Consider the following 40,627-nt stretch of genomic DNA (forward strand, 5'->3'; position numbering starts at 1 on the left):
CGTAATGTGGGGACTGATAAGCGTTGCGATTGCCTCCCTCGCCCAGTTGAGTTTAGGATTCGCCATGATGCGGCTGCCATCGATAGCGCATCCACTGGCGTTTATTTCCGGACTGGGCGCATTTAATGCCGCGACCCTGGCGCTATTCGCCGGTTTGGCGGGGTATCTGGTTTCCGTCTTCTGCTGGCAGAAAACATTACACACGCTCGCGCTCAGCAAAGCCTATGCGCTACTGAGTCTCAGCTATGTGCTTGTCTGGGTAGCCTCAATGCTGTTACCCGGTTTGCAAGGCGCTTTCAGCCTAAAAGCGATGCTCGGCGTATTGTGTATTATGGCGGGGGTAATGCTGATTTTTCTGCCCGCCAGATCATGATGGCTTGCGCGTCAACCGCTGCCATTCGTCGCAGGAATAACAGCGTGCATCAACGATTTTTAAGGTCTGGTGTTTTTCCCGATTAATACAATACTGCGCATCCTGTAAAGGCGACAGGATATCGCCGGGACTCAGTAATATCATGGAATTCGCCTCGGCGATCATTTTTAGCGAACCGCCGCTATCACACAGCACCAGAACATGGCACGCCCTCTTTTTGACATAATGCGATTTCTTAACCAACCATTCCATAGCGCCCCCGTTTCACGCTGATTGTTCATAACACGTTACACATCAACGGATAAACAAAACGGCAATAGCGATGGAATGGTTGTATATTAACCTAACATTAATTTTTACAGATCTTACACACCCACTGCTGGAGCGCACGGCGAGATATTTTAATCCCTCCGTTTTTCAGTTCTGACGGCAGCGTCAACCAGCGAACCGGCTGTTGAAAACGCGCCAGCTTATCGCGAACCCATTCAGCGAGGTTCACGTCTCCGGCCTGCGATGCATACTCCACAACCGCAACGGGACGATGGCCAAACTCTTTATCTTCTACCGGCACGACAAAGGCTTGTTGCACCAGCGGATGCGCGTTAATAACGCGTTCGACTTCCTCCGGCTGAATGCCTTCGCCGCCGCTAAAGAACAGGTTGTCCAGCCGCCCGGCGATGGTTAGCCTGCCGTGGTTCAGCTCGCCGCGATCGCGCGTGGCAAACCAGCCTTCGTCATTAACCAGCGGGATCAGTTTGCCATCACGCCAGTAACCTTCCGCCATACTGGCGGCGCGCAGCCAGACTTCATTATCGACGATTCTGATCTCTCTGCCGGGAAGCGGCGCGCCAACATCATCCGAACCATCAGCCTCTTTGGCGCATACCGTAGACGCGAACTCCGTGAGCCCATACCCGCACCAGCAGCGAATCCCTTGTTTGCTGGCCTGGTCGGTGAGTTCAACCGGAATCACCGCGCCGCCGAGCAAAACGGCTTTCAGCGTCACCGCCGCCCGATTCGCCAGCAGCCGCCACAGCTGCGTCGGCACCAGCGAAGCATGAGTACACCCTGCCAGCATCTGCTCCAGCGGTTGCTTATCGCGTACCGTCATGCGCGCCCCGGCGAAGAGCCAACGCCACATAATACCCTGCCCGGATACATGAAACAGCGGCAGCGATAGCAGCCAGTCATCCTGAGGGCCAAACGGCATTAGCGAAAGCACCCCCTGCGCGCTGGCAAGATGCGCCTGGCACGTATGTACAGCCGCTTTTGGCAATCCTGTGGAACCCGATGTCAGCGTCATGGAAACCAGACGCTGCGGTTGCCAGGCCACGGCATACGCCGCTGTGCTCTTTTGTATCTGCAACGCGGTTAATCCGGAAAACGCGTTTTCGCCTTCCAGTGTCAGCGCAAAACGCAGCGTTAACTTCGGCACCAGCGCCTCCAGCAATGTCTGGGGCAACTGCGGGTTGACGGGCAGAACCCGCGCGCCGCACTGCATCAGCGCAAGCCATGCCAACAGAGTGCGCGGCTGATTCCCGGCGCGCAGCAGGACACCATCGCCCTCGCGTACGCCCTGCGCGGCAAACCCGCCCGCCAGCGCATCAATACGCTCACAGAGGGCGCGCCAGCTTAGCACTTCATCGTTCAGGCGCAGAGCGGGCGCCTGACTGCGAACCTGACGCCAGTGGCGCCACGGCCAGTCCGTGAATGTCATAACAGTCGTTCCAGCTCCTCACGCTTCAGACAAGGCAACGCGCTACCGGGCCAGGGGCGAATCTGTTGCGCCTGCATCAGATGCAAGGTATCCAGTCCAGGCAGCGTTCCCGGCGTCAACCAGGCGGCAATCCGCGCCAGTTGCGTCAGGCCGAGGCTGGACTCGATCGAAGAGCTGATGACCGCCGTCAGTCCCAACGCATGGGCGGCAGCGACTTGCTCACGCACTTTATCAAGCGATCCGGTCAGCGTAGGTTTGATAACCACAGCCCTGACGCCCTCTTCGGCTTCAAAGGTGAAATCCGCTTCGCGCAGACTTTCGTCCCAGGCAATCGCGATGCCGGTTTCACGGGCAAAGGCGCGGGAATCATCCCGCGTCTTACACGGTTCTTCGAGAAAGGCGATACGAGCGCGGTAATCCGGATTAACATACTTTGCGAACTGTTGGGCTTTTAGCGGCGTCCAGGCGCGATTCGCATCCAGACGCAGATGCAGATCCGGGATCGCCTCCAGCAGCAAATTAACCACCATGCCGTCGCGTACCGCTTCATAAAGACCCACTTTGACCTTAGCGATTTTCTCGCCGGGCATATCGGCAAGCCGCAGCACCAAATCGTCAGGATCGCCAGTGCATAACGGCGCAGCGCGATAGTCCGCCGCCTCCGGCAATACGCCTGTCAGTTCCGCCAGCGCGCAGCTTGCGCCAAACGCGACCGAAGGCATCTCCGGTAATCCCTCGTTCCCCTGAAGCCAGTCGTTCACCCACGTCAGGAGCGCCGTCTGCGCCTCTTCCCACGTTTCCTGACTGAAGCCCGGCAGCGGAGAGATCTCTCCCCATCCCTCACGCTCGCCGTCACGCAGACAAACATACAGCCCGTCGCGAGTTTTTAACCGCCTGTCGTGCAGAACCACCCCCGCGTCCATGGGGATCTGCCAGCGGTATACCTGCGCGCTACGCATTATGGGTTCCGTTTGAATTTGCTGAAGTCAGGCTGACGCTTCTGGTTAAAGGCGTTACGGCCTTCCTGCCCTTCTTCGGTCATGTAGAACAGCATGGTAGCGTTGCCCGCCAGCTCCTGCAGCCCGGCCTGACCGTCACAATCGGCATTCAGCGCCGCTTTCAGGCAACGCAGCGCCATCGGACTGTTTTGCAACATTTCGCGGCACCAGCGCACGGTCTCTTTTTCCAGATCCGCCAGCGGAACGACGGTGTTAACCAGCCCCATGTCCAGCGCCTGTTGCGCATCGTACTGGCGGCACAGGAACCAGATTTCACGCGCTTTCTTCTGACCAACGATACGCGCCATATACGAAGCGCCCCAACCGCCGTCAAAGGAGCCGACTTTCGGACCGGTCTGGCCGAAGATGGCGTTTTCCGCCGCGATGGTCAGGTCGCACATCATGTGCAGCACATGACCACCGCCGATGGAGTAACCCGCGACCATCGCGACAACCGGTTTTGGACAGGTGCGAATCTGGCGCTGGAAATCCAGCACGTTCAGGTGATGCACGCCGGAGTCATCCTGATAACCGCCGTAATCGCCGCGCACCTTCTGGTCGCCGCCCGCGCAAAACGCTTTATCGCCTTCGCCGGTCAGAATAATCACGCCCACGTTGTCGTCGTAACGGGCATCCGCCAGCGCCTGAATCATCTCTTTGACGGTCAACGGACGAAATGCATTGCGCACCTGCGGACGATTAATGGTGATTTTTGCAATACCGTCGGTGGATTTTTCATAACGAATGTCGGTGTAACCCTCCGAGCAGTCGTGCCATTCTACCGGTGCGTAAAGCATTGTTTCATCAGGATAGATCATAGTGTGTCCTTTAGTCAGAGACGCAGAATCTGAGCCAGACTGTCTACCACGCCAGCGGGGTTTTCCCGATGTGCGTTGTGTCCGGCGTTACGAATGACATGGCATGTCGCCGCCACTTCCTGCGCCAGGGCGCGGAATTTGCTGTCGCGTTCGCCACATAAATAATAAAACGGAAATGCCAGCGCGTTGAGCGCCTCGCGTAAATCCGGCTGGACGGCAAGCGATGTCGCCTCCAGCATCGCAGCCAGCGTTTCGCCGTTATTCTGGCTACGCAGCGCCGTTAGCGCCTGTCTTTGCTGCGCCGTCAGCGAGGCGAACACCGGCTGCTGATACCAGTCGTGAAAAACCTCAGTCAATGGTTCATGACGAAAACGCTCTGCCCAGCGCCCGTCGGACAATCGTCTTTCAGCGCGCGCCTGTTCATTTTGCAGCCCCGGATGACCGCCTTCAACCACCAGGCCGCACAGGCCGGGTATTCCCTGGCAGGCTGCCATCATCGCCACCCGGCCGCCAAGGGAGTATCCCACCAACCAAAACTTTAGTATGTTGTAACTAATTAACGTAGCGCGCAGTAATCTGATGACATCGGCAAAGCCGCCGACCGGAATAGCCGCAGATCCGCCATGTCCCGGTAAGTCAATATAAAGCCGCGAACAGCCGTGAAACTGTTCGCCAACCGGCTGCCATTCACGGCAATCGCCAGAAAAACCGTGCAGGAAAACCAGTGAGGGCGCCCCAGGCTGTCCGGGCATGTGCTGCGCGTGCAACATCATAGATGGCTTACCTGAGCCAAAAGTTGCTGCAACGTCTGCGCGCCGTCCGTATCGTTTACCACCAGCTCAATCACCGTTGTCGCCGGGGTTCGCCACGCGCCAGCCAGCGCAGACTCCAGCTCTTCCCAGTTTTCCGGGCGATGATAGCGCAGGTTAAACATGGCGGCCGCATGGTCAAAATGGACGTTTTGCGGCATCAAATAAAAGCGCTCACGTTTGCTTTGCGGCGTCGGCAGCAGGGAAAAGATCTGCCCGCCGTTATTGTTGACCACAATCAACACAAACGGCGCGGATACCTGACGTAGTAACGCCAGCGCGTTAAGATCGTACAGCGCGGATAAATCGCCGACGATAGCCAGCGTCGATTTGGCGCTGGCGCGCTGCACGCCTGCCGCCGTGGAAAGCAGGCCGTCAATGCCGCTCGCCCCACGATTGCTGTATACCGGATAGCCAGCCGGCAACTGTGACAGCGCGTCGATCAGACGCACCACCAGACTATTGCCCACGAACAATTGCCCCTGCTCCGGCAGATAGTCGCGGATACGGTGCGCCAGCTGCGCTTCGCCAAAGGTGTCTCGCTGCGCGACCACCCGTTGCCACGCCAGTTCCGCCAGACGCGGGATCTCTACACACCACGGTTTACGTTTTTCCGCCGGATGCATCTCCAGCCAGTCGGCGATTTTCGCTACCAGTCTGCGTCCACGATGGTGCGCCGGGTCCAGACGACCTTCAATATTGTCGATTACCCAGTACTCTTCCGGCTCGCAGGTTGCCTGCCATTGCAGTAAGCGTTTTCCGGTAAGGCTACTGCCAAGCTGGACGACAATCTGCGCCTGCTGCAGTTCGGTCACCGCTTTGGCGTTGCCGAGCCACAGGTCGGCGCACGGCAGCGGCTGCCCGGTTTGCGACAATACGTCGCCAATTAATGGCCATCCCAGAGTTTGCGCCCACTGCGCCACTTTTTTGCCTTCTTCCGCGCTCATACGCCCGGCGACGACAACGCCGCGTTTTTGTCGCCAGAAGAACCAGTCGCGCTGTTTGTCGCTTGCCAGTCGACGCGCTTCGCGCAGCCAGGGTTTTTCATCCTGCCACCAGTCGCCGAGGCGCTGCTGCCAGACCAGACCGGTGTCATTCATATCGCCATACAGCGGTTCGGCAAAAGGACAGTTAATGTGCAGCGCGCCCGCATGAAGCATGGCGAGCGCATTGTCGATGGTCGACACCAGCCAGCGCGCCGGAATATCCTGCGTGGGACGCGGCAACGACAGAGTTTGGGAGGGGTGCGAGGCAAACATCCCCGCCTGACGGATCGCCTGGTTGGCGCCGCAGTCAATCAGCTCCGGCGGGCGATCGGCGGTAAGTAAAATGAGCTTCTCGCCCGTCAGACCCGCCTCAATCAGCGCCGGATAGAGGTTCGCCACGGCGGTACCTGAAGTGACAATAACGGCAACCGGCTGTTGGCTGACTTTCGCCAGCCCTAACGCCAGATGACCAAGCCCACGCTCATCAAAGTGCGTATGGTGAATAAAAGCAGGATTCTCTGCCGCCGCCAACGTGAGCGGCGTGGAACGGGAACCAGGGGCGATACAAACATGCCTGACGCCATGACGGGTTAAGGCTTCCAGGATGACCGCCGCCCAGCGCCGGTTAAATGCACTTACTGACATGAGTTTGTCCGGTATCAATCATTGGGACTAAGTATAAAGAGCTGCAAAAATGGATTATTGATATGGGTCGGGAATATGTGACTCATTACGCATCCATCTGCAATAAGGTACGTAACCCGGCCGCTTTATTATCTATTTCCTGCCATTCCTGTTCCGGATCGGAGCCGCGGACGATTCCCGCGCCGGCATACAATCGCACCACATTGGCCGTCACTTTGGCTGAACGTAACGTCACGCAAAACTCACTTTGCCGCGTGGAGAGATAGCCTGCCGACCCGGCATACCATTCACGTTCGAACGGCTCATGTTGTTCGATAAAACAACGCGCGGGTTCACGAGGGATCCCGGCGACCGCTGCGGTAGGCTGTAACTGGTGCAGGCAGAGCGTGTCGTCCGCCTGATTAAGCGCCGTCCAGATACAGCGGCGCAAATGCTGAACCTTGCGCAGTCTGAGCACCTGCGGCGGCAGCACATCCAGCGAGTGGGTGCAGTTTTGCAGTCGCTGGCAGATGTCTTCGACAACCAGCATATTTTCTCGCTGGTTTTTATCGTCTTTCATTAACCATTCGCCAAGCTGCCAGGCTTTATGGTTATCCGGATGGTTCGCCACCGTCCCGGCCAGCGCTTCGGTACGCAGCGCCGTTTCACGCCGCCGCCAGAGCCGCTCCGGCGATGATCCCAGAAAGGCGGTATCGGCGGAAAAGGCCATAAAAAAGTGGTAGCAGTTGAGATTTAAACGACGACTGGACGCCATCATCGCGGCGGCATTGACCGGACGGGAGAATTGTAAGTCGGTGGCCCGCGCCAGCACAACTTTATCAAACGCCTCTTGCGCAATGGTGTGGGTGGCCTGCTGAATCAGCTTCACCCAACCGTCTTTGTCCGGCCAGTGTTGTTCGCTCGTGAGCGAAAGGCGTAGCGCCGGAACAGGCTTAATGCCGACCAGAGAAGCGAGAAACGCTTTCGCCTGGCGCGCATCATCGCGTAGCGAAACGTCACTGTGCAGATGTAAGCGTAAGGTCGCCGTACCACCGCTACGTCGCCACTCCAGCCGCGGCAGCAATAAGTAGCCCTCTTTCGGCTCGAACGCATTCAGCCCCCAAATACGCAGGTCAGGCTGCGCGTGCTGACGTAAAAACCGTTGCGCCAGATCGAGCGATGAAAATACGGTGATGGCCCCGAGAACGGCAGCTTCTTCGTCGCCATTGCGCTGTTGCCAGTAGAATTGCGGAAAGGATGACTGGCTGGCCAGCCAGCTCAATGCATCGAAGGCATCGTTTAAAGGGAAAGGCGCATCGAAAACGCAAAGCCCTGGCGTCGCCGGTATCTCTTGCGATAGCTGACGCGTCAGATTTTCCAGCGCAGTAGTAATAGAATGCACGCGGCCCCTCCCTGTTAAAAACCCCACATTATACGGGGTACTGCCCTAAAAAAGCAGTACCTCATTTAGGGAGGGTTGCAATTCTGTTCAGTGGGGGGATTTAGCGCCGCGCCAGCAGCAGTCCAAGCACCAGTCCTACCGCCGCGCCTACGCCAATACCCTGCCAGGGTTTTTCATGAACGTAGTCATCCGCTTTATAAACGGCCTGCTTTGCCCGGTAATAATAGCTATCCGACGCATGGCTTACGCGGTTTTTCACCTCTTCCAGCGCTTGTTCCGCGCGGGCTTTCAGCTCAATGTATTTTTGATCGGCGGGATCGCCTGAGGAACGTAAAACCTCTTCCAGCGTTTCGCTGAGCAAAGTCAGATCATCATCAACACGTGATTCACCAAATTGATATGACATTCTCATTCTCCGTTGTGTTAACACCTGCTCCTAACTATAGTCAACGGTTTCGGTTTATGCCTGATGAACCTCCCGCGCCATTCCCCGGTGCGGAATGCCGTCTTCGTCATAAACATCGGTGACCGGAATAAAACCAAACCGCGCATAAAAAGGTTGCAGATGCGCCTGCGCCCCCAGATATAGCGGCTTATCCGCCCAGTGCCGCCCACAAGATTCCAGCGTTTTCGCCATTAATTGCTGGCCCAGTTTCGCCCCTCGCCAGGCATCGCTGACGATCACCCGGCCAATAACAACCGGGTCTGATTCGTTATCGCTTTTCAGAATCCTCGCATACGCCACCAGCTCATCCTGATGCCAGCCCAAAATATGACGATTGTCGCCAACTAAATCATCGCCATCCACATCCAGGTAAGGACAGCGCTGTTCTACCACAAAGACCGCGCAGCGCAATTTGAGTAACGCGTAAAGTTGAGGAACGGTAAGTTCGCTATGGTGGAGATCCTGCCAGTCAATCATGATGCGCTCCTGTGTTGTGGTAATCTTGGGTTAAACGATAACCAAACGTGTATGGACAAGATGGAATTAATTTTTTTAGGTACGTCCGCAGGCGTTCCCACGCGCTCACGCAATGTAACGGCAATTTTATTACATCTGCAACATCCAACGCAGCCGGGAGTATGGCTTTTTGATTGCGGCGAAGGGACACAGCATCAAATGCTTAATACCGCGTTTCATCCCGGTAAGCTTGAGCGCATTTTTATCAGCCATCTTCACGGCGATCATCTGTTTGGCCTGCCGGGTCTGCTATGTAGCCGGTCGATGACGGGGAATCCCCATCCGCTAACCGTATACGGACCTCAAGGCGTGCGGGAGTTTATTGCAACCACATTGCGCCTTAGCGGTTCATGGACCGATTTTCCGTTGCAAATTGAAGAAATTAGCGCAGGCGATATTCTTGACGACGGTCTGCGTAAAGTGACCGCGTTCAGGCTGGAGCATCCACTGGAGTGCTACGGATATCGCGTTGTTGAACATGACAAGCCTGGCGCGCTGAATGCCAGGGCGTTAAAAGCCGCAGGCGTTACGCCCGGCCCGCTGTTTCAGGCGTTGAAGGCAGGAAAAACCGTCACGCTTGCCGATGGAAGGCAGATCAATGGCGCCGACTACCTTGCTCCCGCCGTGGCCGGGAAATCAGTGGCGATTTTCGGCGATACCGCGCCCTGCGAGGCCGCCCTCGCGCTGGCGCAAGGTGTGGATGTGATGGTCCATGAAACCACGCTGGATGCGTCAATGGAGGAGAAAGCCAACGCTCGCGGACACAGCTCCACCCGTCAAACCGCGACGCTGGCGCAGGAAGCTGCCGTCGGTCGGCTGATCATGACCCATATTAGCTCACGCTATGACGATAAAGGCTGTCAGCGCTTACTGGCGGAATGCCGCGCTATTTTCCCGGCGACGGAGCTGGCTTACGATTTTTCTGTTTTCCCGGTTTAGCGCTCCATTTTTTGTCCTCATTGCCGATAACACTAAAAAAGGCAGGCTTTCATAATGAGGTTAGGATGGACAATTTTCAGAAAGATATTGATGACAGGGCCAATTTAACCCTGTCCAACCGTTTTGAACTGCTGTTATTCCGTCTTGGTACATCGCTGCATGAACAGAAGTCAGAGCTGTTCGGCATCAATGTATTTAAGCTGCGCGAAATCGTACCAATGCCCGCCTTTACGCGCCCGGCAGGCATGAAAGCGCCGCTATTGGGCATGGTCAATATTCGGGATCAGGTCATTCCGGTGATTGATTTGCCAGCGGTAGCGGGCTGCAAGCCGGAAACCGGGCTGAATATTTTGCTGATCACCGAATATGCGCGCAGCGTACAGGCATTTGCCGTCGAGTCGGTGGAAAATATTATGCGTCTTGACTGGCAACAGGTGCATACCGCCGAGAAAGCCGTCAACGGTCGCTACATCACCAGTATTGCCTGCCTGGATGACAACAAAGAAACCAACAACCTGGCGCTGGTGCTCGACGTTGAGCAGATCCTTTATGATATTGTCCCCTCCAGCCACGATCTGCGCGCCACCAATCTGAAGACCAATAAATTTTATATTACCCCAGGCGCGGTAGCCATTGTGGCGGAAGACTCCAAAGTCGCCCGCGCGATGCTGGAAAAAGGGCTGAACGCGATGGGAATTCCGCACCAGATGCATGTGACCGGCAAGGATGCATGGGAGAGAATCCAGCAACTGGCGCAGGAAGCGGAGGCCGAAGGTAAGCCAATTAGCGAGAAAATCGCGCTGGTCCTGACAGATCTTGAGATGCCGGAGATGGATGGCTTTACGTTAACGCGTAAAATTAAAACCGATGAACGGCTGAAAAAGATCCCGGTCGTTATTCACTCTTCCCTTTCCGGCAGCGCCAACGAAGATCATATACGTAAGGTGAAGGCCGACGGCTACGTGGCCAAGTTTGAGATTAACGAACTCTCTTCGGTCATTCAGGAAGTGCTGGAGCGCGCAGCAACAAACAGCCAGGGACCACTGATCAGCCGCAAAAGCGCCTGACGTAACAGGGGATGCCTACAGTACAGGCATCCCCTGACGCTTAGTGAGACAAGCCTTCCGCCAGTTTTACCAGTTTAATAAACTCCGCGCGATAGCCTTGTCTATCTTCCCCGCGCGCCTGTTCACCCCATTTAATAATTTGCGGCCAGGTCGTATCTGCCAGCGTTTCTGAGCCACGCAGTTTTTGCCCGAAAGCCGCTACCGCCGCGCGGAAACGAAAATCTTCAGAGGCGTCAGCAAAGATCGGCATTTTTCCCATAACGACCGGGAACTCGGCTAATGTACTTTCGCTGCCCTGCGGCGCTTTCCAGCGCAATTTGATCCACGCCAGCTCGCTTGATTTTGTTGGCTTTGAGGCGGCTTTGTCCTGAGCGTAGCGCAGTTTATCCACCGAGGCTTTCTGCCCGTTAAGCGTCAGTTCAAAGAATAGCGTGACGTGTTTACCCGCGCCGATATCGCCGGCATCAACCTTATCGTTATTGAAATCCTCGTCGCGCAGTTGGCGTTTTTCATAACCAATCTGCCGGTACTCAGTCACCCACTGCGGATTAAATTCGATTTGCGATTTTACATCTTTGGCAACGGTGACCAGCGTTTGATGCATCTCATCCTTGAGGACTTTTTGCGCCTCGGAGAGGGAGTCGATGTAGCTGTAATTGCCGTTACCCACATCAGCAATTCTCACCATCATGGCTTCGTTGAAATTGTCATCGCCGACGCCCAGCGTAGATAAGGTAATACCTTTCTCGCGCTCTTTTTTTACCAGCGCTTCGATGTCTTTGGGATCGGTAATACCGAGGTTAAAATCACCGTCGGTGGTCAACAAAATGCGGTTAACGCCGCCTTTGATAAACCCTTTTTCGGCCTGCTCGTAGGCTAGTCGTAATCCCGCTTCACCACCGGTACTCCCGTAAGCATCCAGATTATCAATTGCCGCTTTAATCGCGGTTGTGTTATTTCCCGCTGTAGACGCCAGCGCGACGTGAGTGCCGCCCGCGTAGGTCACAATCGTGATGTTATCCTGCGCACGCAGATCGTTCACCAACAGTTTTAGCGCCGACCGGATCAACGGCAGGCGTTCCGCTGGCTGCATAGAGCCGGAAGTATCAATGAGAAAAACCAGGTTGGCAGGTGGTAGATCTCTGGTCTGCATGTCCCGGGCCTGAACATCAACTTTTAATAGCGTACGCTGCGCGTTCCACGGCGAGGGAGCCAGTTCGTATTTAACCGCAAATGGCATCGGTATACAGGCCGCAATGGGTTTAGTGTTATCCTGCTTATCCGCAACGGGCTGAGGCGCGGGAAAATAGTTGAGCATCTCTTCTACCCGCACGGCTTCCGGCGGCGGCAGTTGTCCCTGATTCAGAAATCGCCGCACGTTAGCGTAGCTGCCAGTGTCTACATCCAGACTAAACGTGGCGAGCGGCGCCTGACTTACCTGTTTAATCGGATTTTCATCGTAGTGTTCGTAACGCGCGGTCCCCATTACATTACCGCCTTGTGCAGCGAACGCTTTTGATGCCGCGGCACGTGTCTGCATTACATATTGCGGTGCTTCGGCTGTTGCCAGAGATGCCGCTTTGGCATCTGCCAGGGCTTTGGCTTCAGCATATTCGGCTGCTTTTTTCGCAGCCTGTTGGGCGGCCTCGGCTTGTCTTTTCTGGACAGTGTCATCCCCGGCCTGAGCGCTATTTTCTTTCTGGATAGTCCGCTTCTGTTTTAACTCAGCCGGATTATTTCCCTGCGGGTCGGAGGGCTCCGGCCCACAGCCCGAGAGAATAACCCCACCCAACAACAGCATTAATGTTTTTCCGTTAAGCATACAAATTCCTTTTCAATTATATTCGGGTAATTCTCTGCAGATGTCCTGCATTATATTCCGCTTTACTTTTATTATCAGCATGACGAAAGTAGAAAATAATTTTACCTGCGTTAATAGCCACCAATAATAAAAAAGATAATTATATTTTTGAGGTAAATAATATTTACGTTTAAGATGAACGGCTTAATCAGTTGCTGGCGTTCGACCCACAGATTCTGCGTGAAGAACACTATTTACAGGTGACCGATTTACCAAAAGTGAATATATAAGATGGGGGACTATCTGCACTGTGCCCTCGCCGATACTTCCTTTTACAACCCGCCAAACAGCAATCCATTAAGCCGTGCCGACACTCACGTTATTGATGGAAAGATATTATATGCTGCCGTCACATGAAATAATGAACTGAGCGCGATCGGACGCCTTGAAAAACGCTGACAGAAATACACTTCAGATCAAATTTTTCCCATTGAAGTCGATGAGATAAACATTTATCCGGGAAACGGGTCACGAAAACAGTTGGGAGAGTTGTTCCACTGCCTGATGCAAGAAATGGACAAACTGCTGAGTTTTTATCAGCGATGCCTGAGAAATGACAGTCACGTTATAATTTTTATAGCGGAGTAATGGGCCATATGTTTAACACTTCGACAATTATTGTGAATTACCCATATGAAACCGCTGGCGCTTACGGAACCGCCCAACATCCGGCTCTTCGTTCGTCGGGACGTGTTGGGTATGAATTTGGGTTAGCTTCGCTCCACCCAACCTACGCCACTAATACAACGTTGATGCCGGATAGCGACTACGCCTTATCCGGCATCTGGTTCTGTGTTCGTTGAAAAAGTGTTGGGTTTCGGCTACGCCTCACCCAACGAGTCTATGGTCTCTATGCGTCACAGGTTTTCATAAGTTGGATGCAATCCAACATTTAGAGGCTCAGGTATTGCTCATCAGCCTCAACCGCCGATAAATCGGCGGTTATTGACATCATCAACGCGGCATTACATCAGCGGCATCGCCAGTTGCACAAGGCTAATCAGCGGCTGCGGCCAGACGCCCAGTACCAACACCAGCAACGCGGAGATCAGCACCACGATACCGCCTGCGCTGTACTGCCAGTTTGTCGGCGCGTCGCGTCCCGGTTGCTGCGGCGCGTGCAGGTAGAGACTCACCGCAACGCGCAGGTAGTAGTACAAACCAATCGCGGAACCCACCACCACGGCGGCGACCAGCCACCACAGGCTGGCCTGAACGCCGACCGCCAGCACGTAGAATTTGCCGATAAAGCCCAGCGTCATTGGGATACCTGCCAGCGACAGCATCATCACCGTCATCACCGCGGCAAGAACCGGACGGTGCCAGAACAGACCACGGTAAGAGTACAGGGAGTCGGCATCCGGGCCGCGGAACGGGCTGGACATCAGGCTGACCACGCCAAACGCGCCGAGGCTGCTGAACAGATAACCGGCCAGATAAACGCCTACCGCTTCCATCGACATCTCGCCGCTCTGCAGGGCAATCAGCGCCACCAGCAGATAGCCGAGGTGAGAGATAGAAGAGTAACCGAGCAGACGTTTGATGTTGGTCTGGCTCAGCGCCATCAGGTTACCGAAGATGATAGAGGCAAAGGCGATAATGCCCAGCACCACGCGTACCGCTTCGCTGTCGCCTACCGGCGCATAGAGGAACAGACGCATCACCACGCCGAAGATAGCGATTTTGCTCGCCGTCGCCAGGAAGGTAGAAACCGGCGCAGGCGCGCCCTGGTAAACGTCTGGCGTCCACAGGTGGAACGGCACCAGAGAGAGTTTAAAGCCCAGACCGACAATCATCAGGCCAAAGCCCGCCAGCAGCAACGGCTCGTGCAGCATACCATCGCCGAGGCTCTTACCGAGCGCTTCGAAAGACAGGTTGCCGGACTGCGCATAGACCAGCGCCATCCCGAACAGCAGGAAAGACGAGGCGGCGGCGGAGAGGATGGTGTATTTGATACTGGCTTCCAGCGAGCGTTTCTGGCGGAAAGCATAACCAATCAGGCCGAACAGCGGCAGTGAGATCAGTTCAATACCGAGGAACAGCGCCGCCAGATGGTTGGCGTTCGCCAGCAGAATTCCGCCCAGGCTGGCGATTAACACCAGCAGGTAGAACTCTTCCTGGTTATCGTTATAGCCTTCCAGCCACGGGTAGGCAAAGGTACAGGTGGCGAGGCTCGCCAGCAGCACCAGCCCGGTGTAGAGCATCGCAAAGCCGTCAACGCGCATCAGCGGCGTGACGTCCATTGCCCCGGCCTGGCCGACAAACCAAAGCGAAACCAGAGCAGCGTTAAGCCCAATGACCGACAGCGTGGCATTGAGGAAGTGATTGCGTCGCCACGCAATGGAGAGCATCACAACCACCACCGTCAAGCCGACGATCAGCAGCGGTAGCAGCGCAATCAGGTGTTGTGGAGTTATTGTCATGGCGATTTACGGCCTTGTAGTAGTAACGGAATTAACAAACCACTGCTGGATGTTGCTCATCGCAGAATGCGAGGTATCCAGAATCGGCTGCGGATAGAAGCCAAGCAGTACCAGAAGCACCACCAGCAACAGAATGATAAACAGCTCGCGCAGCGACATCCCTGGCAGTTCCTGGCTGGCAATCTGGCTCTTCGCTTTACCAAAGTAAGCGCGATGCAGCATCGCCAGCGAGTATACAGAGGCGAATACCAACCCAAAGGTGGAGATCACGGTAATCATCGGCACCACCTGGTAGCTGCCGAACAGAATCATAAATTCGCCGACAAAGTTACCGGTGCCCGGCATACCGAGCGTCGCCACCGCAAAGAACATGGACAGCGCAGGCAACCACTTCATCTTGCCCCACAGGCCGCCCATCATACGCATGTCACGCGTATGCAGACGTTCGTACAACTGGCCGCACAGAATGAACAGACCGGCTGCGGACAAACCGTGTGCAATCATCTGAATCACCGCGCCCTGGTACGCCAGCTGACTGCCGGTGTAGATAGCGATCAGCACGAAGCCCATGTGGGAAACGGAGGTATAGGCAATCAGGCGCTTGATGTCGTATTGGGTAAAGGCCATCCACGCGCCGTAGAAAATGCCGATGACGCCCAGCCACATGGCGATGGGCGCAAACTCCGCCGACGCGTTCGGGAACAATGGCAGGGAGAAACGCAGCAGACCGTAAGCGGCAGTTTTCAACAAGATACCGGCCAGGTCGACGGAACCGGCGGTCGGCGCCTGGGAGTGCGCATCCGGCAGCCAGCCATGCAGCGGCACCACCGGCATTTTCACCGCGAAGGCGATGAAGAAGCCCAGCATCAGCAGATATTCCACACCGTGGGACATCGGCGTATTCAGCAGCTCTTCATAGTTGAAAGTCCACACGCCGGTCGCGTTGTAGTGCACAAAGACCAGCGCCAGGATGGCAATCAGCATCACCAGACCACTCGCCTGGGTGTAGATGAAGAACTTGGTCGCCGCCGTGATACGCGTTTTCCCGTCAGAAGCTTTGTGGCCCCACAGCGCTATCAGGAAGTACATCGGCACCAGCATCATTTCCCAGAAGAAGAAGAACAGGAACATGTCGATGGCCAGGAACACGCCGATAACGCCGCCTAAGATCCACATCAGGTTCAGGTGGAAGAAGCCCTGATATTTTTCGATTTCTCGCCAGGAGCAAAGCACCGCCAGAACGCCGAGCAGGCCGGTCAGCACCACCATTAGCAGCGACAGTCCGTCGAGCGCCAGATGGATAGAGATGCCAAAACGCGGGATCCACGGCAGGACAAATTCAGATTGCCACTGTGGAATACCGGCGGATTGCGTCAGTGAGTAGCCGCCCTGCAACCACAATTGCAGACCGAGCGCCAGCGTCAGCCCCATGGTAATCAGCGCTATCCAGCGCGGCACCTTCACGCCAAAGCGTTCGGTCTGCCAGCACAGAAAGCCGCCGATAAAGGGGATTAATATCAACCAGGGTAATAACATAGCTAAGTATGTCCCTTATATTTACTCCTGCTCAGGCTATCTCACTCGTCAGCCCAAATCCTGCCAGTGCTCACACAAAACGCAGCGCGTTTTGAACGTCCGTAAGGACGGCCCCGTAGGGGTGAGCTTCGCGAATCATCCTCACGTACTTCAGTACGCTCCGGTTGCTGTGCGCTGGCGGTATCCGGTCTGACTTCGCCGATGACGCCTGTACTTCAGGAACAGATTTTCAACGAATTCTAAAAATTATTTTTGGGTTTGTAGGCCGGATAAGCACTGCGCCATCCGGCAGTCGTTCATCCAGCCAACAAACTCAACGCAGTACCATCAACAGTGCCAGCACAACGACAGCGCCGATGCTCATGGATGCCACATACCAGCGCAAATAACCGTTCTCGCTCAGTACCAGGCCTTTGCCTGCAAAACGGGAAAGGATAGCCGGAATGTTCATCAACGCATTAAGCGGGTCGCGCTTCAGCAGCCAGGCGATACCGAGGAATGGCTTGACGAATACTTTGTCGTACAGCCAGTCAAAGCCCCAGGCGTTATACCACCAGGTCCCCAGCAGGCGGCCCGGCGCGCTGTTGGCGATCGACGTCACCAGCGTGCGTTTACCCAGCCACAGCCATGCGGCAATCAGGATGCCGGCAATCGCCACTACGCCAGAGGTAATTTCCAGCGTCATGACGCGACCATGCGCCAGTTCAGTTGTCTGCGGCAGCACCCCCTGTAGCGGCGGCACAATCAGCGCGCCAACAAAGGTAGACAGAATCATCAGGACAATCAGCGGCAGATGGTGGGTAATCCCCTTCCCTGCATGAGCATGAATTTGTTCTTTACCGTGGAATACGATGAAAATCATCCGGAAGGTGTACAGGGAGGTCATGAACGCGCCGACCAGACCTGCCACCATCAGATTGATATGGCCGTTCGCCATCGCGCCAGCCAGGATCTCATCCTTACTGAAGAAGCCCGCAGTGACCAGCGGCAGCGCCGACAGCGCCGCGCCGCCCACCAGGAAGCAGGCATACACCAGCGGAATGGACTTACGCAGACCGCCCATCTTAAAGATGTTCTGTTCGTGATGGCAGGCCAGAATGACGGAACCGGACGCCAGGAACAGCAGCGCTTTGAAGAACGCATGGGTCATCAGATGGAAAATCGCCGCATCCCACGCCTGCACGCCAAGCGCCAGGAACATGTAGCCAATCTGGCTCATGGTGGAATAGGCCAGCACGCGTTTGATGTCGGTCTGCACCAGCGCGGCGAAACCCGCCATGACCAGCGTAATCGCCCCGATAATGCCCACCAGATGCAGAATTTCCGGGGTCATCAGGAACAGACCATGGGTACGAGCGATCAGGTAGACACCGGCGGTGACCATGGTAGCGGCGTGGATCAGCGCGGAGACCGGCGTCGGGCCGGCCATCGCGTCGGCAAGCCAGGTCTGCAACGGTAGCTGCGCAGATTTACCGACCGCGCCGCCCAGCAGCATCAGCGTCGCCCACATCAGCATGTTGTTGCCGTCAGCAAAGTGCGCTGGCGCCAGCTCGACCATTTCGCGGAAGTTCAGCGTGCCCAGTTCGTTGTAGAGGATGAACAGCGCGAAGGCGAGGAACACGTCACCGACACGGGTCACCACGAAGGCTTTCATTGCCGCCGCGCCATTCTTCGGATCGCTGTAATAGAAGCCGATCAACAGATAAGAGCACAGGCCCACGCCTTCCCAGCCGAGGTACATCAACAGCAGGTTATCGGACAGCACCAGAACAACCATGCTGGCGATAAACAGGTTGGTATAAGCGAAGAAGCGGGAGTAACCCTCTTCCCCACGCATGTACCAGGACGCGAACATGTGGATCAGGAAGCCGACGCCGGTGACCACAGAGAGCATGGTCAGCGACAGGCCGTCCAGCACCAGGTTAAAACCGATGTTGAAGTTACCGACCGACATCCACGTCCACAGCGGCTGGCTGAACGCCTGTTTGCCGTTGGCGAAGAAATCCATCCCGACAAACGCTGTCACCAACGCCGCCAGACCAACGGAGCCCACGCCAATGGTCGCGGAGAGATTTTCCGACCAGCGTCCGCGAGAGAACGCCAGCAGTACAAAGCCAATCAATGGCAGAATAATGGTTAAGGCAAGCATGTTCATCCACGCATCTCACTTACTGAATCGATGTTCAGGTTCTGGCGACGGCGATGGAGTTGCAGCAACAGCGCAAGTCCAATACTCGCTTCCGCAGCCGCAAGGCTGATGGCGAGAATGTACATCACCTGACCATCGGTCTGGCCCCAGTAGCTCCCGGCGACCACAAAGGCCAGCGCGGAGGCGTTAATCATGATTTCCAGCCCGATCAGCATAAACAGCAGATTGCGGCGGATAACCAGACCGGTTAAACCCAGGACGAATAAAATCGCAGCGAGGATCAGTCCGTGTGTTAAGGGGATCATGCGCGCTCCTCCGTTTTTCTTTTCGCGCGGTCATCGGCGCGGTTGCTTAGCACTTCGCCCGCACGCTCTTCACGACCGACGTGGAACGCCACCACCAGGCCTGCCAGCAGCAGCATAGACGCCAGTTCGACCGCCAGAACATAAGGCCCGAACAGCGTAATGCCCACCGCTTTCGCGCTAATCGGCGTGCCGTCGATGCCCTGGTCGTTAACGCCCAGAATGGCGTACACAATGACCGCCAGCATAATGGCCGACAAAACCGCCGGACCAATCCACACCTGCGGCTTCAGCCACTGGCGTTCCTGTTCGATTTCGCTGCCGCCGAGGTTGAGCATCATCACCACGAACACAAACAGCACCATGATGGCGCCTGCGTAGACGATAATTTCCAGCGCACCGGCAAAATAAGCGCCCAGCGAAAAGAACACCCCGGAAATCGCCAGTAGCGATATCACCAGATACAACAGCGCGTGTACCGGATTGGTATGGGTGATCACTCGCAGGGTCGCGAGGATGGCTATCAGGCCACAGATATAAAAAGCGAATTCCATTGCCCTCTCCTTACGGTAACAGGCTCTTGACGTCGATAGGCTTGGCTTCGTTCTCTGCTTCGCCTTTATCTTTGCCGTCGATTGCCATACCCGCCATCCGGTAGAAGTTATATTCCGGGTATTTGCCCGGACCGGAAATCAGCAGATCCTCTTTTTCGTACACCAGATCCTGACGTTTGTATTCGCCCAGTTCGAAGTCCGGGGTCAACTGAATCGCCGTGGTCGGGCACGCTTCTTCGCACAGGCCGCAGAAGATGCAGCGTGAGAAGTTAATGCGGAAAAATTCCGGATACCAGCGGCCATCTTTGGTCTCCGCTTTTTGCAGAGAGATACAGCCTACCGGACAGGCTACCGCGCACAGGTTGCAGGCAACGCAGCGCTCTTCGCCGTCCGGGTCGCGCGTGAGCACGATACGGCCACGGTAACGGGGCGGTAAATAGACCGGCTCTTCCGGATACATCCGCGTTTCGCGTTTGGCGAACGCATGCAGGCCGATCATCCAGATACTGCGTACCTGAGTGCCGAAACCTACTAATAATTCTTTTAAGGTCATGGTCTTTGTGTCCCTTATTGCGCCTGCCACAGAATGACAGCCGCCGTTACCAGCAAGTTGATGAGCGTCAGCGGCAGGCAAACTTTCCAGCCGAAGGACATTACCTGGTCATAACGCGGACGCGGTAACGACGCACGAATCAAAATGAACATCATCATGAAGAACGCGGTTTTCAGCGCGAACCAGACGAATGGCGGTAAGAACGGGCCATGCCAGCCACCGAAGAACAACGTTACCATCAGCGCGGAAACGGTGACGATGCCGATGTACTCCCCCACGAAGAACAGACCGAATTTCATACCGGAATATTCGATGTGGTAACCGTCCGCCAGTTCCTGCTCGGCTTCCGGCTGGTCAAACGGGTGACGGTGACAGACCGCTACGCCCGCGATGGCGAAAGTAACAAACCCAAAGAATTGCGGAATCACGTTCCACAGATGCGCCTGGTTATTGACGATATCGGTCATATTAAATGAACCGGCCTGCGCCACCACGCCCATCAGGGAAAGACCAAGGAACACTTCGTAGCTCACCGTCTGGGCAGACGCGCGCATCGCGCCGAGCAGCGAGTATTTGTTGTTGCTCGACCAACCGGCGAATAACACCGCGTAAACCGCCAGACCGGCCATCATCAGGAAGAACAAAATCCCGATGTTTAAATCGGCCACCACCCAATTAGGGCTAACCGGCACAATGGCGAAGGAGAGCAGCAGCGAAGTAAACGCGATCATCGGCGCCAGGGTAAAGATGACGCGATCCGAGAATTTCGGGATCCAGTCTTCTTTAAAGAACATCTTGATCATATCCGCGACCAGCTGGAGCGAGCCGCCCCAGCCAACGCGGTTTGGTCCATAACGGTTCTGGAACAGACCCAGCAGACGACGTTCGCCAAAGCTCATGAAGGCCCCGCAGGTGACGACCACCAGCAGAATCACCACCGCTTTGAGAATGCTCAGCAGGATCTCAATCAGATCCGGTGTAATCCAACTCATTGTTGCGCCTCCCGCAGATCCTCAAGACGCGCGCCAGCCAGAACCGGCGCGATGCCAGGCATACCCATCGGCAGCCCTACCTGCCCTGCCGCTAATCCTTCAGAGATTTCAACCGGCAGCGTCACCGTATTGCCATCGTAGCTAAAGGAGACGCGCGTCCCGGCATTGACGCCCAACTTCGCGGCATCCGCCGGGTTAAGTTTGATATACGGCTGCGGCATACGGCTCTGGAAGACCGGAGAACGCTGAGACAATTCGTCGCTGCCAAACAGGTGGTAATACGGCGCAATACGCCACTGACCGTCCTGCGCCTGGAAGCTTGCCGGCACGGTAGTGAAATAATCCAGACCGCCCTCAGTCGCTTCAATCAAACGCACGCCCGGATCGCCGTGACGCAGTTTGCCGCCCACTTCATCCTGGAATTTGTTCCACGCCTGCGGAGAGTTCCAGCCCGGCGCCCAGGCGAACGGAATTTCAGATCGCGGGGCTGTCGGTTGGTTATTCCCTTCCATTGAGAAGGCGAACATGGTGTCTTTATCCTGCGGCTGACGTGGTTCATGCACGCTGATATTGGCGCGCATCGCCGTACGACCGCTGTAACGATGCGGTTCGCGCGCCAGCTTCTGCCCACGAATGCGGAAGGTCGCATCCGGCGCGGCGTCCTTAATGCCGGCAAATTGCGGCATGGCGGCAATGACCGCGTCGATCACGTGGTCAAGCTGAGTCCAGTCCACTTCGCGGTTTTCGACGGTGCTGTGCAGCGAATGCAGCCAGCGCCAGCTTTCCAGCATAATCGTCTTGTTATCGTAGTAGGCCGGATCATAAACCTGGAAGAAGCGCTGCGCGCGGCCTTCGTTGTTGATGACCGTACCATCGCTTTCGGCGAAGCTTGCCGCGGAAAGCACCAGATGCGCGTTTTCCATAATCGCCGTGCGCTGATGGTCAACCACCATCACCAGCGGCGCTTTGGCGAGCGCGGCGTTCACGCGCGTAGCGCTTGCATGACGGTGGAGATCGTTTTCCAGCACCACCACCGCGTCCGCGCTGCCGGTTTCCAGCTCGCCCAACGCATCGTCAAGCGAACCGCCGCCCATCATACCCAGCCCCATGCTGTTCACGGAGCGGGCAATCATAGTAATACCGACGTCGGCGCCACGGCCTTTCAGCGCTTTCGCCACGTTGGCGGCCGCCTGAATCACCTCACTGCTACCGGCGTTAGTGCCGGAGATAATCAGCGGTTTTTTCGCGCCGGCCAACGCCTGCACAATGACATCAATTTTGTTTTGCAAGTCGCTGTCGATACCGTCAACCGCAGGCGCTGTATTGTCCAGCGCATGGGCAATCGCAAAGCCCAGGCGCGCCTGATCTTCCACCGGCGCGCGATAGGTCCAGGCGGCGATATCATCCAGACGGGTGTCGTCCACGTTGGTCACGAACAGCGGATGTTTGGCACGCTGGCCGATGTTAAGGATGGCCGCAATCTGCCAGTCGGCCACTTTCTGCGCCGCCGCCATTTCACGCGCTTTACCTTTCACCGCCTGACGTACCGCCAGCGCAACGCGCGCGCCGGTCTGAGTGACATCCTCACCCAAGACCAGTACCGCGTCATAAGATTCGATCTCCCGCAGCGCCGGGGTGTAAATTCCGCCTTCACGCAGCACTTTCAGCGCCAGTTGCAGACGTTCCTGCTCGCCGCGCGCGATACCGGTGTAGAAGTTTTCCGCACCAACCAGCTCACGCAGCGCAAAGTTGCTCTCAATGCTGGCGCGTGGCGAACCGATACCGATCACTTTCTTCGACTGGCGAAGAATATCCGCCGCGCCCTGCATCGCCTGCTCGGCGTTGAGGGTGATGAAGTCATCGCCACGGCGCTGAACCGGCTGACGCGGACGGTCTTTCAGGTTCACATAGCCATAGCCGAAACGACCGCGGTCGCAGAGGAAGTAGTGGTTAACGGTACCGTTGTAACGGTTTTCGATACGGCGTAATTCGCCATAGCGCTCGCCCGGGCTGATGTTACAGCCGATGGAACACTGCTGACAGATGCTCGGCGCAAACTGCATGTCCCATTTACGGTTGTAACGCTCGGAGTGCGTTTTATCGGTGAAGACGCCGGTCGGGCAAATCTCGACCAGGTTACCGGAGAATTCGCTTTCCAGCGTACCGTCTTCCGGACGCCCGAAGTAGACGTTGTCATGCGCGCCATAGACGCCCAGATCGGTGCCGTCGGCATAATCTTTGTAGTAACGCACACAACGGTAGCAGGCGATGCAGCGGTTCATTTCGTGCGAGATGAACGGCCCCAGATCCTGGTTGCGGTGGGTACGTTTGGTGAAACGGTAGCGACGGAAACTGTGCCCCGTCATCACGGTCATATCCTGAAGATGGCAGTTACCGCCCTCTTCACAGACCGGACAGTCGTGCGGGTGGTTAGTCATCAGCCACTCCACCACGCTTTCACGGAACTGTTTCGCTTCTTCGTCGTCAATAGAGATAAAGGTACCGTCGGTGGCTGGCGTCATACAGGACATCACCAGGCGACCACGCGTATCTTCCGCGTTTTGGTATTGCTTCACCGCACACTGGCGGCAAGCACCGACGCTTCCCAGCGCCGGGTGCCAGCAAAAATACGGAATATCAAGGCCCAGGGACAGACATGCCTGTAGCAGGTTGTCCGCGCCGTTGACCTCGTATTCTTTGCCGTCTACATGAATCGTAGCCATTAGCATGCTTCCAAATTAAAAATCGTTAACTCACCAGCGCTCTTTGAGCAGGTTCGGCTGAATACCATTGATTAAATGGGTATTGCTGAACGGCTGCTTGATGCCAGCTTCGAATTCTTCGCGGAAATACTTAATTGCGCTTTGCAGTGGCTCAACCGCGCCCGGCGCATGCGCGCAGAAGGTTTTACCCGGTCCGAGGAAACGACACAGTTGCTCAAGTGTCTCGATATCCCCCGGCTGGCCTTCGCCACGCTCCAGCGCGCGCAGAATTTTCACGCTCCACGGCAGCCCGTCGCGGCATGGCGTACACCAGCCGCAGGATTCGCGGGCAAAGAACTCTTCCAGGTTACGCACCAGCGATACCATGCCGATTTCGTGGTCTACCGCCATCGCCAGCGCGGTGCCCAGACGGCTGCCTGCTTTACCGATGCTTTCGAATTCCATCGGCAGATCAAGATGCGCCTCGGTCAGGAAGTCGGTTCCCGCCCCGCCCGGTTGCCAGGCTTTGAATTTCAGGCCATCGCGCATACCGCCCGCGTAGTCTTCGAGGATCTCACGCGCGGTGGTGCCGAACGGTAATTCCCACAGGCCCGGATTCTTCACGCGGCCCGAGAAGCCCATCAGCTTGGTACCCGCATCTTTGCTTTTCGAGATGTTCTGGTACCACTCCACGCCGTTGGCGAGGATTGCCGGGACGTTACACAACGTTTCGACGTTATTCACACAGGTCGGCTTGCCCCATACGCCGGAGGTCGCCGGGAAGGGCGGCTTGGAGCGTGGGTTCGCGCGGCGGCCTTCGAGGGAGTTAATCAGCGCCGTTTCTTCACCACAGATGTAACGCCCTGCCCCGGTGTGGACAAACAGTTCAAAGTCGAACCCGGTGCCCATGATATTTTTGCCAAGCAGCCCGGCCTCGGTTGCTTCAGCAATCGCACGGCGCAGATGTACAGCCGCTTCGATATATTCGCCGCGCAGGAAGATGTAACCACGATACGCTTTCAGCGCGAACGCGGAGATCAGCATGCCTTCCACCAGCAGGTGCGGCAGCTGTTCCATCAGCAGACGGTCTTTATAGGTGCCCGGTTCCATTTCATCGGCGTTACACAGCAGGTAACGGATGTTCATGGATTCATCTTTCGGCATCAGGCTCCACTTCAGACCGGTGGAAAAGCCCGCGCCGCCGCGCCCTTTCAGACCGGCGTCTTTTACCTGGCTGACGATTTCATCCGGAGACAGGCCGGTCAGCGCCTTACGCGCGCCTTCGTAGCCGTTTTTGCTACGATATTCATCCAGCCAGACCGGCTGTTTGTCATCGCGCAGACGCCAGGTCAGCGGATGGGTTTCGGGAGTACGGATAACGTTTTTCATTTATACCGCTCCAGTAGTTCAGGAATGGCTTCCGGGGTCAGATGGCTGTGAGTATCCTCATCAATCATCATGTTCGGCCCTTTATCGCAATTCCCCAGGCAGCAGGTCGGCAGCAGCGTAAAGCGACCATCAAAGGTCGTCTGCCCCGGTTTGATGTTGAGATTTTTTTCCAGCGCGGCCTGAATCCCCTGATAGCCGGTGATATGGCACACCACGCTGTCGCAGTAGCGAATCACGTGGCGACCGACCGGCTGACGGAAGATCTGGCTGTAGAATGTGGCGACGCCTTCGACGTCGCTCGCCGGAATACCCAGCACATCGGCAATAGCGTAGATCGCGCCGTCCGGCACCCAGCCACGCTGCTTCTGAACGATTTTCAGCGCTTCAATGGACGCCGCACGCGGGTCTTCGTAGTGGTGCTTCTCGTGCTCTATCGCTTCACGCTCTGCCGCACTCAGCTCAAAAGCCTCGGTTTGTGGTTGTTGATTCTCGTGCATAATTAGCGGTCCACATCTGACATAACAAAATCGATACTACCCAGATAGACAATCAGGTCGGAGACCAGGCTACCGCGGATCGCCGAAGGAATCTGCTGCAGGTGCGCAAAGCTCGGCGTGCGCACGCGGGTACGGTAGCTCATGGTGCTGCCGTCGCTGGTCAGGTAGTAACTGTTAATCCCCTTCGTCGCTTCCACCATCTGGAAGGACTCCTGCGCCGGCATCACCGGGCCCCAGGAGACCTGCAGGAAGTGGGTGATCAGGGTTTCGATATGTTGCAGCGTGCGCTCTTTAGGCGGCGGCGTGGTCAGCGGGTGATCCGCTTTGAACGGGCCTTCCGGCATGTTATCGAGGCACTGCTGAAGAATGCGCAGACTCTGGCGCAGCTCTTCCACTTTCAGCATCACGCGGGTATAGCAGTCGGAAACGCCGCCGCCCACCGGCACTTCAAAGTCAAAGTTTTCGTAGCCAGAGTATGGACGCCATTTACGCACGTCGAAGTCGATCCCGGTCGCGCGCAGCCCTGCGCCGGTGGTGCCCCACTCCAGCGCCTCTTTCGCGCCGTAAGCGGCAACGCCCTGCGAGCGCCCTTTCAGAATGGTGTTACGCAGCGCGGCTTTCTCGTAAGAATCCAGACGCTTCGGCATCCACTCAAGGAACTCTCGTAGCAGGCGATCCCAACCGCGCGGCAAGTCGTGCGCGACGCCGCCGATACGGAACCAGGCCGGGTGCATACGGAAACCGGTAATGGCTTCCACCAGGTCATAAATTTTCTGCCGGTCGGTAAAGGCAAAGAAGACCGGCGTCATCGCGCCGACGTCCTGAATAAAGGTCGAGATGTACAGCAGATGACTGTTAATGCGGAACAGTTCGGAGAGCATCACGCGGATGACGTTCACACGATCCGGGACGGTGATCCCTGCCAACTTTTCTACCGCCAGCACGTACGGCATTTCATTGACGCAACCACCGAGGTATTCGATACGGTCGGTATAGGGAATGTAGCTATGCCAGGACTGGCGCTCGCCCATTTTTTCGGCGCCGCGGTGGTGATAGCCGATATCCGGCACGCAGTCGACGATTTCTTCACCGTCAAGTTGCAGGATAATACGAAACGCACCGTGCGCAGACGGGTGGTTCGGGCCGAGGTTGAGGAACATAAAGTCCTCGTTGTCAGTCCCGCGCTTCATCCCCCAGTCTTCCGGCTTAAAGGTCAGCGCTTCCATTTCCAGATCCTGCTTGGCTTTGGTCAGCTCAAACGGGTCGAATTCGGTCGCGCGCGCCGGATAATCTTTACGCAGCGGATGGCCTTCCCAGGTTTGCGGCATCATGATGCGCGTCAGGTGCGGGTGGCCTTCGATATCAATACCAAACATCTCCCAGGTCTCACGCTCGTACCAGTTGGCGTTAGGGAAAAGTTTAGTGAAGGTCGGCACGCGCAGGTCGTTTTCAGACAACGCCACCTTGAGCATGATATCGCGATTACGCTCAATGGAAATCAGGTGGTAGAAAACGGAAAAATCCGCGGCGGGTAACCCGTCACGGTGCGTACGCAGGCGTTCATCCATGCCGTGTAAGTCAAACAGCATGACGTAAGGTTTCGGCAGTTTCTTTAAGAAATCGCCAACCTCCAGTAGTTGTTCACGCTTGACCCAAACAACGGGGATACCGGTGCGGGTCGCCTGAACGGTAAAGGCATCCGGCCCAAAACGGTTGCGCAGTTCGCCGATAACCGGATCATCAAGATGATCGCGGGTACTCCATGCAGCGTCTTGCGCGGTTAAGTCGGTCATATTGTTCACCATTGCAAATGGTCCGTGGTGGTCGGCAGTGCTTCGCGCTATTAAAATAGTGGTTAGCGAAGTGAAGTGCTGCTGCCGACAGGCGCAAATTAAATCTCGTCCGGGGTACGCAGGTTCGTGACGGCAATACGCTCGCCGCGTTTACGTTCGCGTTCTGGCTGCATATTGGCGCGATACACGCCCTGATCGCCCACCACCCATGAGAGCGGACGGCGCTCTTTGCCAATCGATTCTTGCAGCAGCATCAACGCCTGCATATACGCTTCCGGACGCGGCGGACAGCCAGGGATATACACATCCACCGGGATGAACTTATCAACGCCCTGCACTACCGAATAAATATCGTACATGCCGCCGGAGTTGGCGCAGGCGCCCATAGAAATGACCCATTTTGGCTCCAGCATTTGGTCATACAGACGCTGAATAACCGGGGCCATTTTGGTAAAGCAGGTACCGGCCACCACCATCAGGTCAGCCTGACGTGGCGACGCACGCAGCACTTCCGCGCCGAAACGGGCAACGTCATGCACTGCGGTAAAAGAGGTCACCATCTCTACATAGCAGCAAGAAAGGCCGAAGTTGTAGGGCCAAATTGAGTTTTTACGGCCCCAGTTAACCATGTCATGCAGTTTGCCCATGAACACGTTTTTGTTAACTTCCTGCTCCAGGGGGTCGGTTACGATCTCCTGTTTTTGCAGGGGGTAACGGTCATTCTCACCGTTAGGATCTATGCGGGTGAGCGTATAATCCATCTTAATGCCTCGCGGTTAGCGTTGACGATTAGCGATACTGTTCGTTTCCGGGTTCATACGCTCGCGGCGTGAACGCGCGGGCGTCCAGTCCAACGCGCCAATACGCGCCAGATAAACCAGACCAGCCAGTAACACAAAAATAAAAATTGCAGCTTCCACAAAGCCAACCCAGCCGCTTTCGCGGATAGAAGTTGACCATGCGAACAGATACAGCGCTTCAACGTCGAAGATAACGAAGAACATGGCTACCAGGTAAAACTTGGCAGACAGGCGTAAGTGGGCGGTGCCGACCGAGTCGATACCTGATTCAAACGGAACGTTCTTGTGCCTCGCGCGTGCGCGACCGCCCAAAAACCAACCGCCTACCAGCATCAGGCAGCACAGGCCAATGGCAACGATAAGAAAGATAGCGAATGCCCAGTGATGAGCGATGACTTCAGTGGATGTTGACATACTCATTGCTTACTCATCAAAAGTAGCGCCAGTTCCTCTGCTCTTTACGGCAGATGGACGCCACATCGATTCATGGGGAGGAATAAAAAAAACCCTACAATTACTGTAGAAAATGATAAAAACAGCTAATTGATGTGGTTTTTTACTCCTTTCTATAACCTTTTGTCAACTTTAACAAAAGTTCCTTCACATTAATTTACATCAATTCATCATCATTAACATTAAGTGCCATCCTGGAGAAAATGACTCTTCGACCAGGGGGGATTTTATGTTGTTGAATCGTGTCCGTTGTGAAGCAAAAGAAATAACACACACCTATTTTGACAGGAATTTGTGAAGATGCCTCCCCCTAAATGGGAGTATTTTCTTGATCTGTGACACGCTTTTGTTAATTCACCCCCTAAAACAGCAACAATTTCTCTAGTTTTTTAACATGCAAATTCATAAAATGGATGTTCTGGTTATTTTTTGCCCACATTGAACTGCGAATTGCTACTGGCTGATTTACCGCAACTTTTACAATTTGTGCGGTTAAGCGCGTACAGATGGGCACAAAAAAAGAGCCACTGAGCGTTTTTTCATCGCCAGCGGCTCTTTTTTACATTTACGACTTAGCGCCTTTTGCCTGCGAGCTACTCAAACCCCCCTTCCACCATCAGCGGATCATCTCCGCCCTCTGCAGAAAACTGGTTGTAATGCCATGGGTTTTGATAGCTTTCCATCGCATGGAAAATCACCATCGCCAGCTCGTTCTGGCTATTGGGATCGCGGCACAACAGATATTCCGTATCCGGCAAAGGCGGTAATCCGTCTGCGGCGCCCAGCACGCGAAGGTCGGGACTCATCATTTCGACAGGTCGAGCCGTTACGCCAAGACCGGCTTTAACGGCCGCGCGTACCGCCGGTAATGTAGACGCCACATAGGCCAGCCGCCAGGGAATACCCGCTGCATTTAGCGTCTCCAGCACCATATCGCGGAATGGACTGGGATCGTCCAGCAGGACTAGTGGTACGGGCTCTCCCCTTTGCAAAACATACTCAGCCGCACAATACCAATGGGTGGGCGAGGTCCGCAAATTCAGACAGTCCAGCGAATGAGGTTGGTTAGTTGTCACCACCAAATCTACTTCCTGCGATTTAACCATGTCCACCATATAGGCGTTGCGTTTTACCCGTACATCAAGCGCGAGTTTCGGATAAACCGAGCTGATTCGGCTAAGCAAAAAAGGCAGGATAGTATCAGCTGATTCATCAGAAGCGCCGATTGTTAACACTCCCTGAAGATTACTGAACATTAATGATGAACACGCCTCATCATTAAAACGCAGGATTTTTCTGGCGTACCCCAGAAGCTGGATACCGTGTTCGGTCAAAAGTTTGTTACGGCCATGGCGGGCGAACAATTCCTTTCCCACGAGTTGCTCAAGACGCTGCATTTGCTGACTGACCGCAGACTGAGTACGACATACCGCCGCCGCCGCCGCGGCGAAGGTGTTCAGATCGGCAACGGCCACGAACGTTCTCAGCAGATCGAGATCGAGGTTAATTATCGGACGATTTGCATTTATCATAATTTTTCACTTACTGGCGGGTCATATCGGGCTGACCTGGTTAATGCTGTGCATTCAGAAACAAGCAATTCCATTTGTAATGTGCATCCTTCGCAGTACCGCCTGGTTACCCAGGTAAATGTTAGAATGTAATTGAAAATACGACCAAAACACTTCTCTTACTTACTGATATAATACCAAATGCAACTGATCGGGATATATCAAAGAGAATGTGTCATACCTTTAGGCGTCTACAGATTTCTGCTAATGATGGACGTGTAAATCTTGTAACAGCGTCAAATAGTTTACCGAGACGCACAGATACAAAAACAATATATTGAACAATAGGTTATGTATAAAATCGCGTCATGATAATTAGCAGACAACGCAGACTACGCCCCCGTTTCGGATCATTATCTTAACCTAAAACCGCTATATTTATAAGTATTATTACGAATAATCTTAACCTGGGATATGTTATACTAATCCGACCAGAAAGATATTATTACGACTTTAGTAAATGCTTTTTAAATATTAAATAATAATTAATTAAGATTTCCACCATTCATTAATTATACTTAACAATAGTTTCACACCACCCGCCGCCGGAAAGGTCTAACCTTCTCATTTTACCTTTAATACTCAGTATTTCCGAAATAGCCGACGCGACACTAATGATGAATGCTTATCTCTCATAAAACAGATAATTTCTGACAACATAAAAAACCACATTACAAGCAATCACATAGAACAAAACACTATACATACAGAAAAAAATAGAAAATGCATCTAACCAAATGATTTTATGAGGTTTTAAACAGTACGAAAGCGCGTTAAAAATAAACAAAATCTTCTTCTGTTCACTCTTCAAAACTCACCGGCGTGGGAGTACATTGTTTCGTGCTGACTTCCACGGCAGGGAGTGGCAATAACAGCTAAAAGGTCAAGATTCATGTCCCCCATTGAAAAATCCAGCAAACTCGAAAATGTCTGTTATGACATTCGTGGCCCCGTTCTGAAAGAAGCGAAACGCCTTGAGGAAGAAGGTAATAAAGTTCTTAAACTGAATATCGGCAACCCCGCCCCCTTCGGATTCGAAGCGCCGGACGAAATTCTGGTCGATGTCATTCGTAATTTGCCGACGGCGCAAGGATATTGCGACTCGAAAGGGCTTTATTCTGCCCGTAAAGCGATTATGCAGCATTATCAGGCCCGTGGAATGCGCGATGTAACCGTGGAAGATATCTATATCGGTAACGGCGTTTCCGAGCTGATCGTTCAGGCGATGCAGGCGTTGCTTAACAGTGGCGATGAAATGCTGGTTCCCGCGCCCGATTATCCGTTATGGACAGCGGCGGTATCGCTCTCCAGCGGCAAGGCGGTACATTATCTTTGCGATGAATCTTCCGACTGGTTCCCGGACCTTGACGATATCCGCGCCAAAATCACCCCACGTACGCGTGGTATTGTCATTATTAATCCAAACAACCCTACTGGCGCCGTCTATTCTAAAGAATTGTTGATGGAAATTGTCAACATTGCGCGCGAGCATAATCTCATCATCTTCGCCGATGAAATTTATGACAAGATTCTCTATGACGATGCCGAGCATCACTCTATCGCCGCACTGGCGCCTGATCTGCTGACCATCACCTTTAATGGGTTGTCTAAAACCTATCGCGTCGCCGGCTTCCGCCAGGGCTGGATGGTGCTGAACGGGCCGAAAAAACATGCGAAAGGCTATATTGAAGGGCTGGAGATGTTAGCCTCAATGCGCCTGTGCGCCAACGTCCCGGCGCAACATGCTATTCAGACCGCGCTCGGCGGCTATCAAAGCATTAGTGAATTTATTCTGCCGGGCGGTCGACTGTATGAACAGCGTAACCGCGCCTGGGAGTTGATTAACGATATTCCCGGCGTTTCCTGCGTAAAACCGCGCGGCGCGTTGTACATGTTCCCCAGGATCGACGCTAAACGTTTTAATATTCACGACGACCAGAAGATGGTGCTGGACTTCCTGCTACAGGAAAAGGTGCTGCTGGTGCAAGGTACCGCCTTTAACTGGCCGTGGCCAGATCACTTCCGCATTGTGACGCTACCGCGTGAAGATGACCTGGAGATGGCCATCAACCGTTTTGGGCGTTTCCTCTCAGGTTACCATCAATAATCTTAAATTCAGGCTACTTCGGTAGCCTGAATTGCATCTTCATCTCCCTCCCCGCACAATGAAGTCTGCCGCAGTGAAAACAAAAGGTAATCTATGAAGCAGAGCCATTTTTTCGCCCATCTCTCCCGCATGAAGTTGATTAACCGCTGGCCGCTGATGCGTAACGTGCGTACAGAAAACGTCTCCGAACATAGTCTGCAGGTGGCGATGGTCGCCCATGCGTTGGCGGCGATAAAAAACCGTAAATTTGGCGGTCAGCTCAATGCTGAACGCATCGCGCTTCTGGCGATGTATCATGATGCCTCGGAAGTACTGACCGGCGATCTGCCGACGCCGGTAAAATATTTTAATTCCCAGATAGCCCTGGAATATAAAGCGATCGAAAAAATCGCCCAGCAAAAGCTGGTTGATATGGCGCCGGATGAATTACGCGATATTTTCGCACCGCTTATTGATGAGAATGCCTGGAGCGAAGAAGAACAGGCAATCGTAAAACAGGCCGATGCGCTTTGCGCCTACCTGAAATGCCTGGAGGAGCTCTCAGCGGGAAACAATGAGTTTGGACTGGCAAAAACGCGGCTGGAAAAAACGCTGGAATTACGTCGCAGCCAGGAGATGGACTATTTTATGGCGGTATTCGTACCAAGTTTCCATCTTTCTCTTGACGAGATAAGCCAGGATTCACCGCTTTAGTTGCCGGATGGCGGCTAACGCCTTATCCGGCCTACCGTTCTTCCCGTAGGCCTGATAAGCGCAACGCCATCAGGCCTTTTCCTGTCTGGGGTTAAAACGGAAACAACATTGGAATCATCACAATACAAACCGCCATCACAATAAGCGTGAACGGCACGCCAAGCTTCACAAAATCGCTAAAGCTATAGTTTCCCGGCCCCAGAACCAGAGTATTGACCGGCGATGAAACCGGCGTCATAAAGGCGGCGGATGCCGCCATCGCCACCGCCATCGCAAACGGATAGGGCGACACCCCCATCGATTTCGCCGCCGCCAGCGCAATCGGCGCCATCAGCACCGCCGTTGCCGTGTTAGAAATGAACAGTCCTATGACGGCGCACAGCACGAACAGGCATCCCAGCATCATATACGGCCCATAGCCGCCGCCGATATCCATTAATCCTTGCACGACCAGAGAGACGCCGCCGGTTTTTTGCAACGCCAGCGCAAACGGCATCATACCCACAATCAAGATAATACTCGGCCAGTGGATCGCTTTATACGCGCTTTCAGCATCAATACAGCGAAATTTCCCCATCAGCAGGCAGGCGATAATCGCCGCGATCGGGTTGGGAATTTCATCGGTCAACATCAGCGCCACCATCAGTACCAGGCAGAAAATGGCGTGCGGCGCCTGGCTGTGCGCAGGAGAGGCTTCGCTGACCTCGACCGGCATATTCAGCACCACAAAGTCGCGGCCTTTTTGCCCCAGCAGGCTGATTAACTTCCAGTTCCCCACAACCAGAATGATATCGCCCATCAATAACGGTTCATCGGCCAGCGATCCTTCCAGCGCGACGCCGTCGCGTTTCAGGCCGACCACATTCAGCCCGTAACGTGTACGGAAGGCGATTTCACGCACCGACTTGCCTATCAGTTCAGACTCCGGAATAAGCGAAATTTCCGCCATGCCAACATCCAACGCCTGATCGGAAAAATATTCTCCACGCAATACCATCGGTTCCAGCAGTTGCTCGGCGCAGAACTCTCTGAGGTCAACCTCCGCCGCCGACATATCAATCAGCAGAACGTCGCGAGCGCGAAACTCCGATACGCCGTTCACATTGACGATAACCCGCCGAAAGCGCCGCCAGCGTTCAACGCCGATGACATTGGCGCCGTAACGTTCGCGCAGTTTAAGGTCGTCCAGCCGCTGTCCCACCATCGGCGAACCGGGGCGAATCGCCAGACGCCGAGCGCGCCCCGTCAGACGGTACTCGCGGATAAGATCGCGGAAAGTGCGACGCTTACCGGCCTGTTGTCCGGGCGCATCGCCTTTTAGCATGAAGCGCATCACCAGCATATAAACAATGCCGAGCGCCAACACCACTATCCCCAGCGGCGTCACGCTAAAAAAGTTGAACCCGTGCAGGCCTTCACGCAGCAGTTCACTGTTAACCACCAGGTTCGGCGGCGTCGCCACCAGCGTCATCATTCCGCTGATAAGCCCGGCAAAACTCAGCGGCATCATCAGGCGCGAAGGCGAGGTTTGCATATGCATAGAAACGCTAAGAACAACGGGGATAAAAATCGCCACCACGCCGGTTGAACTCATGAAAGCGCCAAGTCCGGCGACGGTGATCATCAGTAAAACCAGCATTTTGATTTCACTGCTGCCCGCCATTTTAACCAGCCAGGTACCGACCACCGTCGCAACGCCGGTGCGCACGAGGCCGTCGCCAATAATAAATAAGGCGGCGATAAGAATGACATTCGGATCGCTAAAGCCGGAGAAGGCTTCCGGAAGGGTCAAGGTACCGCTAAGGACAAAAGCAACAATGACGAATAAAGCCACCGCATCCATACGTACTTTGCCCGTCGCAAACAACACGACGGCAATCGCCAGTAAAGAGAGAACCCAAATCAATTCACCGTTCACAACATATCCTTGTCAGATGAGAAGATAACGCGATTCTGCCATAAATATGCCCCGCCAAAGCGGGGCGATATCATGATCAGGTCTTTCTTAACACCACCACATCGCCGTTTGGTTGTTTAGCGACCGATAATTGCGTCAGGCTATCCAACGCAAAATCAACATCCGCCAGACGCGGCGTGTCGGCCGGCGCATTGACCGCAATGACGTGGCAGCCCGCAGCCAGCCCGGACAGCACGCCAGCTGGGGCATCTTCTACTACGACGCACTCCTGCGGGGCCAGGCCAAGCAGTTGTGCGCCCAGCAAATACGCATCCGGCTCCGGTTTGCCGCGTTTGACTCGTTCGGCGGTGACAAACACCTCTGGCGCTGGAAGGCCTGCGACCTGATGGCGCGCACGCGCGACCGGCATTGAACCGGAGGTGACGATAGCCCACGGAATGCCCGCTTTATTCAGGTGATTGAGTAAATCGACTGCCCCCGGCAACGCGGTGATCCCTGCGGTTTCAGTGGCTTCTATTTGCTCCAGGCGCGTAAACTCAGCGGCAATTTCCGCCTCCGATTTACCCGCCATAAAATGCCGCAACGAGGTGATCGCCTGTTTGCCATGAATAAAGCCCAGCACCTCATCATGAGCAAGGTTAAAACGATCGGCCCAGCTACACCACGCGCGTTCGACGGCAGGTAACGAGTCAACCAACGTTCCATCCAGATCAAACAGAAAACCTTTACACTGCACGCGAGCCTCCTCAGGCATTAATGATTTGATTGATTTCATTCGCGCTCAGGTGGTACTGACGCGGGCAGGCATGCCAGACATTCAACATCCGCTGGTATTTTTCCCACATCGGCGTCTGGGCATTAAAGCCGTGTGTCCCGGCGTCAAAGTGAGTGTAGCGTCCTTCTATATTCACCATAAAACGGACATAGCCGAGGTAGCGCGCTTCCGTCGCGGCGTCAAACCCCAGGAAGGTGACGCGACGTTCGTCGATAGCTTGCGTATCTTTGAGGTTGGTCCAGGAGACGTGCAGCGCATGGTACATCTCCATAATATCGATGATGGTACGACAGGTCTCTTCCGTCAGCTCGCCAAACTCGCGATCCAGCTCGCGCATCTGCAGGCCGTAGCCGCGTTCAATAATTGTTTGTAAGCGACGGTAACGCTCGGCGTTGGTGGGATCGAGCATCGTCATCATTTTGTACTGGTTAGACAAAATCAGACGTTGCGCGTTGGTCATTTCCATTTTGAACTCCTGTATCACGCTATGGCGATGAAAAAAAGAAGGCATTGGTATGCCTTCTTTTATATGCGTAATCCGGGGTCAATTACAAATCATCCAGGAAAGTTTTATCCAGTTGTTTGAAGGCGCGCTTAAGCGTGTCAGCTAATGCCTGGTAATCCGGCTTTCCTTCTACCGGCGCCAGCGCTTGTCCAGCCTCCTGCAATTTACCGCGAACTTCGTAAAACCAGTTAAGGATTGAAGGCGGTAACGGCGTCACGGAACGTTTTCCTAACCACCATAATCCTTGCATGGGCAAGCTCAGGGCGAACAGAGCGGTCGCCACGGCCGGGCCTAACTGACCGCCCAGCGCTATCTGCCAGCATAATGTAAAGACGGCGACAGGCGGCATAAATCGTATGGCATAGCGCGTCATACGAATGACGCGGTTTTCGACGAAAACGGGCGCCAGCCGCTTTTCCATCGGCCACGTCTTCGCGTAGTGCTGCCCCCGGCGAAATAAGCTAAAAAAATTTACGGAGCGATTATCCGGTGTCGACATGGCCTACCTCAACTTCACATATAAAATTTAAAAAATTTGTGCAAAACAACAACTGCGAGGGACAACGTTCAAAACATTTTGTCTTCGATACCCACTATCAGGTATCCTGTGTCGGCCTGTCAAAGGCCGGTAGTTTAAAATCATTGAGTCGTCAATATTACACATAGTATGCCATTGGCTGAAAAATACGCAAAATGGCATAGACTCAAAGGTATTTCTTCCATCATGCCCAAAAAAACTCCTGCGCATGATGTTAATCATAAATGTCAGGGCTATCATGCGCTACGCTCTATGGCTCACTGACGTTTTTTTAGCCACGTATCATAAATAGGTACTTCCATGTCGAGTAAGTTAGTACTGGTTCTGAACTGCGGTAGTTCTTCACTGAAATTTGCAATTATTGATGCAGTTAATGGTGATGAATACCTTTCTGGTTTAGCCGAATGTTTCCATCTGCCAGAAGCACGCATCAAATGGAAAATGGACGGCAGTAAACAAGAAGCGGCTTTAGGTGCAGGCGCCGCTCACAGTGAAGCGCTGAACTTTATCGTTAACACTATTCTGGCACAAAAACCAGAACTGTCTGCGCAGTTAACTGCAATTGGTCACCGTATCGTACACGGCGGCGAGAAGTATACCAGCTCCGTAGTCATTGATGAGTCCGTCATTCAGGGCATCAAAGATTCCGCCTCTTTCGCACCGCTGCATAACCCGGCTCACCTGATTGGTATCGCCGAAGCGCTGAAATCTTTCCCGCAGCTGAAAGATAAAAACGTCGCCGTGTTCGACACCGCGTTCCATCAGACCATGCCGGAAGAATCTTACCTGTATGCCCTGCCGTACAGCCTGTATAAAGAACACGGCGTTCGTCGCTATGGCGCACACGGCACCAGCCACTTCTATGTAACTCAGGAAGCGGCAAAAATGCTGAACAAGCCGGTAGAAGAACTGAACATTATCACCTGCCACCTGGGCAACGGCGGTTCTGTTTCCGCTATCCGTAACGGTAAATGCGTGGATACCTCTATGGGTCTGACCCCGCTGGAAGGCCTGGTCATGGGTACCCGTTCCGGCGATATCGACCCTGCGATTATCTTCCACCTGCACGACACTCTGGGCATGAGCGTGGATCAGATCAACAAAATGCTGACCAAAGAGTCCGGTCTGCTGGGTCTGACTGAAGTGACCAGCGACTGCCGTTATGTTGAAGACAACTACGCCACCAAAGAAGACGCTAAACGTGCGATGGACGTTTACTGCCACCGCCTGGCGAAGTACATCGGTTCTTATACCGCTCTGATGGACGGTCGTCTGGATGCAGTCGTGTTCACCGGCGGTATCGGTGAAAACGCCGCGATGGTTCGCGAACTGTCTCTGGGCAAACTGGGCGTACTGGGCTTTGAAGTCGACCACGAACGTAACCTGGCGGCCCGCTTCGGCAAATCTGGTTTCATCAACAAAGAAGGTACCCGTCCGGCGGTGGTGATCCCAACCAACGAAGAACTGGTTATCGCGCAGGACGCGAGCCGTCTGACTGCCTGATTTCACACCGCCAGCCTCGCTGGCGGTGCTGTTTTGTAACCCGTCCCCAAAAGACGGTAACGAAAGAGGATAAACCGTGTCCCGTATTATCATGCTGATCCCTACCGGAACCAGCGTCGGCCTGACCAGCGTCAGCCTCGGCGTCATCCGTGCTATGGAACGCAAAGGCGTTCGTCTGAGCGTCTTTAAGCCTATCGCCCAGCCTCGCGCTGGCGGCGATGCGCCTGACCAGACCACCACTATCGTTCGCGCGAACTCTACCCTGCCGGCGGCTGAACCGCTGAAGATGAGCCACGTTGAATCTCTGCTCTCCAGCAACCAGAAAGACGTGCTGATGGAAGAGATCATCGCGAACTACCATGCGAATACCAAAGACGCGGAGGTGGTGCTGGTTGAAGGTCTGGTTCCGACCCGTAAACATCAGTTCGCTCAGTCTCTGAACTATGAAATCGCGAAAACGCTGAATGCGGAAATCGTTTTTGTCATGTCTCAGGGGACCGACACGCCAGAACAGCTGAACGAGCGTATCGAACTGACGCGCAGCAGCTTCGGCGGCGCGAAAAACACCAACATCACCGGCGTTATCATCAACAAACTGAATGCGCCGGTTGATGAACAAGGCCGTACTCGCCCGGATCTGTCGGAGATTTTTGACGACTCTTCCAAAGCGCAGGTGATCAAAATCGATCCTGCTAAACTGCAGGAATCCAGCCCGCTGCCGGTTCTGGGCGCGGTGCCGTGGAGCTTCGACCTGATTGCGACCCGCGCTATCGATATGGCGCGTCACCTGAACGCCACCATCATTAACGAAGGCGATATCAAAACCCGCCGAGTTAAATCCGTCACTTTCTGCGCGCGTAGTATTCCGCATATGCTGGAACATTTCCGCGCAGGCTCGTTGTTAGTGACCTCCGCTGACCGTCCGGACGTACTGGTCGCAGCTTGCCTGGCCGCGATGAACGGCGTAGAAATCGGCGCCCTGTTGCTGACCGGCGGCTATGAAATGGACGCACGCATTTCTAAACTGTGCGAACGCGCATTCGCCACCGGTCTGCCGGTCTTTATGGTGAACACCAACACCTGGCAGACTTCGCTGAGCCTGCAAAGCTTCAATCTGGAAGTCCCGGTTGATGACCATGAGCGCATCGAGAAAGTTCAGGAATACGTCGCGAACTACGTTAACGCTGAGTGGATCGAGTCGCTGACCGCCACTTCCGAGCGTAGCCGTCGTCTCTCTCCGCCGGCGTTCCGCTACCAACTGACTGAGCTGGCGCGTAAAGCCGGTAAACGCGTAGTGCTGCCGGAAGGCGACGAACCGCGTACCGTCAAAGCGGCGGCAATCTGCGCTGAACGCGGCATCGCCACTTGCGTACTGCTGGGCAACCCGGATGAAATCAACCGCGTCGCGGCATCTCAGGGCGTTGAGCTGGGCGCAGGTATTGAAATCGTCGATCCGGAAGTGGTGCGTGAAAGCTATGTCGCTCGCCTGGTTGAGCTGCGTAAGAGCAAAGGCATGACCGAACCGGTTGCCCGCGAACAGCTGGAAGACAACGTGGTGCTCGGCACGCTGATGCTGGAGCAAGACGAAGTCGACGGCCTGGTTTCCGGCGCGGTTCATACCACCGCCAACACCATCCGTCCGCCGCTGCAGCTTATTAAAACGGCGCCGGGTAGCTCCCTGGTCTCTTCTGTGTTCTTTATGCTACTGCCGGAGCAGGTTTACGTTTACGGCGACTGCGCAATCAACCCAGACCCGACTGCAGAGCAGCTGGCAGAAATCGCGATTCAGTCTGCGGATTCCGCCATTGCCTTCGGCATCGAACCGCGTGTGGCAATGCTCTCCTACTCCACCGGCACCTCTGGCGCGGGCAGCGACGTAGAGAAAGTACGTGAAGCGACGCGTCTGGCGCAGGAAAAACGTCCTGACCTGATGATCGACGGTCCGTTGCAGTACGACGCCGCGGTCATGGCTGACGTAGCGAAATCCAAAGCGCCGAACTCGCCGGTTGCAGGTCGCGCTACCGTGTTCATTTTCCCGGATCTGAACACCGGTAACACCACCTACAAAGCGGTACAGCGTTCTGCCGACCTGATCTCCATCGGGCCGATGCTGCAGGGTATGCGCAAGCCGGTGAACGACCTGTCCCGTGGCGCGCTGGTTGACGATATCGTCTACACCATCGCCCTGACGGCAATCCAGGCTTCTCAACAGCAGCAGTAACAGTAAAAGCTAATGCCGGATGGCGGCGTGAACGCCTTGTCCGGCCTACAGGTGAGATACCGTTGTAGGCCGGACAAGGCGCTGTCTCTTATACACAT

At 54.8% G+C, this 40,627-nt stretch carries 37 protein-coding genes (1 of these 37 running past the window's edge); 8 read left to right on the forward strand and 29 right to left on the reverse strand.

Annotation, left to right across the window (positions count from 1 at the left end; translation table 11 throughout):
- A protein-coding gene (gene arnF, locus ACLJNW_RS21065; protein ID WP_000538694.1) for a 4-amino-4-deoxy-L-arabinose-phosphoundecaprenol flippase subunit ArnF crosses the window boundary here: on the forward strand, positions 1-373 show its 3' portion. Its footprint begins 5 nt before the window's first position; 373 of the gene's 378 nt are visible here — the last part of the coding sequence; its start codon lies off the left edge, out of view; the stop codon is at positions 371-373.
- On the opposite strand, the gene pmrD is transcribed toward arnF, so the two are convergent.
- The 9 genes from pmrD to ACLJNW_RS21110 form a co-directional block, all read right to left on the reverse strand.
- Complete coding sequence (gene pmrD, locus ACLJNW_RS21070; RefSeq protein ID WP_000455132.1) at positions 368-625, reverse strand: signal transduction protein PmrD; 258 nt, start codon at positions 623-625, stop codon at positions 368-370. The genes arnF and pmrD overlap by 6 nt on opposite strands.
- Before the next feature lie 97 nt (positions 626-722).
- Complete coding sequence (menE, locus tag ACLJNW_RS21075) at positions 723-2,090, reverse strand: o-succinylbenzoate--CoA ligase (RefSeq protein WP_000144660.1); 1,368 nt, start codon at positions 2,088-2,090, stop codon at positions 723-725.
- On the reverse strand, positions 2,087-3,049 hold the full coding sequence (gene menC / locus ACLJNW_RS21080; protein WP_024154546.1) for an o-succinylbenzoate synthase: 963 nt from the start codon (positions 3,047-3,049) through the stop codon (positions 2,087-2,089). Before menC ends, menE begins: the two co-directional genes overlap by 4 nt.
- The gene (menB, locus tag ACLJNW_RS21085; protein ID WP_000640013.1) at positions 3,049-3,906 is read right to left on the reverse strand and encodes a 1,4-dihydroxy-2-naphthoyl-CoA synthase; all 858 of its coding nucleotides are present in this window, start codon (positions 3,904-3,906) and stop codon (positions 3,049-3,051) included. The genes menC and menB overlap by 1 nt, the downstream gene beginning before the upstream one ends.
- Before the next feature lie 14 nt (positions 3,907-3,920).
- The gene (gene menH, locus ACLJNW_RS21090) at positions 3,921-4,679 is read right to left on the reverse strand and encodes a 2-succinyl-6-hydroxy-2,4-cyclohexadiene-1-carboxylate synthase (RefSeq protein ID WP_000979132.1); all 759 of its coding nucleotides are present in this window, start codon (positions 4,677-4,679) and stop codon (positions 3,921-3,923) included.
- Entirely contained in the window at positions 4,676-6,346 is a 1,671-nt protein-coding gene (gene menD / locus ACLJNW_RS21095) for a 2-succinyl-5-enolpyruvyl-6-hydroxy-3-cyclohexene-1-carboxylic-acid synthase (protein ID WP_000116384.1), read from the reverse strand. Before menD ends, menH begins: the two co-directional genes overlap by 4 nt.
- A gap of 85 nt (positions 6,347-6,431) precedes the next feature.
- A complete protein-coding gene (gene menF / locus ACLJNW_RS21100) occupies positions 6,432-7,727 on the reverse strand; it encodes an isochorismate synthase MenF (protein WP_000555674.1) in 1,296 nt (431 codons plus the stop codon).
- Between the two features lie 100 nt (positions 7,728-7,827).
- A complete protein-coding gene (gene elaB / locus ACLJNW_RS21105) occupies positions 7,828-8,133 on the reverse strand; it encodes a stress response protein ElaB (RefSeq protein WP_001522308.1) in 306 nt (101 codons plus the stop codon).
- Positions 8,134-8,187: 54 nt separating this feature from the next.
- Entirely contained in the window at positions 8,188-8,649 is a 462-nt protein-coding gene (locus tag ACLJNW_RS21110) for a GNAT family N-acetyltransferase (protein WP_000568152.1), read from the reverse strand.
- Positions 8,650-8,709: 60 nt separating this feature from the next.
- Here ACLJNW_RS21110 and rbn point away from each other — a divergent pair, with 60 nt between their 5' ends.
- Both rbn and ACLJNW_RS21120 read left to right on the forward strand, forming a co-directional pair.
- Positions 8,710-9,627 (forward strand): ribonuclease BN, encoded by a 918-nt coding sequence (gene rbn, locus ACLJNW_RS21115; RefSeq protein ID WP_024154545.1) that lies wholly within the window; start codon positions 8,710-8,712, stop codon positions 9,625-9,627.
- A 65-nt stretch (positions 9,628-9,692) separates the two neighbouring features.
- Positions 9,693-10,694 carry a chemotaxis protein gene (locus ACLJNW_RS21120; RefSeq protein WP_000368558.1) on the forward strand — a complete coding sequence of 334 codons (1,002 nt, stop codon included), beginning with the start codon at positions 9,693-9,695 and terminating at the stop codon, positions 10,692-10,694.
- A 40-nt stretch (positions 10,695-10,734) separates the two neighbouring features.
- Here ACLJNW_RS21120 and ACLJNW_RS21125 read toward each other — a convergent pair whose 3' ends face one another.
- On the reverse strand, positions 10,735-12,516 hold the full coding sequence (locus ACLJNW_RS21125; protein WP_023204458.1) for a vWA domain-containing protein: 1,782 nt from the start codon (positions 12,514-12,516) through the stop codon (positions 10,735-10,737).
- Positions 12,517-12,984: 468 nt separating this feature from the next.
- Between ACLJNW_RS21125 and ACLJNW_RS21130 the strand changes: the two genes are divergently transcribed.
- Positions 12,985-13,143, forward strand: a complete 159-nt coding sequence (locus tag ACLJNW_RS21130) for a DUF1877 family protein (protein ID WP_106746827.1) — start codon at positions 12,985-12,987, stop codon at positions 13,141-13,143.
- A 377-nt stretch (positions 13,144-13,520) separates the two neighbouring features.
- Here ACLJNW_RS21130 and nuoN read toward each other — a convergent pair whose 3' ends face one another.
- From nuoN to lrhA, 15 genes are all read right to left on the reverse strand, one after another.
- Positions 13,521-14,978 carry an NADH-quinone oxidoreductase subunit NuoN gene (gene nuoN, locus ACLJNW_RS21135; RefSeq protein WP_000156667.1) on the reverse strand — a complete coding sequence of 486 codons (1,458 nt, stop codon included), beginning with the start codon at positions 14,976-14,978 and terminating at the stop codon, positions 13,521-13,523.
- A 6-nt stretch (positions 14,979-14,984) separates the two neighbouring features.
- Positions 14,985-16,514, reverse strand: a complete 1,530-nt coding sequence (gene nuoM, locus ACLJNW_RS21140) for an NADH-quinone oxidoreductase subunit M (RefSeq protein WP_000926428.1) — start codon at positions 16,512-16,514, stop codon at positions 14,985-14,987.
- A gap of 313 nt (positions 16,515-16,827) precedes the next feature.
- Complete coding sequence (gene nuoL / locus ACLJNW_RS21145) at positions 16,828-18,669, reverse strand: NADH-quinone oxidoreductase subunit L (RefSeq protein ID WP_001056582.1); 1,842 nt, start codon at positions 18,667-18,669, stop codon at positions 16,828-16,830.
- Positions 18,666-18,968 carry an NADH-quinone oxidoreductase subunit NuoK gene (gene nuoK, locus ACLJNW_RS21150; RefSeq protein ID WP_000612687.1) on the reverse strand — a complete coding sequence of 101 codons (303 nt, stop codon included), beginning with the start codon at positions 18,966-18,968 and terminating at the stop codon, positions 18,666-18,668. Before nuoK ends, nuoL begins: the two co-directional genes overlap by 4 nt.
- Positions 18,965-19,519 carry an NADH-quinone oxidoreductase subunit J gene (gene nuoJ / locus ACLJNW_RS21155; protein WP_000393522.1) on the reverse strand — a complete coding sequence of 185 codons (555 nt, stop codon included), beginning with the start codon at positions 19,517-19,519 and terminating at the stop codon, positions 18,965-18,967. Before nuoJ ends, nuoK begins: the two co-directional genes overlap by 4 nt.
- A 10-nt stretch (positions 19,520-19,529) precedes the next feature.
- Positions 19,530-20,072: an NADH-quinone oxidoreductase subunit NuoI gene (gene nuoI / locus ACLJNW_RS21160; protein ID WP_000172747.1), complete on the reverse strand. Its 543-nt coding sequence runs from the start codon at positions 20,070-20,072 to the stop codon at positions 19,530-19,532.
- Positions 20,073-20,086: 14 nt separating this feature from the next.
- Positions 20,087-21,064: an NADH-quinone oxidoreductase subunit NuoH gene (gene nuoH / locus ACLJNW_RS21165; RefSeq protein WP_000118515.1), complete on the reverse strand. Its 978-nt coding sequence runs from the start codon at positions 21,062-21,064 to the stop codon at positions 20,087-20,089.
- The gene (gene nuoG / locus ACLJNW_RS21170; protein ID WP_001518099.1) at positions 21,061-23,787 is read right to left on the reverse strand and encodes an NADH-quinone oxidoreductase subunit NuoG; all 2,727 of its coding nucleotides are present in this window, start codon (positions 23,785-23,787) and stop codon (positions 21,061-21,063) included. Before nuoG ends, nuoH begins: the two co-directional genes overlap by 4 nt.
- 30 nt (positions 23,788-23,817) lie before the next feature.
- Entirely contained in the window at positions 23,818-25,155 is a 1,338-nt protein-coding gene (gene nuoF, locus ACLJNW_RS21175; protein ID WP_000800048.1) for an NADH-quinone oxidoreductase subunit NuoF, read from the reverse strand.
- Complete coding sequence (gene nuoE / locus ACLJNW_RS21180; protein WP_000545038.1) at positions 25,152-25,652, reverse strand: NADH-quinone oxidoreductase subunit NuoE; 501 nt, start codon at positions 25,650-25,652, stop codon at positions 25,152-25,154. Before nuoE ends, nuoF begins: the two co-directional genes overlap by 4 nt.
- A 2-nt stretch (positions 25,653-25,654) precedes the next feature.
- On the reverse strand, positions 25,655-27,457 hold the full coding sequence (nuoC, locus tag ACLJNW_RS21185) for an NADH-quinone oxidoreductase subunit C/D (protein ID WP_000247855.1): 1,803 nt from the start codon (positions 27,455-27,457) through the stop codon (positions 25,655-25,657).
- Positions 27,458-27,543: 86 nt separating this feature from the next.
- Positions 27,544-28,206 carry an NADH-quinone oxidoreductase subunit NuoB gene (gene nuoB, locus ACLJNW_RS21190; RefSeq protein ID WP_000386728.1) on the reverse strand — a complete coding sequence of 221 codons (663 nt, stop codon included), beginning with the start codon at positions 28,204-28,206 and terminating at the stop codon, positions 27,544-27,546.
- A gap of 15 nt (positions 28,207-28,221) precedes the next feature.
- On the reverse strand, positions 28,222-28,665 hold the full coding sequence (gene nuoA, locus ACLJNW_RS21195) for an NADH-quinone oxidoreductase subunit NuoA (protein WP_410961060.1): 444 nt from the start codon (positions 28,663-28,665) through the stop codon (positions 28,222-28,224).
- 394 nt (positions 28,666-29,059) lie between these two features.
- Positions 29,060-29,212, reverse strand: a complete 153-nt coding sequence (locus ACLJNW_RS21200) for a hypothetical protein (protein ID WP_001522276.1) — start codon at positions 29,210-29,212, stop codon at positions 29,060-29,062.
- 79 nt (positions 29,213-29,291) lie between these two features.
- Positions 29,292-30,230: a transcriptional regulator LrhA gene (gene lrhA / locus ACLJNW_RS21205; RefSeq protein WP_000606288.1), complete on the reverse strand. Its 939-nt coding sequence runs from the start codon at positions 30,228-30,230 to the stop codon at positions 29,292-29,294.
- 931 nt (positions 30,231-31,161) lie between these two features.
- Between lrhA and alaA the strand changes: the two genes are divergently transcribed.
- Together alaA and yfbR are read left to right on the forward strand one after the other, a co-directional pair.
- Positions 31,162-32,376, forward strand: coding sequence for an alanine transaminase AlaA (alaA, locus tag ACLJNW_RS21210; RefSeq protein ID WP_000074540.1), 1,215 nt, complete (start codon positions 31,162-31,164; stop codon positions 32,374-32,376).
- A gap of 93 nt (positions 32,377-32,469) precedes the next feature.
- Positions 32,470-33,069 carry a 5'-deoxynucleotidase gene (gene yfbR / locus ACLJNW_RS21215; protein ID WP_023204461.1) on the forward strand — a complete coding sequence of 200 codons (600 nt, stop codon included), beginning with the start codon at positions 32,470-32,472 and terminating at the stop codon, positions 33,067-33,069.
- Between the two features lie 91 nt (positions 33,070-33,160).
- On the opposite strand, the gene ACLJNW_RS21220 is transcribed toward yfbR, so the two are convergent.
- The 4 genes from ACLJNW_RS21220 to yfbV form a co-directional block, all read right to left on the reverse strand.
- On the reverse strand, positions 33,161-34,987 hold the full coding sequence (locus ACLJNW_RS21220) for an SLC13 family permease (RefSeq protein ID WP_001012856.1): 1,827 nt from the start codon (positions 34,985-34,987) through the stop codon (positions 33,161-33,163).
- Between the two features lie 76 nt (positions 34,988-35,063).
- Positions 35,064-35,741, reverse strand: a complete 678-nt coding sequence (locus ACLJNW_RS21225; RefSeq protein WP_001555201.1) for a sugar phosphatase — start codon at positions 35,739-35,741, stop codon at positions 35,064-35,066.
- Complete coding sequence (locus ACLJNW_RS21230) at positions 35,734-36,228, reverse strand: YfbU family protein (RefSeq protein ID WP_000426135.1); 495 nt, start codon at positions 36,226-36,228, stop codon at positions 35,734-35,736. Before ACLJNW_RS21230 ends, ACLJNW_RS21225 begins: the two co-directional genes overlap by 8 nt.
- Positions 36,229-36,310: 82 nt before the next feature.
- Positions 36,311-36,766 (reverse strand): terminus macrodomain insulation protein YfbV, encoded by a 456-nt coding sequence (gene yfbV / locus ACLJNW_RS21235; RefSeq protein ID WP_000106617.1) that lies wholly within the window; start codon positions 36,764-36,766, stop codon positions 36,311-36,313.
- A 339-nt stretch (positions 36,767-37,105) separates the two neighbouring features.
- On the opposite strand from yfbV, the gene ackA reads away from it, so the two are divergent.
- The gene (ackA, locus tag ACLJNW_RS21240) at positions 37,106-38,308 is read left to right on the forward strand and encodes an acetate kinase (RefSeq protein WP_000095689.1); all 1,203 of its coding nucleotides are present in this window, start codon (positions 37,106-37,108) and stop codon (positions 38,306-38,308) included.
- A 76-nt stretch (positions 38,309-38,384) separates the two neighbouring features.
- Positions 38,385-40,529: a phosphate acetyltransferase gene (gene pta, locus ACLJNW_RS21245; RefSeq protein ID WP_000086692.1), complete on the forward strand. Its 2,145-nt coding sequence runs from the start codon at positions 38,385-38,387 to the stop codon at positions 40,527-40,529.
- Positions 40,530-40,627: the final 98 nt, after the last annotated feature.

Source organism: Salmonella sp. SAL4457, from assembly GCF_046548235.1.
Taxonomy (GTDB): domain Bacteria; phylum Pseudomonadota; class Gammaproteobacteria; order Enterobacterales; family Enterobacteriaceae; genus Salmonella; species Salmonella enterica.

What these genes read in the sequence shown, in the direction of transcription:
- nuoH (WP_000118515.1), bottom strand. Translation starts at nt 21,064, where the DNA reads ATGAGTTGGATTACACCGGATCTGATTGAGATCCTGCTGAGCATTCTC.
- nuoM (WP_000926428.1), bottom strand. Translation starts at nt 16,514, where the DNA reads ATGTTATTACCCTGGTTGATATTAATCCCCTTTATCGGCGGCTTTCTG.
- yfbV (WP_000106617.1), bottom strand. Translation starts at nt 36,766, where the DNA reads ATGTCGACACCGGATAATCGCTCCGTAAATTTTTTTAGCTTATTTCGC.
- nuoL (WP_001056582.1), bottom strand. Translation starts at nt 18,669, where the DNA reads ATGAACATGCTTGCCTTAACCATTATTCTGCCATTGATTGGCTTTGTA.
- yfbR (WP_023204461.1), top strand. Translation starts at nt 32,470, where the DNA reads ATGAAGCAGAGCCATTTTTTCGCCCATCTCTCCCGCATGAAGTTGATT.
- pmrD (WP_000455132.1), bottom strand. Translation starts at nt 625, where the DNA reads ATGGAATGGTTGGTTAAGAAATCGCATTATGTCAAAAAGAGGGCGTGC.
- nuoF (WP_000800048.1), bottom strand. Translation starts at nt 25,155, where the DNA reads ATGAAAAACGTTATCCGTACTCCCGAAACCCATCCGCTGACCTGGCGT.
- nuoB (WP_000386728.1), bottom strand. Translation starts at nt 28,206, where the DNA reads ATGGATTATACGCTCACCCGCATAGATCCTAACGGTGAGAATGACCGT.
- ACLJNW_RS21120 (WP_000368558.1), top strand. Translation starts at nt 9,693, where the DNA reads ATGGACAATTTTCAGAAAGATATTGATGACAGGGCCAATTTAACCCTG.
- nuoA (WP_410961060.1), bottom strand. Translation starts at nt 28,665, where the DNA reads ATGAGTATGTCAACATCCACTGAAGTCATCGCTCATCACTGGGCATTC.
- menE (WP_000144660.1), bottom strand. Translation starts at nt 2,090, where the DNA reads ATGACATTCACGGACTGGCCGTGGCGCCACTGGCGTCAGGTTCGCAGT.
- menD (WP_000116384.1), bottom strand. Translation starts at nt 6,346, where the DNA reads ATGTCAGTAAGTGCATTTAACCGGCGCTGGGCGGCGGTCATCCTGGAA.
- nuoE (WP_000545038.1), bottom strand. Translation starts at nt 25,652, where the DNA reads ATGCACGAGAATCAACAACCACAAACCGAGGCTTTTGAGCTGAGTGCG.
- rbn (WP_024154545.1), top strand. Translation starts at nt 8,710, where the DNA reads ATGGAATTAATTTTTTTAGGTACGTCCGCAGGCGTTCCCACGCGCTCA.
- nuoI (WP_000172747.1), bottom strand. Translation starts at nt 20,072, where the DNA reads ATGACCTTAAAAGAATTATTAGTAGGTTTCGGCACTCAGGTACGCAGT.
- ACLJNW_RS21230 (WP_000426135.1), bottom strand. Translation starts at nt 36,228, where the DNA reads ATGGAAATGACCAACGCGCAACGTCTGATTTTGTCTAACCAGTACAAA.
- nuoN (WP_000156667.1), bottom strand. Translation starts at nt 14,978, where the DNA reads ATGACAATAACTCCACAACACCTGATTGCGCTGCTACCGCTGCTGATC.
- alaA (WP_000074540.1), top strand. Translation starts at nt 31,162, where the DNA reads ATGTCCCCCATTGAAAAATCCAGCAAACTCGAAAATGTCTGTTATGAC.
- elaB (WP_001522308.1), bottom strand. Translation starts at nt 8,133, where the DNA reads ATGTCATATCAATTTGGTGAATCACGTGTTGATGATGATCTGACTTTG.
- nuoK (WP_000612687.1), bottom strand. Translation starts at nt 18,968, where the DNA reads ATGATCCCCTTAACACACGGACTGATCCTCGCTGCGATTTTATTCGTC.
- ackA (WP_000095689.1), top strand. Translation starts at nt 37,106, where the DNA reads ATGTCGAGTAAGTTAGTACTGGTTCTGAACTGCGGTAGTTCTTCACTG.
- menC (WP_024154546.1), bottom strand. Translation starts at nt 3,049, where the DNA reads ATGCGTAGCGCGCAGGTATACCGCTGGCAGATCCCCATGGACGCGGGG.
- ACLJNW_RS21110 (WP_000568152.1), bottom strand. Translation starts at nt 8,649, where the DNA reads ATGATTGACTGGCAGGATCTCCACCATAGCGAACTTACCGTTCCTCAA.
- lrhA (WP_000606288.1), bottom strand. Translation starts at nt 30,230, where the DNA reads ATGATAAATGCAAATCGTCCGATAATTAACCTCGATCTCGATCTGCTG.
- menB (WP_000640013.1), bottom strand. Translation starts at nt 3,906, where the DNA reads ATGATCTATCCTGATGAAACAATGCTTTACGCACCGGTAGAATGGCAC.
- nuoC (WP_000247855.1), bottom strand. Translation starts at nt 27,457, where the DNA reads ATGGTGAACAATATGACCGACTTAACCGCGCAAGACGCTGCATGGAGT.
- ACLJNW_RS21125 (WP_023204458.1), bottom strand. Translation starts at nt 12,516, where the DNA reads ATGCTTAACGGAAAAACATTAATGCTGTTGTTGGGTGGGGTTATTCTC.
- nuoJ (WP_000393522.1), bottom strand. Translation starts at nt 19,519, where the DNA reads ATGGAATTCGCTTTTTATATCTGTGGCCTGATAGCCATCCTCGCGACC.
- menH (WP_000979132.1), bottom strand. Translation starts at nt 4,679, where the DNA reads ATGATGTTGCACGCGCAGCACATGCCCGGACAGCCTGGGGCGCCCTCA.
- ACLJNW_RS21225 (WP_001555201.1), bottom strand. Translation starts at nt 35,741, where the DNA reads ATGCCTGAGGAGGCTCGCGTGCAGTGTAAAGGTTTTCTGTTTGATCTG.
- nuoG (WP_001518099.1), bottom strand. Translation starts at nt 23,787, where the DNA reads ATGGCTACGATTCATGTAGACGGCAAAGAATACGAGGTCAACGGCGCG.